The sequence below is a fragment of the Kitasatospora sp. NPDC003701 genome (assembly GCF_053587085.1).
Genome location: NZ_JBSFNM010000063.1, coordinates 1 through 54,250 on the forward strand (window position 1 = coordinate 1; position 54,250 = coordinate 54,250).

The 54,250-nt window shown below is 72.5% G+C and carries 39 protein-coding genes and 3 pseudogenes; 24 read left to right on the forward strand and 18 right to left on the reverse strand.

Annotated features, from left to right (window positions below; all coding sequences use genetic code 11):
• Both ACWDRR_RS36665 and ACWDRR_RS36670 read left to right on the forward strand, forming a co-directional pair.
• A pseudogene (locus tag ACWDRR_RS36665) lies at positions 1 to 205 on the forward strand (hydroxymethylbilane synthase); the annotation flags it as partial.
• Positions 206 to 373: 168 nt separating this feature from the next.
• Positions 374 to 865, forward strand: coding sequence for a hypothetical protein (locus ACWDRR_RS36670; RefSeq protein WP_449776604.1), 492 nt, complete (start codon positions 374 to 376; stop codon positions 863 to 865).
• 211 nt (positions 866 to 1,076) lie between these two features.
• Here the strand turns inward: ACWDRR_RS36670 and ACWDRR_RS36675 are convergent, their stop codons facing one another.
• Positions 1,077 to 1,904: a hypothetical protein gene (locus ACWDRR_RS36675; protein ID WP_449776605.1), complete on the reverse strand. Its 828-nt coding sequence runs from the start codon at positions 1,902 to 1,904 to the stop codon at positions 1,077 to 1,079.
• A 41-nt stretch (positions 1,905 to 1,945) separates the two neighbouring features.
• Positions 1,946 to 2,500 carry a SigE family RNA polymerase sigma factor gene (locus ACWDRR_RS36680; RefSeq protein WP_449776606.1) on the reverse strand — a complete coding sequence of 185 codons (555 nt, stop codon included), beginning with the start codon at positions 2,498 to 2,500 and terminating at the stop codon, positions 1,946 to 1,948.
• Between the two features lie 246 nt (positions 2,501 to 2,746).
• Between ACWDRR_RS36680 and ACWDRR_RS36685 the strand changes: the two genes are divergently transcribed.
• Together ACWDRR_RS36685 and ACWDRR_RS36690 are read left to right on the forward strand one after the other, a co-directional pair.
• A complete protein-coding gene (locus ACWDRR_RS36685) occupies positions 2,747 to 2,938 on the forward strand; it encodes a hypothetical protein (protein ID WP_449776607.1) in 192 nt (63 codons plus the stop codon).
• 513 nt (positions 2,939 to 3,451) lie between these two features.
• Positions 3,452 to 4,045 carry a hypothetical protein gene (locus ACWDRR_RS36690; RefSeq protein ID WP_449776608.1) on the forward strand — a complete coding sequence of 198 codons (594 nt, stop codon included), beginning with the start codon at positions 3,452 to 3,454 and terminating at the stop codon, positions 4,043 to 4,045.
• Positions 4,046 to 4,414: 369 nt separating this feature from the next.
• On the opposite strand, the gene ACWDRR_RS36695 is transcribed toward ACWDRR_RS36690, so the two are convergent.
• The 3 genes from ACWDRR_RS36695 to ACWDRR_RS36705 form a co-directional block, all read right to left on the reverse strand.
• Positions 4,415 to 5,677, reverse strand: coding sequence for a nucleotidyl transferase AbiEii/AbiGii toxin family protein (locus ACWDRR_RS36695; RefSeq protein ID WP_449776609.1), 1,263 nt, complete (start codon positions 5,675 to 5,677; stop codon positions 4,415 to 4,417).
• Positions 5,674 to 6,357 (reverse strand): hypothetical protein, encoded by a 684-nt coding sequence (locus ACWDRR_RS36700; protein ID WP_449776610.1) that lies wholly within the window; start codon positions 6,355 to 6,357, stop codon positions 5,674 to 5,676. Before ACWDRR_RS36700 ends, ACWDRR_RS36695 begins: the two co-directional genes overlap by 4 nt.
• A 223-nt stretch (positions 6,358 to 6,580) precedes the next feature.
• Positions 6,581 to 7,492: a hypothetical protein gene (locus ACWDRR_RS36705; RefSeq protein WP_449776611.1), complete on the reverse strand. Its 912-nt coding sequence runs from the start codon at positions 7,490 to 7,492 to the stop codon at positions 6,581 to 6,583.
• A 95-nt stretch (positions 7,493 to 7,587) separates the two neighbouring features.
• Between ACWDRR_RS36705 and ACWDRR_RS36710 the strand changes: the two genes are divergently transcribed.
• On the forward strand, positions 7,588 to 10,962 hold the full coding sequence (locus tag ACWDRR_RS36710; protein ID WP_449776612.1) for a tetratricopeptide repeat protein: 3,375 nt from the start codon (positions 7,588 to 7,590) through the stop codon (positions 10,960 to 10,962).
• A gap of 734 nt (positions 10,963 to 11,696) precedes the next feature.
• Here the strand turns inward: ACWDRR_RS36710 and ACWDRR_RS36715 are convergent.
• On the reverse strand, positions 11,697 to 12,101 hold the full coding sequence (locus ACWDRR_RS36715; protein WP_449776613.1) for a hypothetical protein: 405 nt from the start codon (positions 12,099 to 12,101) through the stop codon (positions 11,697 to 11,699).
• Between the two features lie 695 nt (positions 12,102 to 12,796).
• The gene (locus ACWDRR_RS36720; RefSeq protein ID WP_449776614.1) at positions 12,797 to 14,452 is read right to left on the reverse strand and encodes a tetratricopeptide repeat protein; all 1,656 of its coding nucleotides are present in this window, start codon (positions 14,450 to 14,452) and stop codon (positions 12,797 to 12,799) included.
• 378 nt (positions 14,453 to 14,830) lie between these two features.
• On the opposite strand from ACWDRR_RS36720, the gene ACWDRR_RS36725 reads away from it, so the two are divergent.
• Positions 14,831 to 16,198 carry a hypothetical protein gene (locus ACWDRR_RS36725; RefSeq protein WP_449776615.1) on the forward strand — a complete coding sequence of 456 codons (1,368 nt, stop codon included), beginning with the start codon at positions 14,831 to 14,833 and terminating at the stop codon, positions 16,196 to 16,198.
• A gap of 158 nt (positions 16,199 to 16,356) precedes the next feature.
• On the opposite strand, the gene ACWDRR_RS36730 is transcribed toward ACWDRR_RS36725, so the two are convergent.
• Entirely contained in the window at positions 16,357 to 17,571 is a 1,215-nt protein-coding gene (locus ACWDRR_RS36730) for a glycosyltransferase (protein ID WP_449776616.1), read from the reverse strand.
• Between the two features lie 296 nt (positions 17,572 to 17,867).
• On the opposite strand from ACWDRR_RS36730, the gene ACWDRR_RS36735 reads away from it, so the two are divergent.
• The 9 genes and pseudogenes from ACWDRR_RS36735 (at position 17,868) to ACWDRR_RS36775 (ending at position 27,049) form a co-directional block, all read left to right on the forward strand.
• On the forward strand, positions 17,868 to 19,145 hold the full coding sequence (locus ACWDRR_RS36735; RefSeq protein ID WP_449776617.1) for an NAD(P)/FAD-dependent oxidoreductase: 1,278 nt from the start codon (positions 17,868 to 17,870) through the stop codon (positions 19,143 to 19,145).
• 153 nt (positions 19,146 to 19,298) lie between these two features.
• Positions 19,299 to 19,865 (forward strand): annotated as a pseudogene (locus tag ACWDRR_RS36740) (sigma-70 family RNA polymerase sigma factor); the annotation flags it as partial.
• Positions 19,866 to 20,001: 136 nt separating this feature from the next.
• Positions 20,002 to 20,220 (forward strand): DUF6480 family protein, encoded by a 219-nt coding sequence (locus tag ACWDRR_RS36745; protein WP_449776618.1) that lies wholly within the window; start codon positions 20,002 to 20,004, stop codon positions 20,218 to 20,220.
• Positions 20,214 to 21,305, forward strand: a complete 1,092-nt coding sequence (locus ACWDRR_RS36750; RefSeq protein ID WP_449776619.1) for a MerR family transcriptional regulator — start codon at positions 20,214 to 20,216, stop codon at positions 21,303 to 21,305. Before ACWDRR_RS36745 ends, ACWDRR_RS36750 begins: the two co-directional genes overlap by 7 nt.
• A 141-nt stretch (positions 21,306 to 21,446) precedes the next feature.
• Complete coding sequence (locus tag ACWDRR_RS36755) at positions 21,447 to 22,775, forward strand: NAD(P)/FAD-dependent oxidoreductase (protein ID WP_449776620.1); 1,329 nt, start codon at positions 21,447 to 21,449, stop codon at positions 22,773 to 22,775.
• A complete protein-coding gene (locus ACWDRR_RS36760; RefSeq protein WP_449776621.1) occupies positions 22,772 to 23,620 on the forward strand; it encodes a DUF1365 domain-containing protein in 849 nt (282 codons plus the stop codon). Before ACWDRR_RS36755 ends, ACWDRR_RS36760 begins: the two co-directional genes overlap by 4 nt.
• A complete protein-coding gene (locus tag ACWDRR_RS36765) occupies positions 23,617 to 24,903 on the forward strand; it encodes a class I SAM-dependent methyltransferase (RefSeq protein WP_449776622.1) in 1,287 nt (428 codons plus the stop codon). The genes ACWDRR_RS36760 and ACWDRR_RS36765 overlap by 4 nt, the downstream gene beginning before the upstream one ends.
• Positions 24,900 to 25,739, forward strand: coding sequence for a DUF1295 domain-containing protein (locus ACWDRR_RS36770; protein ID WP_449776623.1), 840 nt, complete (start codon positions 24,900 to 24,902; stop codon positions 25,737 to 25,739). Before ACWDRR_RS36765 ends, ACWDRR_RS36770 begins: the two co-directional genes overlap by 4 nt.
• Positions 25,736 to 27,049: a cryptochrome/photolyase family protein gene (locus tag ACWDRR_RS36775; RefSeq protein WP_449776624.1), complete on the forward strand. Its 1,314-nt coding sequence runs from the start codon at positions 25,736 to 25,738 to the stop codon at positions 27,047 to 27,049. The genes ACWDRR_RS36770 and ACWDRR_RS36775 overlap by 4 nt, the downstream gene beginning before the upstream one ends.
• 140 nt (positions 27,050 to 27,189) lie before the next feature.
• Here ACWDRR_RS36775 and ACWDRR_RS36780 read toward each other — a convergent pair whose 3' ends face one another.
• Positions 27,190 to 27,939, reverse strand: a complete 750-nt coding sequence (locus tag ACWDRR_RS36780) for an anti-sigma factor (RefSeq protein WP_449776625.1) — start codon at positions 27,937 to 27,939, stop codon at positions 27,190 to 27,192.
• On the reverse strand, positions 27,936 to 28,517 hold the full coding sequence (sigK, locus tag ACWDRR_RS36785) for an ECF RNA polymerase sigma factor SigK (protein ID WP_449776626.1): 582 nt from the start codon (positions 28,515 to 28,517) through the stop codon (positions 27,936 to 27,938). The genes ACWDRR_RS36780 and sigK overlap by 4 nt, the downstream gene beginning before the upstream one ends.
• Before the next feature lie 382 nt (positions 28,518 to 28,899).
• Here sigK and ACWDRR_RS36790 point away from each other — a divergent pair, with 382 nt between their 5' ends.
• Positions 28,900 to 30,516, forward strand: a complete 1,617-nt coding sequence (locus tag ACWDRR_RS36790; RefSeq protein ID WP_449776627.1) for a serine/threonine-protein kinase — start codon at positions 28,900 to 28,902, stop codon at positions 30,514 to 30,516.
• Between the two features lie 192 nt (positions 30,517 to 30,708).
• Here ACWDRR_RS36790 and ACWDRR_RS36795 read toward each other — a convergent pair whose 3' ends face one another.
• Complete coding sequence (locus tag ACWDRR_RS36795) at positions 30,709 to 31,239, reverse strand: EF-hand domain-containing protein (protein ID WP_449776628.1); 531 nt, start codon at positions 31,237 to 31,239, stop codon at positions 30,709 to 30,711.
• Positions 31,240 to 32,075: 836 nt separating this feature from the next.
• Here ACWDRR_RS36795 and ACWDRR_RS36800 point away from each other — a divergent pair.
• Entirely contained in the window at positions 32,076 to 32,429 is a 354-nt protein-coding gene (locus tag ACWDRR_RS36800; RefSeq protein ID WP_449776629.1) for a beta/gamma crystallin domain-containing protein, read from the forward strand.
• 763 nt (positions 32,430 to 33,192) lie between these two features.
• Here ACWDRR_RS36800 and ACWDRR_RS36805 read toward each other — a convergent pair.
• Positions 33,193 to 33,513, reverse strand: coding sequence for a hypothetical protein (locus tag ACWDRR_RS36805; RefSeq protein WP_449776630.1), 321 nt, complete (start codon positions 33,511 to 33,513; stop codon positions 33,193 to 33,195).
• A gap of 1,117 nt (positions 33,514 to 34,630) precedes the next feature.
• Complete coding sequence (locus ACWDRR_RS36810) at positions 34,631 to 35,197, reverse strand: SMI1/KNR4 family protein (protein ID WP_449776631.1); 567 nt, start codon at positions 35,195 to 35,197, stop codon at positions 34,631 to 34,633.
• Positions 35,198 to 36,483: 1,286 nt separating this feature from the next.
• Here ACWDRR_RS36810 and ACWDRR_RS36815 point away from each other — a divergent pair.
• Entirely contained in the window at positions 36,484 to 40,743 is a 4,260-nt protein-coding gene (locus ACWDRR_RS36815; protein WP_449776632.1) for a polymorphic toxin-type HINT domain-containing protein, read from the forward strand.
• A gap of 32 nt (positions 40,744 to 40,775) precedes the next feature.
• Positions 40,776 to 41,096 (forward strand): hypothetical protein, encoded by a 321-nt coding sequence (locus tag ACWDRR_RS36820; RefSeq protein ID WP_449776633.1) that lies wholly within the window; start codon positions 40,776 to 40,778, stop codon positions 41,094 to 41,096.
• 753 nt (positions 41,097 to 41,849) lie between these two features.
• Here ACWDRR_RS36820 and ACWDRR_RS36825 read toward each other — a convergent pair.
• The gene (locus ACWDRR_RS36825) at positions 41,850 to 42,689 is read right to left on the reverse strand and encodes a DUF4190 domain-containing protein (protein ID WP_449776634.1); all 840 of its coding nucleotides are present in this window, start codon (positions 42,687 to 42,689) and stop codon (positions 41,850 to 41,852) included.
• A 244-nt stretch (positions 42,690 to 42,933) separates the two neighbouring features.
• Complete coding sequence (locus ACWDRR_RS36830; protein ID WP_449776635.1) at positions 42,934 to 44,043, reverse strand: mechanosensitive ion channel family protein; 1,110 nt, start codon at positions 44,041 to 44,043, stop codon at positions 42,934 to 42,936.
• 392 nt (positions 44,044 to 44,435) lie between these two features.
• On the opposite strand from ACWDRR_RS36830, the gene ACWDRR_RS36835 reads away from it, so the two are divergent.
• Positions 44,436 to 44,807 (forward strand): hypothetical protein, encoded by a 372-nt coding sequence (locus tag ACWDRR_RS36835; protein WP_449776636.1) that lies wholly within the window; start codon positions 44,436 to 44,438, stop codon positions 44,805 to 44,807.
• 665 nt (positions 44,808 to 45,472) lie between these two features.
• Here ACWDRR_RS36835 and ACWDRR_RS36840 read toward each other — a convergent pair.
• A complete protein-coding gene (locus tag ACWDRR_RS36840; protein WP_449776637.1) occupies positions 45,473 to 46,693 on the reverse strand; it encodes an alpha/beta hydrolase family protein in 1,221 nt (406 codons plus the stop codon).
• Between the two features lie 100 nt (positions 46,694 to 46,793).
• Here ACWDRR_RS36840 and ACWDRR_RS36845 point away from each other — a divergent pair, with 100 nt between their 5' ends.
• Complete coding sequence (locus tag ACWDRR_RS36845; protein WP_449776638.1) at positions 46,794 to 47,390, forward strand: TetR-like C-terminal domain-containing protein; 597 nt, start codon at positions 46,794 to 46,796, stop codon at positions 47,388 to 47,390.
• 1,145 nt (positions 47,391 to 48,535) lie between these two features.
• Positions 48,536 to 50,137, forward strand: a complete 1,602-nt coding sequence (locus ACWDRR_RS36850; protein WP_449776639.1) for a hypothetical protein — start codon at positions 48,536 to 48,538, stop codon at positions 50,135 to 50,137.
• 69 nt (positions 50,138 to 50,206) lie between these two features.
• Here the strand turns inward: ACWDRR_RS36850 and ACWDRR_RS36855 are convergent, their stop codons facing one another.
• Positions 50,207 to 51,298, reverse strand: coding sequence for an alpha/beta hydrolase (locus ACWDRR_RS36855; RefSeq protein ID WP_449776640.1), 1,092 nt, complete (start codon positions 51,296 to 51,298; stop codon positions 50,207 to 50,209).
• 1,384 nt (positions 51,299 to 52,682) lie between these two features.
• Between ACWDRR_RS36855 and ACWDRR_RS36860 the strand changes: the two genes are divergently transcribed.
• Both ACWDRR_RS36860 and ACWDRR_RS36865 read left to right on the forward strand, forming a co-directional pair.
• Positions 52,683 to 53,135, forward strand: a complete 453-nt coding sequence (locus ACWDRR_RS36860) for a hypothetical protein (RefSeq protein WP_449776641.1) — start codon at positions 52,683 to 52,685, stop codon at positions 53,133 to 53,135.
• Positions 53,136 to 53,600: 465 nt separating this feature from the next.
• Entirely contained in the window at positions 53,601 to 54,068 is a 468-nt protein-coding gene (locus ACWDRR_RS36865) for a hypothetical protein (protein ID WP_449776642.1), read from the forward strand.
• 14 nt (positions 54,069 to 54,082) lie between these two features.
• Here ACWDRR_RS36865 and ACWDRR_RS36870 read toward each other — a convergent pair.
• Positions 54,083 to 54,250 (reverse strand): annotated as a pseudogene (locus tag ACWDRR_RS36870) (IS5 family transposase); the annotation flags it as partial.

A 54,250-nucleotide genomic window follows, 5' to 3' on the forward strand; every position in this document is an offset into this window, starting at 1 on the left:
GATCGGAGAAGAGCACCGGATCAGCGAAGTACTGACCGTTGAGCAGATGTGCCCGCCGCTGGGGGCCGCCGTGCTCGGCCTGCAGTGCCGCGAGGCAGGGCCGGACCGTCAGGAGGCCGCGGCCCGGTCCTGGGAGTCGAGCTTGGTGAAGTCGACGTCCAGGTGCGGCTCGTACGCCGCCGGGGCTGGTCGAGCTCGTGAGTGAAGTACTCGCCGAACCGCATGATGTTCTCGGCCAGGTAGGGCGAGGCCTCGGCCAGTACTCCAGTATGACTTTGTGATCTTGCACTGAGTGTGACCGGGCGTCGCCGCGGACGGGTGGTCGCCTTGGTGTGCGAGGCGCCCAGGGAGCCGTTCCGGTTAACCTCCCGGCATGGAGCAGGACTACCCTCTCGTTCGCGACGCGTTCCCCGATCTCATCGCCGAGCTGATCACCCTCTTGGAGGACGAAGACGAGCATGAGTTGGCCGTTCGCGTCCGGGATGTTCGACTCGTCGCCCGATGCGACTGTGGCGATGACTTCTGCCAGAGCATCCGAACAGCCGCCCACCCGAAGGGGCAACCGTACGGTGAGGGCCATCGATGCGTGCCGCTCCTGCCCTCGAAGGGCATGCTCGTCCTGGACGTCGTGGACGACCGGATCATGTACATCGAGATACTGGACCGGCCGCCGATGAACGACCAGCACGGCCGGACCGGTGGGGCGGGGCTGGCAGTGCCCTCTGCGGGGGCGATCTTGGCGATCACTCCCGCAGAGGTGCCGCGGCGGCCATGCCTCGGGGATGAGGGCGCCCGCTACGACGTGGTCCCCATCGAGCGACAGCCCGTCAGGGGCAGCGGCGTGCGCGGCCGGCCCACCACTTGATCGCGGGCCGGTCACCGGCTCGTGGTGCGGGGGGAGACCGGGATGGGGGTGTGAGCCGCGAGGGCGAGCGCGGGGTGTGGAGGCGCGGTGGGTGGCGTGCCCGGTGGTGTTCGGCGGTGCTGAGTCTGCGCAGGAGCATTCGCCGAGCGGAGGTGGCAGGTCGGACGGCAGCGTCCTGCTCCGCGTCGAGCAGCCGGTCGCCGGGGTGGGTCTACTTCTTGCCGTTGTGCTGTTGCCAGATGGGGTTGGTCGCAATGGCCCTGATCTGGTCGAGAGTGAGGGACGGGGTGGGGCGGCCGGCCTTCGTCCTGCCCGTGTTGTCGTGGACCGCGGTGTTGTATGCCTGCACGACGACCCTGGTGCCGTCGGGGTGCAGGATGTCCGCCGACCACCGGACCGTCTCGCTGCCGGATGCCGGCGCCTGCTGGACCACCAGCCTGCTGCCGTCCGGCAGGGCGGTGGAGTGGTCGTATCGCGGGTCGGGTGCGCCGGCGGGTTGCTTGGCGACGTAGACCTGTACCTCGCCCTTGCCGTTGCCGTCGTCGACGTTGAAGCGGGCGAAGCCCTTGTCCGTCGTCGCGTCGGCAGCGGCGAGGCCGGAGGGCAGCAGGGCCGCGACCACGGTCAGGACCTCGTCCCCGCCGGGTTGGGCCTCCGGACTCGGCGGCATCGCGTCCGAGTTGGACTGCGTGGACTGCGTGGGCTGCGCATCGGGATTGGACTGCGTGGGCCGCGCGTCAGTGGTCTGCGAGACGGCGAGCGTCGGGGGGACGGTGGTCGAGTCCGCCGCCACGCTGAGAACGCCCGGCCGGGCCGGACCGCCGAGACCGACCGCGAACACACCTCCCACGCCGACCACCGCCACCGCGGCGACGCTTCCCGTGAGAACGGCCATCCGGCGGCGGCGCAGCGTGCGACCGCGGGTGGCGATCTTGTCGAGCCGGGGTCCGGTCGCCGGCCGGAAGCTTTGGCCGACCGTGGAGAGGGCGTTTCCGAGGGCGTCCTCGAAGCGTGGGTCCGCCTGGTTTTCCTCTGTCATGGGTGGTGTGCCTTTCGGTCCGTCGGTGATGGCTGGGGGTGTCAGTGGGTGATCAGGTCGCCGAGGCGGTCGCCGAGCTGTGACCGCAGTCGTCCCAGCGCGCGGTAGCTCTGTGTCCGGACTGCGCCTGAGCTGGACCGGAGGATGTCGGCGGTCTCCTCGATGCTGCGGTCCTCCCAGTAGCGCAGGACGAGCACCGCCCGGTCCCGTTCGGAGAGCTGGGCGAGGGCGTGAAGCAGTACGAGCCGCAGGTCGCTGTCGCCCGCCGAGCCGGCGGGCAGGTCGGGGAGTTCGCCGACCGGCCGCTCGGTGCTGCTGCGTCGGCGATGGTGGGTGAGGAACTGGCGGACCAGGACGGTGTGCGCGTAGACGCTCGGGTTGTCGATCCGTTTGCCGGTGGAAATGCCCGGCAGCCACGTGGTGCGGCGCCATATCGCGTGCATCCGCGCGAGTGTCTCCTGCACGAGGTCCTCGGCGAGGTGGGTGTCGCCGCCGGTCAGCATGCAGGCCGAGCGGTACAGCTGATCGAATCGCCCGAGGGCGAACTCCCGGAACTCGGTGTCCTCGCTCTGGCGGGCGGCACTCCTGCGGCTCATCGTCATCCCTCGTTTCGACACCCTTGCAGGTCCAAGGACGCGATGACCCCCAGCGGGTGTCACACCTGATCTCGGATGAGTTCTCGGCCATGCCGCTCGGAAGCCGGGCACCAGCCGGACAAGGAAGCCGCAGGGCGGGCCGGGCGCAGCGGAACAGCGGGCCGAGCCGGCAGGTTACCGCCGGGTCACTCCCCCGAACCGGACCGGGTTGCGCCTGGGGGGCGCTTCGGCGGACTCCAGGGCGGGTTGCCCCACACCGACCTCGGCCGGGAACTCACCGCGGCCGCGCGGAAGCGGCCACTGCCCGGCTGGGCCACCGACGCCGGCCGCACCGAAGACACCCGGCTGCGCCAGGCCCGCCAGCCACTACTCGAACCCATCGCCCGCCGCCACCACGTCGGCCCGGCGCCGGTCGCCGGCACCGAGCGGCCGTGGTGACAGCCCCGGGCAGTGAACAGGAGAACGAGCCGATGACCAGTCAGCTCCCCTGCGACCTCACCGCCGTCCAGCCGATCAGCGGCGGCATCAACGCACCGCTGAACCGCACCCGGCCGGCCGAGGTCCGTCCGGAAGAGCGGGCCGGGTAGGTGGCCCGGCCCGGACGGGAAATGGTTCCGGCCGGACCGGGAGTAGGCCCGCGCCCAGGTGCAGCGCACCGGGTCCGGGGCGCGGTGCGGTGAGCCGGTGCCGACCGAGAGGATCCGCCCCGTTCCCGCGCCTGGGCCGCGGTCGGAGGGGGGTCGGGCGGACGGTGCGCGGTGTGGCGGTGGTGCCCGGGCAGGGCGACGGGCGCCCGGTACGGCCGCAGGAGGCGCGGGAGGTGGGCTGCCCCAAGTGCGGGGTGGACGCCGACCAGTGGTGCCCGGGCCGGAGAGCACGGTGGGGGTGGTGCCTTCCCGCTCGTGCGGGTGGTCCTGGTGCTGCCCGCGGTTCCTTGGTGCAATGGCTGTCGTGACGACTCCCTGGATGGTCCATCGCCCCGAGTTCCTGCGACTCACGGATCTGCTCGACCCGGCGGTGTCGGCGGCCAGCACGTTGTCGACGTGGGACGCGGGCGAGTGGGAGATGGCTGTCGGAGATCTCGCCGAGCAGTTCTCCGACTACCACACGCCGCTGCTGGCCGCGGACCGGGCGGCCGTCCTGGCGCTGGCCGAGGTGTTCGGCGTGTCGGCCAAGGTCGCGTCGGCGCTTCGCTGGTGCCCCGACCCGCAGGCGGACACCGAGTGGTGGTGGGAGGTCGAGGACTCGCCCCGGGCCGCAGCCCTCGTGGGCGAACTCCGCCGGGAGGTCGCACCGGGTCACCTGCTCCACGGCATCGCGCTCACCCCCTGGCTCGAGTGCGGGGCCTGCGACGACGTCCTGGTGCGCCTCGACGACGAGAACGCCCTCGTCGGCACGACCCCGTATCGGGTCGCCGTCGTCCGACCGACCTGGTCCCACGGCCCCGAGTCCCCGCCATGGCCTGCAACGGCCGTCTTCGACCAGGCGCTCGACGCCCTCGACCGGCTCGAGTCCTGCTTCCGCACCGCACCGCCCCAGGTGTGAAGCCACCGCCCCGGGCGACCGCAGCCGCCCGGTCAGCCGAGGCGATCGGCGAGGTCGTTCGCGCCTGGTCGTTCGGCCTCTTCGATCCGGGGGCCCGGAGCGGGTGACGGTGAATCCGCTGCTACTCAGGGCCTCCGTCCACACCCGCGAGTCGAACCATCGGTCGATGTCCGGTACCTGGGTGGTGGTCCCCTTCATCCAGGCCCGCCGGTCGTGCCCGACGGGGCCGCAGGCTGCCTTCGCGCCCTGGGCAGCCGTCCTCGGCGTGGATGTGTCCGGCCATCCACGCGTGGACCGACCGGTGAGCACTCTGTTTGAGCCCGAGGGAGATTGCGCCGTCCCGTCGACGGCATCATCAGCGGCTGAGTGTCACAGCTCCTCCAGCTGCTCGTCGAGGCGCTCGCGGTTGCGCCCCCGGTTGAAGTAGTCGGTCCAGTCGGCCCATGCGGGATCCGCAAGGATGGCAGGGACGAGGTCCTGGAGGCTGTTCCGTTCCCGCCCGAGCAGCTCCCCCGTGAGTACGACGGCCACGACCACCGGCGTGCCGGCCGCAGCCATCGCCCGCTGCACGGCGGGCATATCGGTGCGGCCGAGCAGTTCGCGGTAATGCTCGACCCACGGCTCCAGCCACCACTGGCTCAGCTCCCGGGCGTCGGCGCCGTCGGTGCCGTGGAACGTCTGGGCGAGGGCGACTGCCAGGCGCTCGACATACTCCGCGTCCGTACCGGGGATGTCCGGGTACTCCTGCGCGAAGTGCTGCCATTCCACGCCCAAGTCGGTGATGGTGGCAGGCCGCACGGGGTGCAGGGCGTAGTGCGGCTCGGCGGCGAGGAAGGCGTCGCGCAGCACCTCGTACCGCAGGTGGCAGGACTCGGCGAGCAGCACCGCGTCATAGAGATCCTTGCCCTGCGGATGCATGTCGGTGACCAGCCACATGATCTTCCAGGCCAGCGAAAGCTCCGGTGTGACCGCGTTCAGCGTCGCGTCGGCGGAGAGCGGGAACGGCTCGGGTGCGAGCGGCAGTCGCTCGTTGAACACGAAGTCGAGCTGCACCACGCCGCCGGGCATGCCGTCGGCCGTCCACGGCAGGACCAGGCGCCGCCCCGGGACCCGCTCGTAGGTCCAGATCTCCTCGCTGACCGCGTCCGCGGCCTCGAAGCTCACCGGGCCCGCGCCGGCGGCCTGCTGGGCCGCCAGCGCGATGCCGTCCAGCATCGCCGTGGTCCGCTCCTCCTCGATCCGCCAATCGTGGGGAACGACGACGAAGTCCAGGTCTCCCGGCTCCCGGGCGTCGTCACCGAACCAACCCTTGAGCAGCACACTGCCGCGCAGCACCAGGTGGTCGGCCCACTCGGACCTCGCGATGGCCGTCAGTACCAGGTCCAGCGCCGCCCGCCGGGCGGCATACCAGGCAGCGCCCACCACCGCGTCGGTGAACCGGGGGTCAGCGGCACGGTAGGCGTTGGAATGCTGCTTGAGCGCCGGATCGAAGATCGGCCGCTGCACCACTCCCTCCTCCCGCACCGGGCGGAGCGTCAGCGGCACCCCGAGGCCCACTCGCCGGCTGTCGTCCAGCTCGGTCCTCGGCACCTCGGAGGCCTGCCACCCGAAGGACTCCCATGTCGGCGTCATCTCTGCGGCCCCTCCCCTATCCACCCGTCGTCGACGGCGATGTTGCTGTCGTACACCACGAACTCCCGCTCCACGGACACGATCTCGTACCCGGCGCCGGACACGGCACCGACCAGCCGTTCCAGCCGCTCGCCGGCGGCGTGCAGACCGACGCCATAACAGCGCTGGGTCACGAACCGCTGCTGGTGACCGTCGTCCACGACCCGCCGCGCGTTCCAGGACACATGAGCGCCATGGCCGCTGACCAGGGCTGCCATCGCCGCGCGGTCGAAGTCCGGCTCCACGAGCACCTTGATGTGGTGCTCGAAGTGAATCGCCGGGCCGAGTCGCGCCGCCTCCACATCCGATCGCGGCACCCCGCGCGTCCAAGGCGCCGCCTCGATCTTCACCCGAACCGGCTCGAAGCCCGACATGCGGAGCTCATCCGCCACCGCCAGCGCCGCCAACCGCTGCTCCGGAAAGGTGCCCGCCCCACGGAGCGTCACCATCGGTTGCGAGGTCATCCGCCCCCTCGCGAGCACGATGTGCACGAAACCGACGCCCCTGCCCGCTGCCCACCGTTCCAGCCTGCGCACCGCCCCATCGCCCTCGCACTCCACGGTGACGTGCGTCTCGAACTCGCCGACGAAGCTCTCCGCAGCGATCGGACGCTCGGGTGTCCTGGGAACCAGCAGTGCCATGACCACGATCTTCCCAACCACGGCCGCCCAAGGGAAATCCATTGATCACCAGGCCGCAGCCACTATCTGGCGGGCACCAGCGGCTCTCCTCCACGACATTCGAAGGCGGAACGCGCTGACAGCCGAAGGGGTGGGCCGGGCGCGGCCTCACCCCTTCGCTCACTGTGCTACTTTCGCGGCCGCCGAACGGCCGCACCCGGCATGCGCCGAACCGCCGAAGCGGTCACCGGCCGCGCAGCGCCCGGACGAGCGGCAGCACGGTCTCCCCGTGCCCCAGATACTTCACGGCGTCGTGGTGGTTGATCCCTCGGTTGCCGACCTTCCGGGTCGCCGCCAGCAGGCCGTAGGGGTCGTTCACGATCTTCTCCAGATGAAGGGTGGCGACGAAGAAGTCGTCCGGATCGGCGACGTTGACCCATTGGGAGATCCTGGGCGGCATCGTCAGCGGATGCGGGCGCAGCTTCTCCTTGACGACGGTCCGCAGGCCGAGCGGTGAGCCGAAGGTGACCAGGAGCGGCAGCGGCCGCTCCAACCGGTGCAGCGCCTCGTAGGCGACGACGGTGCCCAGGGAGTGGGCGAGCACCACGCGGGTCTCCGGGCCGATCTGGGTGAGCAGCGTCTGGGCCGCGGCCTCCCGGACGTCCGCGTCGTCGAGGTAGGCAGCGACCTGGCTGAAGTAGGAGATGCCGTTCGCGCTGAGCGTGTTGAAGCCGGCCGCGGCCAGCGGCCGGACCCGGCCCAGCGCCCCCAGGAGCAGACGCGCCACCTCACCGGCCCCCTGGGCCGGTCCCAGCTCTGCCCGGAAGAGTTCGAGCTCCCGGGTGGCGTCGTTGCGGTCGGCGGAGTCGCTGCCCCGCTCCTCGACATTGACCAGCAGGTCCTCGGCGGTGGTGGACAACTTCTCCACCTGGCTGTCCGGAATCAGCCCGGCCTCGGCGGCGGCGACGTGCGGGGTGAACAGCGAGCGGTAGTAGGCGACGGAGGTGGTCAGCGTACCGTCCGCCAGCTCGTCGGCGAGGTCCTCCGCGTCATGGGTGCGCAGCGTGGCGCTCAGCGCGCCGGTCCAGGCGGAGCGCAGGTCCTCCGCGGACTCCCCGAGTGGTCCCATTCCGTGCACGAGAACGATGTCTGCCATCTCAGCCCCCCTTTGGTCGGTCGGTCTCGGTCGGCATACCCTTCATCATGACGTGAGTCACAGTCAAATGCTGGCGTGTGCAGGGGGTTTGTCGGATGAGGTCCGAGAGTTCGAGGCGGCTGGCACTGGTCGTCGCGTCGCAGTCCGCGGCGGAGGCCGAGCTGGAAGGGCTGGAGGCGCTGGCGGATTCCGTGACGACGTCGCTGTTCGACCCGGACCGGGGCGGCTGGGCGGCCGCCGAGGGCACTGGGCTGCTGATCAACCCCCGGTCGGTGGCGGAGGTCGAGCGCGCGGTGCGGGCCGCCGTCGAGCGGGCCGCGGGGTGTCGAGCCAGCCTGTTGCTCGTGTTCCTCGGGCACGGGGCCCGTTCCGCAGCGGGGGATTTCCTCTTCCTTCTGCCCGACAGCGGCAGGCCGGCGACGGCAGGGACCGCCTACCCGCTCGCCGCCGGGCTCCGGGAGGCGCTGCTGAGCGAGGACGCACACGGTTTGGAGCGCCTGTTCGTGATCCTCGATGCCTGCGCGTCCGGGTACGCGGCCGAGGAGGCCGCCCGCAAGCTGTTCCCGCTGGCCGTCCCGGTCAACCGGAGCATCGAACTGGTCACCTCCACCGACGGCGGACTCGCCTACGACCTCGCCTTCAGCCGGAGGCTGGACGAGATCCTCGACCGAGGGCACGCGCGGCTGCCCGCGAGCCTGGACGCGGACGCGCTGCGCGAGGTCCTGGTGAAGGCCCCCGCCCAGCGGCCACAGGGGACCCGCCATGACAGTCGGCAGGAGAAGCCGAAGGACGGCGACCGGGTGGCCCGCAACGTGGCCCATGACCGGAAGTACAGCCTGGTCGCCGCGGCCTCGGTCGGCCTGTCGAGGTTCGCGCACTTCAGGCTCACCAAGCAGGTGGCCGAGGTGGCGGCCGCCGCCTTCGTGCGCCGCGTCGTCGTGCTGGAGGATGCCCTCGGGCGGGGCAAGACCACCCTGCTCGCCTCGCTGACCCGGCGTGAACTGCTCAAGGACACCGAGGTTCCCCTGATCGCGGCGTTCGTCTCCCTCAACGGCGGCATGTACGCCGACCGGGTGATGGCCGGCCTCAGCCTGCTGCTCCGCGACTTCCTCCCGGGGTTCGCCGAAGCGGTCGCGGAGTTCGAGCGGGCCGTGCCGACGGCGGAGCGCCAGAACCTCGCATCGGCCGAACGGCACGTCAGCGGGCCGCTGCGTCATCTGACGCCGCTGGTCCGGGCCGCTGACGGCACCGCGGCCCCGGTGCGCGTGATCATCGACGGCCTCGACCAGCTGGCCGGCCCCTTCCGGCCGGGCGTGATCGCCGAGATCGGCCGGCTGCTGGAGACGTCCCCCGAATGGTTCGGTGTGATCATGGCAACCCGGTCGGGCCCGGTCCTCCCGCAGGCATGGCACCGGAAGACACTGCCGCCGGTCTCCGGTCAGGTCCTGAGCGAGTACTTCGAAGACCGGGGCGTGGACGAGGAGCACCGGACGGCCCTGGTCGAAGTCGCCGCGGGCAACTGGCAGATCGCCAACCTGCTGGCGAAGCACGGCCAGACCGGGGACGTGGACACGCCCGGCCTCACGCAGCTCTACGACCAGGAGCTCGGCCGCGCAAGGAGCTCCGTCCCCCCGCACTGCTTCGCCCGGGTCGACCCGCTCGTCACGGTCCTGGCGGCCGCCGGCGCCGACGCCGTGCTGCCTGTTCCGCTGCTGCTGGACGCGGGATCCCGCCTCGGCGGCCCGACCGTCCCCGAGGACCTGGAGGCGGTGCTCACGGAACTGGCAGGCCTGCTGGTCCGCCGCGACGACCCGGCGGACGGTCCGCTCATCGGCGTCGACCACCCGAGCTGGGTCGAACACGTCCGGGCACACGGCGTCATCGGTCATCCTGGGGGCGAGGCGGCCGTCATGGCCGGGCACGGCGCGATCGCCGACGCGATCGCCGCCCTGGCCCCGATGGAGCGGCACGACCCGACGAGCCCGCTGCACCGATACGCAGCGACAGCCGAGCCGGAGCACCTGTGGCAGGCCGAACGGTACCCCGAGGTGATCGCCGCCCTGGAGCACCGGGCGTCCGACGATCCCGCGGCCAACCGCGATCTCTGGCTCGCCTGGGCCGTGCGTCTGGCCGAGGCTCTGGGGCGCTACCGACCGCTCACGCTGACGGCCCGACGCCGGGCCGCCTATTGGGCCGGCAAGGCGGGCTCCTACGAACGCTCCCGCGAGCTGTACGAGGCCGTCCTGGCGGACCAGCTCCGCGAATCGGCGCCGGAGGATCCGGAGGTGCTGGACAGCCGGCACCGGATCGCCTACGCAACCGGCCGGCTCTCCCAGTTCGCCCGTGCCATCGAGCTGCACGAGGCCGTCCTGGCGGACCAGACCCGGGTGTTCGGCCCGGACGACCGGCGCACCCTGGAGACCCGGCACCACATCGCCTACTGGACCGGGCGCGGCGGCCGCCGGGCCGAGGGCCTGGCCCAGCACGAAGCCGTCCTTCGTGACCAGTTGCGAACGCTCAGCCCCCTCGACAAGGACGTGCTGGAGAGCCGCCACTACATCGCCTACTGGTACGGCCAGGAGAACCGGCTGGCGGAAGCGCTGGACATGCACACCCGGCTGTTGGAGGACCGGACGACGAAGTTCGGGGCCGGCAGCGAGCAGGTCGTCTACAGCCTGATGAACATCTGCCTGTTCACCGGTGAGAGCGGCCGGATCCAGGAGGCCGTGGCCGGCTACCGCGAGCTGCTGCCGATGGCGGTGCGCCACAAGGGGAGCGACCACCCCGACGTCCTGTTGATCCGCTTGAACGAGGCCCGCTTCGTGTGGGAGGCCGGGGATCCGGAAGCGTCGCTGCGGCTGCACCTCGCACTGTTGGGAGACCTCCTCAAGGTCCACCGGGCCGACGAGCCGCGCGTGTCGATCTGCCGCCACAACATCGCGATGGTCCGGGCGGAGACGGGTGACACCGCAACCGCCCTCGCCGAGCTGGACGCGCTGCTGGCAGAGCGAGTCACCCGTTACGGCGCGCCCGACCACCGCGAGGTACTGATCACCCGGCACGGGCTGGCCGACATCGGTGCGCGGGCGGCCGGTCCCGAGGAGCTGCCGGAACGTGTGCGGGAGCTCCGTTCGGTGCTCGCCGACCGGGAACGAACCCTCGGGCCTCAGCACCGGGACACCCTCCTCACCCGGTCGGTGCTGGCCGGCGCGCTGGCCCGGGGCGCCTCAGGCCCTGGCCTCGCCGAGGCGGAGCGTCTCCTGCGGACCGTGATCGATCAGCAGGCCCGCGTCCGGGGCGGGCAGCATCCACAGACCATGGCCTCCCGATACACGCTCGCCGACCTGCTGCTGCGCACCGGACGGCAAGCCGAGGCGAAGGCGATGCTGAACCTGCTGCTGCCGGACCAGACCGCGGTGCTGGGTGCGGACCACCCGCAGACCAAGCAGACCTGGCTCGCCCTCTCCTGACCGATCGACGCGGCGCGCCACCCGGGCCGGCACGGCCGACGGCCACAGACCACCCCGCCCCCGGGCACCGCCTCGACAGGCCGAGCTCTCACCGGCCCCTGACCTGCGCCGATGCCCGAAACTTCACCGGTGCCTCGGACCGGAACCCGCCGCCCTCCCGGTGGAACTCCTCACCGCAGGTCAGAAGAGGTGCCCGAACTCGGGATCACCACTGGCACCACGCGGTCGTCGGGAGGCTCGGAAGGGCGCGGCCGGTCACACCTGTTCCAGGTACGCCTTCAGCACGGTGCGGGCAGCTTGCCCGGGCGCAGCCCCGCTCCGGCAGGAGGCCCTCAAGGGCGGGCAGAACCGGCACCAGCGGCCCGGCTCGGACCGGCCGGAGCTGGGGGGTCAGCGCTGCGAGTGTTGCCTCCACGCGCCCAGAACCGAACATTCAGCCGTGCGAGTGGCCGCCTGGGCCAACGCCCGCAGTGGCACCAAGCCCGTCACCTGGTTCCCCGCCGCCCTGATCGAATGGGACACCCCCATCGAGGGACGGCCCGGCCCCGCTGCCACCGAAGCCCCAGCAGCACAGCCCTGGTGGCGCCAGATCTTCCAGCTGACCAAGCCGAGCCGTTTGATCGGGCTCTTCGGCCGATCCCTGATGACGTGGGCGGATCTGGACGCCTCCTCATTGCTTGGCGCTGTGCCCCAGGTGACGCAGTGCAGCGCGCTTACCAACCCGTTGGCGCAGCTCAGGGCGTGGTCCGCTCGCCCTTGAACCAGGCCCGAACTTCCTCCTCGTTCGGCCAGACAAGGGCCACGATGGCCACCACCAGCAGCAGAAGGCCGAAGAACCGAAGCAGCAGCAGGAGCGGCAGGGCGAGGCCGAGTGCTGCCCAGCCGTAGGCGCGAGCGGAAACCCTCACATTGGGCTTTTGGGTCGGAAACTGTAGAGCGGTGAAGATCCCCCAAGCAGCCATCGCCAGCAGGAGAACTCCGGCAAAGGAGACGAGTCCGGCATGCGCTTCACCCTGCGTCCGGCAGCAGTGCTGCGAGACCCCGTCATTACCCCAGACCGATATGGCCACCGATAGGCTGTTGGTGACCAGGAACAACCCGGACACCGCCTGAGCGGCACCAAGGACCGTCATCAGCACACGCAGCCTCCGTACCAGCGGGGGCATGCCCTCCTCCCGCCGAGGACCTGGACCGGGGTGTCCGGGCCGGTCCCCACCGCCGCCGGAGCCACCCGCCGGGAGCCCTTCGTTCTCCGGACGATCCCAAGGCCGCCTGTTGTCCGTACTCATCGCATCCCCCGCCCTGAACGGCCGCGTACTCCTCGCGCAATCGTCCGGCGCCCCGCAAGCACTGTCCAGACCGTCCAACGGCAGTGCCGTCCTGATCACCCATCGGTGAAACGACGCTGAGACTGGTCAAACTTCGGTGAGACGGGTCCTCGCACACTGAGAGAGCTACGAGCAGGTGAAGCTCCTGGTTTGGCCTCGGTCAGCCGTTGCTTCTCGTAGCGTGTCTCCTGTCGGACGGCGAGCGCGCGGGAGCTGAGCGAGGCACTGGCAGCGCGAGCATTGGTCGACAGCTGCTTCCATTCCGGCCTCCGTCAATGGCACGAGCTGGCCACGCTTGTGCGCACCGGTGAGAGCCGGACGACCAATGTGGTCAGCGGCGGCACCTTTCACGGACCGACCGTGTTGGGCGAGAACATCTCCGGGGGCTCACTTTCACCACGTATGCCCCGTCGTCCGCCCCCGGCGTCGGCTCCCCATCGGACGAGGAAGAGGGCCGCGCACCGCATGCCCAGTAGAACTGGAGCCAGTGCAGCCGGTCCCTGACCCTACTCGGGAAGCCGTCCCCAGAGTCCTGCCAGGAGCTGTGCGCGGTCATGCTCCCCCAGCTCCCGCAGGACGGTGATGACGGCTTTCGCGGCGTACAGCGTGTCAGGGTGGTCGTCGCCCAGCGTTCGTCGGTATCGCATCAACGTGTCCTCCCCGACGGCAAGTGCCGTCCGGTGCTCGCCGACGCCCCGCAGCATGCCCACCAGGTTGGAGGCCGCGCGAAGTGTGTGCGGGTCATCGGGGCCGAGCGCCCGCCGACTCCGTCGCAGGACGTCCTCGCACAGATCCCGCGCCTGCTGGTGCGCACCCGTTCCGCTGAGACACCCGCTGAGGTTGCTCGCGACAATCAGAGTCAGGGTGTGTTCCCTGCCCAATGCCCTCTCGCACCGGGGCAGGAGGTCGGCGAACCGGTCCCGTGCCTCCTCGTACGTGCCCAGGCCGATCAGGAACCCGGCGAACCTGTTGGCCACGGCCAGGGTGTCCGGATGGTCCTCACCGAGTGTCGTGCTCCAGCTGGCGTGGACTTTGCGGCCGAGAGTCGCGCCGGGCTGGTACTGGCCAGACACGTATTGGTAGCGCAGCACCCGGATGAGCAGGGAGCGGAACTCATCCGATTCGTGGCTGCGGAAGTCCGGACGGTTGAGCAACATCCGTACGAGCGAGGCGAGCCTGCGGTACTCGGGCCAGGAGGCCGGGAGGTCCGGATCGCTGGCCGAGAGCCCGGCGTCCAGGGCAAGGGCCTGACGTCGGAGATCGTCCGGGTCATCGTCCCTGAGCCTGCTCGGCGGCCTGGTGGTGGCGCCGCCGGCCGGCGGCCCGCCGAGCAAGGCGGGCCGGGTGGGCGGTGGGTACGTCGGAGGTGTGCCGGTCTCCCAGATGGATGTGGGGGACCCCGACTCTTCGAGAAGGAGGGACGGGCAACCCTGCTCATGATCTAACACACAGCCCGAGCGCAGCACCGAAGGCTCACGGCCGTCGAACAGCGCGGCCACGGGGTACACCTCGAACGGTTCCCCGTTGTTGTTGATGACCGTGGTGCCGCGGCGGCCCGCGCAGGTCCAGTCGAGCTCCAGCTGCCACGAGATCTCGTGCTCGCGGGTGATGGGCTCGAACCAGAACTGTTCCACGTCGATGGCACTGATGGAGAACGGGAAGTCTGCGCCCTGAGGCTGCAACTGGGGCGGCTGGACGTCGAAGTCGGTGGTGAAACGCCGGGGTTCGACCTTCCCTCCGATCCGGAGCTGTAGGCAGGCAGGGCGTGGTGTCCTGCGGGCCAGTACGACAGGTCGCGCAGCGTCGAGGACCACCGCCCGGTTCGTCCGGGCCTCCAGAGTGACGATGTGAATCGTGCCGCTGGGCACCATCACCCTCGGCGGATCGGAGTCCACCACCAGATCCGCCAAGGTCCCGCCGGGGACCAGCCGAACGGAGGCGATCACCGGGTCGTCCAAGGCGCCCGGAGTGTCGCCGCCACTCTGGTTGAAGGTCACACCGCCATGGACCGTGCCCACCATGACGGCGTTGCCGAAATGGCCGCCCGAGATGTAGTTGCCGTCCTTGAGAGGGGCGGGGACTGCGTCCTCGGGTCCCCTGCGGACGGCCTCGTGGTCCCCGCCGTTGCCGTCACCAGTCGCCGACTGATCGTGCTCGCTCACCGGCTCTCCCTCCGCCATGAGGCACCCAGCCTATGGCGGAGCCGGACGGGCGGGGAGTGAAACCGCGAAGACCGTCGTGGGGGCCGGCACCGGAGCACGGTCGGACCAGCGAAGCCCGGGACAGGGCCGAGCCCCGGGTGGTGGGCCTCGGGTGATGGGCCTCGCTACGCGGGCGCACGCCTTCGAGATCGTCCCACTGCCCCTCCGGGGCTCACCTTGGCCGGCCCCTCCACAGCGATGCTTCCGTCCCGCCGTATCGCCCCGCGGAACGAATCTCAGGTGGACCTGTCACTGCCCGGCTCACCGAACGTCGCTGTGACGTGATCCGGCGAGACGGGGCACCGGGTGTGTCGGGAGCGGCGGCTAGGGTGCTGGGTCATGGACGCTGATGATCTTGATTACCGGGCCCGGACCATGTCGGGCTGCATTCCCGCGTCGCTGGTGACCAGGCTTCTGGAGCTCGGCCACGAGCGGGAGGTGGAGTCCCAGGCCGGGCGCGGGGAGTGGTTCTGCGCGCTGGAGTGGGCGCGGCTGCTCGGTGACCGACGGCAGTACGAGCAGGCACTGGCCGTGCTTGATCCGTACATCGCGACCGGCTGGTGGCCGGCCGCCCGGGCTCGTGCGGAGCTGCTGGAAGGCTGGGGCAGGGAGCACGAGGCGATCGAGCTGTCCCGCCCCTACGCGCAGGCCGGCGACCGGGTGGTCCTGGAGTTCTTCGCGCGTCTGCTGGCCCGCCACGACCGGGCTGCCGAGGCGCTTGCGCTGCTGCGGCCCGGGATCGCGGACTGGTTCATCGCCCAGGCCCTGGTCGACGTCGCCGAAGCCGCAGGCCAGGACGAGGAGGTCGCGGCGCTGCTGGAAGCCCGGATCGAGGCCGCGGTCCCGGCCTGCGACGATCCCGACTGTCACCGGCTCCGCCTGGAACCGTCCAACGCGTTCGGCCTGCTTGCCACGGTCCGGGAACGACAAGGCCGCGTCGACGAGGCGATCGCTCTGCTGCGCCGCCGGGAGGTCACGTCGGTCAACGGCCGGGACGCGCTGGCCGACTTGCTGGCCAGGCATGACCGGATCGGGGAACTGCGTGCGTACGCCGACTCCGAGTACCACGGGCACGCCGCGCAGAGCCTGGCCGAGGTACTGGAGACACGCGGCGACGTGGAGGGAGCGACCGCCGTCTACCGGGCCTTCGCCGAGAGGCCCCACGGCATGTGGCGCGTGGGCCATCTCCTGTCCCGGCTCCTGGTCCGGCACGGTCGCATCGACGAGGCGATCGCGGTGGTGCGCACCATGACGGACTCCCCGGGCGGCGCGGACGACTGCGTCGTCCACGCGCTGTGCACCCTGTACGCCGAGCACGGCCGTGCCCAGGAGGCTCTGGCCTACCTCGACGCCCTGAAGGAGCGGCGTGACGGTGAGGAGGAGTGGGACTTCTTCCAGATACGGCTTCCGCTCATGGCCGACTGCGGCCTACGCGATGAAGCGATCGAGCAGGCCCGGGCGCATCCCGAGGGCGGCACCTGGTACGCGGCCCGGTCCCTCTCCCACCTGCTTGCCGAGGCCGGCCGCATCGAGGAGGCCGTCGCTGTCCTCGAACAGCACCCCGGTTCCAACGACACTGTCCTGGCCCACCACCTCATCGACCTCGGCCGCGTCAACGAAGCCGTCGCTCTCCTCCAGGTCCGGCCGAGCGCCGCCCCCGACCCCGACCCCTGGGGCGGCACCTACTCCGACGAACCACCGTTCTGACCCCGCGGGCACCCCGGGCGGAGCCTCGAAGCGGATCAAGACGAACTCGGGCTCCGGCAACTGGGGCAGGGGCTGACTCACGGGGAGTCGTCGCCGACCGGTACAACCCGGAAGTAGCGCTGCCCGGTCGGCCCCGCACCGGCGGCGGCACCCGCGGCTCACCCGGTGTGTGCCGCAGCGAGGTGGGCGAGGACCGCCCCGGCGCCGTCCTCCGCGGCGATCCCGCGGGCGAGGTCCGCAGCGCGGCGGCGGTGGGACGGGTCGGAGAGGCAGGCCGTGATCGCGGCACCGAGGCCCTCGGCGGTGAGCTCCCGGAACGGCAGCGGCCGGGGGGCGACCCCCAGCCCGTGCAGCCGGGCCGCCCAGAACGGCTGGTCGGCCAGGACGGGAACGGCCACGGCGGGGACGCCGGCCCGCAGTCCGGCCCCGCTGGTGCCCGCCCCGGCGTGGTGGACGACGGCGGCGGTGCGCGGGAACAGCCAGTCGTGCGGGACGTCGCCGACGGTCAGGACGTCGCTGCCGGCGCTGCTCAGCCCGGCCCAGCCCGCCTGCACCACCGCCCGCACGCCGGCCCTCCTCACCGCCGCTGCCACCAGCTCGCTGAGCCGCTCCCCCTCCCCCGGCGCCATGCTGCCGAAGCCGACGAACACCGGCGGCGGACCGGCCTGGAGGAAGTCGACCAGCTCGGCCGGGGGCTGCCACCCGTCCGGCCGTGCGGACCACCAGTAGCCCGCCACCTCGATCCCGGGCGGCCAGTCCTCCGGACGCGGCACCACCAGCGGGCTGTAACCGTGGAAGACCGGCCGCAGCTCGCCCGCGGCCGCCGGCGCGCCGGCGGGCAGCCCGAGCCGGGCGCGCAGCCGGGTCACGGCGCCCGCGAAGAGTCCTTCCGCCCGCCCCAGCACCTCACGGCCCGCGGCGAGGTTGGCCCCCGGCCCCAGGTCGTCGGTGGTTCCCGCGTTGGGCAGCGCGAACCGTCCGGTGGCGAAGGCCGGGGTGAGGTAGGTGCCGACGACGGGGATGCCGGCCGCCTCGGCGGCGGTCCGGCTGAGCGGCGCCGGGCCGAAGGCGGTGAGCAACAGGTCGGCGCCGCCCCCGACGGCCGCCGCCACCCCGTCGGCGAGCCCGTCCACGTACACCCGGGTGGCCGCCCGGGCCTCCTCCCGCGACGCCGCCCGGGCCCATTCCCGGATCAGCTCCTGCGGGTCCCCCGGCACCGGCCGGAAGCCGAGGCCGCAGCCGCCGACCAGTGCGGCGAAGGACGGGTGAGCGGCCACGGCGACGTGGTGGCCCGCGTCCAGCAACCGCCGTCCCAGACCGGTGAAGGGGGCGACGTCCCCGCGGGAACCGGCGGTGATGATCAGAATCCGCATGCGGCGATTCTCCCTGAGCGGACCACCCCGGTCACGGCTCGGGACACAGATCGGGACGCAGATCGGGGCATGGCTCGGGGCACAGCTCGGGGCACGGCTCGGGACACGGCTCGGGGCACCGCTTCCCGGAGCGGCACCGGCCGGACCGGACCGGCCCGGTCCAATCCGTTGCGGCGCCGGTCTCCGAAGAGGTCATGACCAGCCACCGGACGGCACGGGAGGAAGACCGATGGGACACCACACCACACCGACCGGACGACGAGCACGCGGCGACGACCGGGAAGGCGGCGGCTGAGATGCCCCGGGAGAGCGCAGCGGACGTGATCGTGGTGGGCGCGGGCCTGGCCGGTCTGGCCTGCGCGCTGGACCTCACCGCCGCGGGTCACGAGGTCCTGGTCCTGGAGGCCGCCGAGGACGTGGGCGGCCGGATGCGCACCGACGTGGTGCAGGGGTTCCGCCTCGACCGCGGCTTCCAGGTGTTCAACACCTCCTACCCGCAGGTCCGCCGCCGCTTCGACCTCGCCGCGCTGCGCCTGCACCCGTTCACGCCCGGTCTCCTGCTCGCCGACGGGCGGCACGCGCAGCGGCTGGTGGATCCGACCCGCCGGCCGGCCGAGGCCCTCGGGCTCCTGGCCGGCGGACCGCTGCCGCTGCGCGACCTCGCGGCGCTCGGGCTGCTGGGACTGTGCGACGCGGCGCTGCCGGCCGGCGTGCTCAAGCGGGCACCGCAGACGAGTACCGCCCTGGCGCTGCGGCGTGCCGGGGTGTCGCGGCGCACCGTCGAGGGCGTGCTGCGGCCGTTCCTGGCCGGGGTGTTCCTGGAGGACCGGCTGGAGACGTCGAGCCGGATGTTCCATCTGGTGTGGCGCAGCATGGTGCGCGGGAGCCTCTGCCTGCCGCAGGAGGGGATCGGCGCGGTGCCGCGGCAGTTGGCTGCCCGGCTGCCGCGGGGGTGGCTGAGGTGCGGCTCGCCGGTGGAGGAGCTGACGGCGGACGGCGTGCTGCTCGCCGACGGGACGGCGCTGGGTGCGCGGGCGGTGGTGGTGGCGACGAGGGCGGGTGCGGCGGCGCGTCTGCTCCCGGGGCTGGAGCTGCCGGTGGCGCGGGCGGTGACGACGTTCCACCACGCGGCGCCGGTCAGCCCGTTGGGTGAGCCGACGCTCGTCGTGGACGCGCGGCGGCGGGTGCTGAACACCGTCGTCCTGTCGGAGGTCGTGCCGGGCTGCTCGCCGGACCGGCGGGCGCTGGTGTCGACGTCCGTGCTGGGCGTGGGGGCGGACGAGGGTGCGGTCCGGCGACGGGCCGGTGAGCTGTACGGCGTGGACACCGCGGACTGGGAGTTGCTCCGCGCCTACCGGATCGCCGAGGCGCTGCCGGCCGGGCCGGCGCCGCTCCCGCTCAGCCGGACAACGCGCTTCGCGCCGGGCCGCTACGTGTGCGGGGACCACCGGGCCACGGCCTCCGTGCAGGGGGCGCTGGCCTCCGGCGCGCGGGCGGCGCGGGAGGTGGCGGCGGACCTGGCGGACCCGGCGGGCCGGGCCCGTCGGGCGGGGCCCGCCCGCTCGGTCCGCTGACCGTCCCGGGCCGCCGGCCGCGGGTGTCCGGGCCGGCGGGCCGCGCGGCGCGCCGCCGGGACGGAAACGCTGCACAAACGATGCGACTGGGCCCGCGGTGTCGAATCGCTGCACCGTGGAACGGTGACTTCGCGAACACGGACGCGTGATGACCTGCCGGCCTCCCGGCCTCCCGGGACGGCCGGCGGCGCCGGGCCGGGGCCCGAGGAGCTGCGCCCGCTGCTGGCCCGTTCGGCGCGCGGCGACGACGCGGCCTTCGAACTGCTGTACCGCGCGGTGGCCGGCCCGGTGTACGGGCTCGCCCTGCGGATCCTGCGCAGTCCGGTGCACGCCGAGGAGGTCGCCCAGGAGGTCCTGCTGGAGGTGTGGCGCACCGCTGCGGCCTACCGGCCCGAGCGCGGCACGGTGATGACGTGGGTGCTGACCATCGCGCACCACCGCGCCGTGGACCGCGTCCGCTCCGCCCGGGCGGCCGTCGAACGCGAACAGCGCGTCGCCTCCCCGGAGCCCGCGGGGCACGATCCCCTCGACGAACAGGTGGTCCGCTCGCTGGACCGCTCCCGGGTGCGGTCGGCACTCGCGGGACTCAGCGTGACGCAGCGCGAGGCCGTGGTTCTGGCGTACTACGGTGGGTACTCGCAGCGGGAGATCGCGCACCTGCTGGACGTGCCGCTCGGCACCGTCAAGACCCGCATCCGCGACGGCCTCGGCAGGCTCCGGACCGCGTTCGTGCCCGATCCGGCCCGTCCGTTGCCGGAGCCGGCCCGTCCGCTGCCCGACCCGGCCCGTCCGTTGCCGGAGCCGCGCCCGCACCGGAGGCAGGCGCCGGGAACATCCGAATCAGCGGGAGGACACCATGGCTCTCGACCGACCGCTCGCCGCTCCTGAGCGGCCCGCACCCGCTCCCCCGCCCACCGAGACGCCCGAGTGCGAGGCGTCGACCTGCGCGGGCATCTCGACCCCGGAGGCGACCGAACTGCACACGGCCTGGCCCGGCTGGGTCCCCCTGCTGGTGATCGCCGTCCTGGTGGTGTGCTGCGTGGGCTTCGCCGTGGGGAGGATCGGCGGATGGTGACACCGCTGGCCGGGCACCCGGACGCCGCCGGGGCGGGCCTGCCGACCGGTGGCGTGGCCCGGCGCCTGGGGGTGTCGCCGACGACGGTCCGCTCGTGGGAACGGCGCTACGGCATCGGTCCCGCCGCGCGCGAGGCCGGGCACCACCGGCGCTGGAGCCACCAGGACATCGCCGTACTGGAGGCCATGTGCCGGCTGACCGCCCGGGGTGTGCCACCGGGCGAGGCCGCCCGGGCCGCGCTGGCGGGGCGCCGCGCGGAGGCCGTGGAGGCAGCGCAGGCCGTGGAGACCGCCGAGACGGTGGTGACGGCGGAGCCCCCCGGCCGCCCGGCGCTCGACGAACTCCGCGCCGACGCCGCCGGGCCGGACGTCGGCGGGCCCGCCGACGCACCGGGCGGCCGCGGTCCCGGTCCCGGTCCCGGCGGGAGCCGGGTCCTGAGGGTCGGCACGGTGCGGCCCGAGTGCCGCGGCCTGGCCCGGGCCGCGGTCCGGCTGGACGCGCCGGTGATCGACACGATCCTGCGGGAGGCCGTCGGGACGCTCGGTGTGGTCGACGCCTGGACGGAGGTCATGATGCCCGCCCTGCGGGCCGTGGGGCGCAAGTGGGCGGTGGACGGCGAGCAGTACGTCGAGGTCGAGCACCTGCTGTCGTGGCACGTCTCCGGCGCGCTGCGCGGCGCGGCCGTGGAGTCTCCGCGGGCCCGCCCGGTGCGGCCCGTCCTCCTGACGGCCACACCCGGTGAGCAGCACACCCTCCCGCTGGAGGCCACGGCGGCGGCCCTGACCGAGCGCGGACTGCCGTTCCGCATGCTGGGAGCGGCGGTCCCGGCCCGTGCACTGCTCGACGCCGTCCACCGGCTCGGGCCGGGCGCCGTGATGATCTGGTCCCAGGACCGGCACACCGCGGACCGTGCGCTGCTGCACCAGGTGGGCGCCGACGCGTGGGGCCCGCGCGGCTCCCGCAGCGGGGCGACGGTGGTCGCCGCCGGCCCGGGCTGGATCCGGCCCCGGCCACCGGCCGGAGCCGCCAGCCCCCGCACCCTCGCCGCCGCCGTGGACCTCCTGGAGCAGGCGGTCACCACCTGACGCCCGTCCGCGCCGCGCACCACCGACCCGCCGGGGACGGACCCGCCGAGGAGCAATCCGGGTCCGGCACGGCTCCGAAGGTTCGATGCAGCGAGAGAGCGGGCCGAGGTGCGGCCCCGGACAGGAGGGGCTCCAGTGACGATGTCCACGACCGTGTCCACCACGACGGCGGGCCGGGCCCCCGACGGCGGTGCGCGCCGGCGCCGGGTCGCGGTGGTCGGTTCCGGCGTGGCCGGCCTCACCGCGGCCTACGAGCTGTCCCGGGTCGGGGTGGAGGTCGAGCTGTTCGAGGCCGACGACCGGCTCGGCGGCCACGCGCACACCCAGGACGTCAACGGACCGGACGGCCGGACACTGGCCCTGGACACCGGGTTCCTGGTCCACAACGAGCGGACCTACCCCCACCTGGTGCGACTGTTCGAGGAGCTCGGCGTCCGCACCCGCGCATGCGCGATGAGCCTGTCCGTGCGGTGCGACGGGTGCGGGCTGGAGTACGCGGGCGCGAGCGGGCCGGCCGGGCTGTTCGCCGGGCGCGACACCCTGACGCGTGGCCGGTACCTGCGGATGCTCGCCGAGGTGCCCCGCTTCCACCGGCGTGCCCGGCGGCTGCTCGCCGACCCCTCCGCGGGCGAACCCAGCCTGCGCGACTTCCTCGCCGCCGAGGGCTTCTCGCCGTACTTCGTGAGCCACTTCATGACCCCGGTGGTCGCCGCCGTGTGGTCCTGCGCGCCGGACCTGGCGGGCGACTACCCGGCGCGGTACCTGTTCGCGTTCCTCGACAACCACGGCATGCTCTCGGTGACCGGTTCGCCGACCTGGCGCACCGTGGTCGGCGGCTCGCGCAGCTACGTCGAGGCGATCGCCGAACGGCTGACCGCCGTGCACCGCTCCACCCCGGTGCGTTCGGTGCGCCGCCACCGCAACGGCGTCACCGTGCAGTCCGGCCGCGGCGACCGCACCGAGGTGGATGCCGTGGTGATCGCCACCCACGCCGACCAGGCGCTGCACCTGCTCGCCGACCCGACCGACGCCGAGTTGGAGGTCCTCAGCGCCTTCGCGTACTCGCGCAACCCGGTCGTGCTGCACCGCGACGCCACCGTCCTGCCCACCGCCCGCCGGGCCCGCGCCTCCTGGAACTACCGGATGCCGGACTGCGACGCCCCCTCGGACCGGGTGCGGGTCAGCTACCACCTCAACCGGCTGCTGCGCCTGGACACCGCCGAGGACTACCTGGTCACCCTCAACGAGGACCGCCGGCGCCCCGTCCCCGAGGGCCTGGTCGTCTCCCGCACCACCTACGAGCACCCCGTCTACACCGCGCGCACGGTCGCCGCGCAACGCCGGCTGCCCGAACTCACCACCGGGCGTACGGCGTTCGCGGGCGCCCACCACGGTTGGGGCTTCCACGAGGACGGCTGCCGCTCCGGCCTGGAGGCGGCCCGCGCCCTGCTGGCGGTGGACGCGCCGTGACCGCCGCCCTGCCCGGCCGCTGGGGGGCCGTCCTGTACGACACCCGCACCACCCATGTGCGGACCGCGCCCCGGCGGCCCGCCTTCCACCACCGCGGCTACCTGTGGCTGGTGGACCTCGACCGCCTCCCGCCCGTGCCCCGGCCGCTGCGACCGCTGGCCCGGTTCCGCCCCGAGGACCACGGACCGGAGCCGGCCGCCGGAGCGGGGCCACCCGGCGGAGCGCGGCCCGGACCGGAGCCGGCCGCCGGGGCACGGACGATCCGGGGGGACGTGGAGCGCTTCCTCGCCGACCACGGCCTGCGGCTCGGCGGCGGACGGGTGCTGATGCTGACCCAGGCCCGCGCGCTCGGGCACGTGTTCAACCCGCTGACCGTGTACTGGTGCCACGACGAGGACGGCCGTCCGCTGTGCACGGTCGCCGAGGTGCACAACACCTACGGCGGCCGCCACCGCTACCTGCTGCCGCCGGATCCCGGGGGCCGTGCCTGGACACCCAAGGAGTTCTACGTCTCGCCGTTCTTCCCCGTCGACGGCCACTACCGGATGGTGCTGCCCGAGCCGGGGCAGCGGCTCCACCTGACCGTCCATCTGGAGCGCGGGGGCTCCCGCGCCTTCACCGCGACCGTCCACGGCACCGCGCGACCGGCCGGCCCCGCGGCCCTGCTGCGCGCCGCGCTCACCCACCCGTTCGCCACCTGGGCCGTCAGCCTGCACATCCGCTTCCGGGGGATCCTGCTGTGGCTCGGCGGACTGCCCGTCCATCCCCGCCCCCGGACCGACACCTCCGCCGGTGCCACCGACGTCGACACCCCACCGTCCAGAAGAGAGGCACACCTCCCATGACGACCACGGTCTCCACCGGTGCCGGGCCGCTGCCGGTCGTCGACCCCGCTCGCTGGCCGGACGTCGCCCGGGTGCCGCGCGCACCGCTGCGCGCCGCCGCGGCCGGGCGGTTGCTGCGGCGGGCGGCGGACCTGCGCGACCTGCGCGTCGAACTCCCCGGCGGCCGCACCCCGCGGTCCGCGCCCCCCGGTGCGCCGGTGCTGCGGCTGCACCGCCCCGGGGACTTCCTGCACCGGGTCGGCGAGGGCGGACTGATCGGCTTCGGCGAGTCCTACCAGGCCGGCGACTGGGACAGCCCGGACCTGGTCGCGCTGCTCACCGCGCTGGCCGCCGCACCGGAGACCCTGGTGCCGCGCGGCACGCACTGGTTGCGGCGGCTCTACGTCCGCCGACCGCCGGCGGCGGAGCTCCCCACCGTCACGAACGCCCGGCGCAACGTCCACCGCCACTACGACCTGTCCAACGACCTGTTCGCCCTGTTCCTCGACCCGACGATGACCTACTCCTCGGCGCTCTTCCCCACCGCGTCCGACGGCACCCCGCAGGCCGCCTGGGACGCGCTGCCCGCCGCCCAGCACCGCAAGATCGACCGCCTGCTCGACCTGGCCCGGGTCGGCCCGGGCACCAGGCTGCTGGAGATCGGCACCGGCTGGGGCGAACTCGCGCTGCGCGCCGCCGCCCGCGGTGCGCGGGTGGTCAGCCTCACCCTCTCCGAGGAGCAGCTCGTCCTCGCCCGCCGCCGGATCGCCGAAGCGGGGAAGGGCGGGCGGGCCGAGGTCCGGCTGTGCGACTACCGGGCCGCCGAGGGCCGGTACGACGCCGTGGTCAGCGTGGAGATGATCGAGGCCGTCGGGCGACCCTTCTGGCCGGAGTACTTCGCCACCCTCGACCGCGTCCTGGCCCCCGGCGGCCGCGTCGCCCTGCAGACGATCACCATGCCCCACGCCCGGATGCTCGCTGCCAGCCGCACCCACACCTGGATCCTCAAGTACGTCTTCCCCGGCGGCCTCATCCCCTCCCTGGAGGCCGTCACCGGGACCGCCGCCCGGCACAGCCGCCTACGGGTGGCCCGCGCCGACGCGTTCGGACCGCACTACGCCGAGACGCTGCGCCTGTGGCGCGAGCGGTTCGCCGCACGGTCGGCGCAGCTCGCGGAGCTCGGCTTCGACGAGGTGTTCCGGCGCACCTGGGAGCTGTACCTCGCCCACTCGGAGGCCGGGTTCCGCACCGGCTACCTCGACGTCCGGCAGCTGCTGCTGACCCGTGACGGGGCGACACCGTGAACGCCGGCGCCTTCGGCCTGAACCTCGCGGTCACCGCGGCCGTCACCCTCGCCGTGCTGCTCGCCGCGTTCGCCGTCGGTCTGCGCACGGGGCGCCACCGCGGTGTGGACGTCGCCTGGGGGCTGGCGTTCACGGCCGTGGCGCTGACCGGCTACGCGCTCTCCGCCGGGTACGGCGACCCCGGGCGACGGCTGCTGGCCACCGTGCTCGTCGCCGTCTGGGGCCTGCGGCTGTCCGCGCACCTCTGGTGGCGCGCCCGGGGCGAGCCCGAGGACCCGCGCTACGCCCGGATGCTCGCCCGCGCTCCCGAGGGCGCGGCCCGCACCCGGTACGCGCTGCGGACGGTCTACCTGCTCCAGGCGGCCCTGGTCTGGTTCGTCTCCCTACCGGTCCAGGCCGCCCAGTACCTCCCCGGACCGCCCGGACCGGTCGCCTGGACGGGCACCGCACTGTGGGCGGTCGGCCTGTCCTTCGAAACGGTGGGCGACCGGCAGCTGGCCAGGTTCAAGGCCGACCCGGCCAACCGGGGCCGGATCATGGACCGCGGCCTGTGGCGCTGGACCCGCCACCCCAACTACTTCGGCGACGCCTGCGTCTGGTGGGGCCTGTTCCTGCTCGCCGCCGACGCCGCCGTCGGCTGGGCCTTCGTCCCCAGCCCGCTCCTGATGACCTACCTGCTCGCGTTCGGCAGCGGGAAACCGATGCTGGAGCGACACCTCTCCGCCCGACGGCCGGGCTGGGCCGAGTACGCCGCCCGAACCAGCGGATTCCTGCCCCTGCCACCGCGCCGGCACCCGACACCCCCGACCGCACCACCCGCGAGGCACCACCCGTGACCGTATCGATCGCCCTCTTCACCCAGGACCTGCGCCTGCACGACAACCCCGTGCTGCACGCCGCCCGCACCTCGGCCGACCAGGTCGTCCCGCTGTTCATCTCCGACCCGGCCGTCGAGGCCGCCGGCTTCGCGGCCCCCAACCGGCACGCGTTCCTCGCCGACTGCCTCACCGACCTGGACGCCTCGCTGCGCGGCATCGGCTCCCGGCTGACGGTGCGCCGGGGCGACGCCGCCGAACAGACGGCCCGGCTCGCCGCCGAGACCGGCGCGGGCTCGGTCCACGTCGCCGCCGGGGTGACCGGCTTCGCCCACCGCCGGGAGGTGCGGCTGCGCAAGCTCCTCGACGACCGCCTGCACGTCCACGACGCCTCCGTGACCGTGGTCCCGCCGGGCCGGATCACCCCGGCCGGCCGCGACCACTACACGGTCTTCACCCCGTACCACCGCGCCTGGCAGGCCGCGCCCCGCCGTACCGTGCTGGGGGCGCCGAGGGCGCTCCGCACGCCGGACGGCATCGGCAGCGACACCCTGGTCGTCGACGGCCCGACCTCCCCGGCCCTGCCTCCCGGCGGTGAGACCGCGGCCCGGGCCCGGTGGCGGCGGTGGGACGTCGACGCCTACGCCGACGTCCACGACGACCTCGCGGCCGACGACACCTCCCGGCTCTCCCCCTACCTGCACTTCGGCTGTCTCTCCCCGACGGAGCTCGTCACCCGTGCCCTGCGCCACGACGGCCCCGGCGCACAGGCCTTCGTCCGGCAGCTCGCCTGGCGCGACTTCCACCACCAGGTGCTCGCCGCCCGCCCCGACGCCGCCCGCCGGGACTACCACGACCGGGACGACCGCTGGCACCACGACGAGGACGAGGCCCAGGCGTGGCGGCAGGGTCGCACCGGCTACCCGATCGTCGACGCCGGCATGCGCCAACTCGCCCACGAGGGCTGGATGCACAACCGTGCCAGGCTGATCACCGCGAGCTTCCTCACCAAGAACCTGTACCTGGACTGGCGGATCGGCGCGGCCCACTTCCTGTCCCTGCTGGTCGACGGCGACGTCGCCAACAACCAGCTCAACTGGCAGTGGGTGGCCGGGACGGGCACCGACACCCGGCCCAACCGGATCCTCAACCCGCTGCGCCAGGCCGACCGTTACGACCCCGACGGGGCTTACGTGCGCCGCTGGCTGCCCGAACTCGCCCACCTCGCGGGGCCCTCCGTCCACCGCCCCTGGCTGTTCGACGGCGACTACCCGGTGCCGATCGTCGACCCCGACTTCCTGGGCGACCGGTTCCGTCACGGGCGCCCCTGATCGCCCCTCACCGGGCCCTCGCTGGTCCCTCGCCGGCCCCGGGGTCGGGAGGCGGCGTCCCGAGGCGGCGTCCCGAGGTGATGTCCCGAGGTGGCGTTCCGAGGTGGCGTTCCGGCCGTCGGGGGCCGGACACCACCGACTCAGGTGAGCGGCAGGAGCAGCACCGGCGCCGCCGTGGGCCGCGCCGAGCCCCCGGCCGGTTCCACCGTGACGCCGACGCCCCTCGCCCCGCCGAGCGGACCGGTCAGCAGGAGCACACCGTCACCGCCGGGGAGCAACCCCGCGACGCGCATCGTGCCCGCGTCGTCGAACCACAGCTGGTAGGTGGTACCCGCGGCCGGGGCGGGCAGGCCGGAGGCGAGGAACGCCACCCGTCCGCGCTCCCGGGACCACACCACGGTGCCCGCGCCGGCCCCGCCCGTCGCCGCCCCGGTGGCCGTGCGGGTGTCGGGCGCGGTGAGCAGCCCGGCCAGCCGGTCCGCCTCCTGCCGGACCGCGGCCGCCCGCCCCCGGGCCTCCTCGGCCTGCCGGTGCTGCTGCACCGCCAGACCGCCGGCGCCCGCCGCGGCGGCCAGGCAGGCGGCGAGCGCGAGCTTCGTCCAGCCGCCCGGACGGCGCCCGGACCGGATCGTCCCGCCGGGCACCGGGGCGGTCGGCGGAGCATCCTGCCGCACTGTGGGCAGCGCGGCCAGAACCTGGACCCTGAGGGCGTCCGGGGGCACCACGAACGCGGCGGAACCGAGTCTGGCCAGGGTCGCGGCGAACTCGGCCACCTCCCGGGCGCAGACCGGGCAGTCGGTGAGGTGGCGCTCGAACGCGGCGCTCTCGACGGGGTCGAGGGCGTGCGCGGCGTAGGCACCGGTCAGCGTGTGCAGGTCGGCGGCGTTCACTCCCCCACTCCCAGGCAGTCGCACAGGCGGATCAGGCCGTCCCGCATCCGGGTCCGGATCGTGCCCAGCGGTGCGCCGAGCACCCCGGCGACCGGGGCGGCGCAGCTGCGGTAGTACGCCAGGGTCAGCGCCTCGCGCCGCAGTTCGGTCAGCGTCCGCAGGCAGCACCGGACCTGCTCGCGCTCCAGCCGGCCCTCGACCTGTACCGCGACCTCGTCGGAGTCCGGGGTGCGCGAGACCGCCGCAGCGCGCCGGTCACGGTCGGCGGCGGCCCGGGCGGCGCGGGCCCCGTCGACCGCGCGCCGGTGGGCGATGGTCAGCACCCACCGCACCACCTCGCCCCGGTCGGCGCGGTAGCGGGCCGCGCCGCGCCACACGTCGAGCAGCACCTCCTGGGCGACCTCCTCGGACTGCGCCGGATCGCGCAGCACCCGCCGGACCAGTCCCGGCACCGGGCGGGCCACCGCGTCGTACAGGCGGGAGAAGGCCTCCCGGTCGCCCCGTGCGACGCGGGCGAGGAGGTCCTTCAGGTCGGGGCCGGGCCCGGCGGGAGCGGGCAGGTGAACGACGGCGCTCATCCGCCCACCCGTTCGGTCCGGTGGCCGGGCAGCGGCCCCGGTCGGCGGGCGGCGGACATCGCGGGACTCCCCGCGACCGTTGAGGGGCCGGGTCACGGCCTCCGCCGGGCGCACAGTACGGATTTCACGTGGGTTCTTCGCAGCGGGCGGGTCGGCGGATTGGCCGGTGCGCGGGCCGGCTCCGGACGGTCGGTGCGGGAGCCGGTCCCGACGGTCGCTGCGACCACCGTCGACTGCGGCGCGGTCCGCCGCCGCGTCGGGCTGGACGTGACCGTTCCCGGAGCCGGCGACGGGCGAGCGGTCCTCGCCCCGGCAGCATCACCCACCACCCCAGTCTCGCCAACAACTCACCCTGCTTCACGAGCCGTTGTAGAGTTTGGCCGTGAGCGGACAAAGGAGCCTCGCCGACGGTCGGTACGCGCTCGAGGACGAGCCGATCGGCACGGGCGGGATGGGCTCCGTCTGGCGGGGGTACGACCGGAAACTGCACCGCGCGGTCGCGGTCAAGGCGCTCCACCTGCCGGATGGCCTCGACGCCGAGGAGCACGCCAGACTGCGGGCACGCGCGATGCGTGAAGCCAGGGCGATCGCGCGCCTCGAGCACCCGGGCATCGTCGCGGTTCATGACGTCCTCGAGGAGGACGGACAGCCGTGGATCGTCATGCGGTTCGTCGCCGGCCGGACCCTGGAGCAAGAGGTCCGGGCCAACGGCCCGCTGAGTCCGCAGCGGGCCGCCGAGGTCGGCGCGCGGCTCCTCGACGCGCTGTCGGCGGCGCACGACGAGGGCGTCCTGCACCTCGACGTCAAACCACAGAACGTGCTGCTCGACGACAAGGGCCGACCGGTACTCACCGACTTCGGCATCGCGTCGGTCACCGGCGCGACCGCTCCCCAGACGACGGCGTTGCTCGGCACCGTCGGATATGTCGCCCCGGAGCGGCTGGCCGGAGCCCCACCGGGTCCGGCGGCGGATCTGTGGTCTCTGGGCGCCACGCTCTACTTCGCCGTCGAGGGACGACCCGCGTTCACCGCGGACGACGTGGCGACCGTGCTCGCGGCGGTCATGACCCGTGACCCCGAGCCGATGACGCGCGCGGGGGTACTGGCACCGACGATCGCGGGCCTGATGGCACGAGACCCCGGCCTGCGCCTCGACACGGCCGGTGCCGACGCGGGACTGCGAGCCGCCGTCACCACGACCGAGATCACACCCCCTGCTGATCCACCGCGGACGAGAGTCCTACCCACCGAAGCGCTCGACCCACCGTCCGGCCGGCTCTCACGGCGCAGAACCGTGGTGGCGGTCGTGGCGCCCCTCCTGCTCGCCGCGGCCGCTTTCCCGTACGTGCTCTTCCACGACCGCGGCTCCGCCGGGCAGCGGCCCGACGCGGCGAGCTCCCCGGCCGCAACCTCCGCGACCCTCGGTCCGACACCTACCTCGACACCCACGCCGACTCCGACACGGACGCCGACCCCGGATCCGACAGTCGCCGTGCGCTACCAGGGAATTCCGAAGATCTGCGCCGCGGTGGGCAGCCGGTCCAGCGCCATCATTCCCGACATGGACACCGGCAAGGAGGAGAATGAGGCGGTCGGCGCCCGCCTCTTCACCGGCATCTCGGAGTCCCACGCGTGCCGATGGGCCACGCAGGGCTACTGGTCCGACCATCCCTGGGGCGCCGAGGTCGACGTTGACATCTTCCGGTTCTCGTCCGGCGCCTACGGATCAGCGGCCTTCGAGAAGGAGCGCACGGGCTCCTTCTACGGGAGCGCCGCGCGACTCCAGGACTTCGCCGACGACCTCTGCCTGGCCAACCCGACGGGCAAGGACTACGGCTACGCCCACGTGATGTTCCGCATAGACAACCTGCTCGTGCAGGTGGCCTACGAGGTGAACATCAACACCCCGGGTCCGCCCGCCCCCGCGCCCTCGGAGGCGAGATCCCGCGGCCTGGACGTGGCGAGGTATATACACGATGCGCTGATCGCCGGCCCGTAGCACCCAGTGACCGCGCCCGGAAGGCCGGGCGACAACCCACCGACTCCACGTCCGACCGCTGCCGACGGCACGGGGAGCCGGTCCTCGGACCGCGCGGGGCAGGAACCGCGACCGGCCCGCCGTCCCGGCGGCTCGACGGACGCCGTCGGCCGGCCGGATCCTCGGATCCGGCCGGCCGACGTGCACCCCGGGTCAGTGGGCTGTCGCCCCCTGCCGGGCGAGCCCGCCGTGGCGGTAGGCGTCGGCCATCGCGGACGTGCCGGTGGTCAGGTAGTCGTGGATCGCGGCCAGGTAGGCGTCCCGGCCCAGCAGCCCGTCACCGGCGGCGTCCAGGGCCTCGAACGCGGCGGCGGCGCCGTCGGCGGAATTGCCGGTGGCCGCGCGCAGCCGGGTGAACTCCTCCCGGCCGAGGCGGCCGTCGCCGTCCGCGTCGGCGAGGTCGAACAGCGAGCCGAGAGCCGGCCGGCAGAACTCCTCGAACGCGTCGTGACCCGCCCAGCCGCTGTACTCGGCGAGGCTGACACGACCGTCCCCGTCGGCGTCCATCCGCCCGAACACCTCCCGGTGGGCTTCGCGGGCCGCTTCGACCAAGGGGTCGAGGCCGCCGCGCCCGGTGGCCGCCGCCGCGCGGTCGACCCGGGCGAGATACTCGTCCCGTGAGATCACGCCATCACCATCGGCGTCCAACATCGAGAAGATCCGCCGCTTCGCCGCGTCCGACATCCCGTCACCGTCCATTCGCCCGGGGCTCGTGCCTCGGAACGCTAACGGTGCGAGATCCACGCGCCTGGCAGGCGCGCGCCGAGGCGCCCGAAGTCCGACCGGCCGTACCGGCACCACCTCGCCGACGGCCTCAGCAACGTCGTGGTCCCCGGGCCCGGACCGGCGACCTCCCGACCGCCCCGACCGCCTCGCCCGTCCGAGGCCGCTGTCGCCCTCGGCGCCCTTCAGTCTGCACACCCGCCCCGCTGACCGACCGATCCGCCGGGGCCGGACGCCGGGTCGGCGCGCGGCGACCGGGCAGCACCGACCTCACCACGGCCTACGCCCCGGCCACCACCCACTCCCCCGGTCTTCCGGGCGCACCGGGCCTCAACACCGGCTCCGGGGCCGCCTACGGCAACGCCTCGGAGGCGACCGCCGCGGTGGGCCGGGCCACCGGCCGCCCTTCGCACGCCGCTCCCGCTACAGAACCGGCGCCGGCAAGGGCAACCGATCGGTCACCACTGACTCGCCGGCCACCCTCTTCCGGCCACGTGCCCCCGAGCACCGGTGCGGCGCGTTCGGCGGTCCCACCGTCTGCCCATGTCAGAGCGGTCGGCGGGTGGCCTTCGGTCGGTGTTCCAGCTGCCCGGCCCCGGAACCTCTCGGGCCACACCAGAACAACGCACCCCACGCCTTGCGGAAATTCCGGATGGAAATGACCTGGAACACGTTGAGCCAAGGTATGTTCGATTGACCCTCGCAGAAACGGTCTGGATACTGATCGGGCACGACGCAACTGAAACTCGTCGTGCAGCGGAATGCAATTCGTAATTTCATCTGACTGGGGAGGATCCATGTTCTCGAACGCGAAGAAGGTCGTGGGCTCGATGGCTGTGGCCTTCGCCGCGGCGGCCACGCTCACCGTGGCCGTGCCCGGCAATGCCTTCGCCATCGACCACGTCGCGTGCGACGGGAACCGCAACGACTTCCTGAAGATCTGGTCGCACCTCGACGGCCGTGACAGCGTCGACTGCTACGCGAACGGCGGGTCGATCGGCTTCGGCGGGTGGTGGGTCGACCGGATCTCCACGGGGAACAACGACCTGGTCTACTCCGACGCCAACGGCGACTCGGTGAGGATCAACCGCTGGACCGACATCAGGTTCCCGAACCACCCGCCGAAGGTGAACTCCATCCGGATCCTCTGAAGAACCGGCGGAGCGACCCCTCGCGGAATTCACCCGGCCACATCATCGCAAGTCTCACCAATTGAGTCGCCGTCGAATTATCTCGTGACGTGAATTCGCTCCAGCCCGCCTCACCGGTGCCGGCCACGCCCCCGGGCATGGCCGGCACCGGCCTGTGCTGCCGCGGCCCGCCAGACCTGGTACCACCCCCGGAGAGATGTCCGGCCCTCCAACTCGACCGGCGCCCAAGGACACCGGGCACGCTCGCCGAGGACAAGCTCACCGGCCGGGAGATCACCGTCTCCACCGGGCTCGGTCCCGGTGAGGGGTGGGGGTTCGCTACGAGACCACCATGACCCCGCTCGACCGCCGGAGGGCCGGCGTCCCGCTCCCGGTGCCGGCCCCGACAGACCTCACGGCGGAGTTGCGCTGGTCCGAGCACCGCGCCGTCGCCAAGACCGGCCTGGTCCCCCGCACGACAACCGCTCCCAGGTCGACCCTGTGCCGACCGGGCGACGGATCGAGCCGGTCTTCGGCCCGTCCGACCTGCACCTCCCGCGGGTCCGCCCCGACGGTCACGACGCGGGCACCGCGCTGCCGTTCCGGATCAGCCGGCAGCCAGGTCCAGCCGCCCCGGCGCTCCCCCGGCGTACACCGTCACCCGGGCCGGCGGGCAGCGGTGCGGCCCGATGACGTTGCCGCGCCGGAACTCCTCGCCGGTCCCCGGTCGACGTGGATGTACGGACGCTCGTGCCGGAACATCCTCGGCTCCGCCGCTGCCACGTCAGACCACTCTCCGGTCGGCGAGCGCGGCCACCTCGGCGAAGTACGCGCGAAACAACGGCTCGTCGCCGGGCGGTACCCGGAACTCGGGCGAGGTGCTGTACCAGAAGGCGGCCCGGTCGGTGCCGTAGAGCGCGGCGTCCGGGTCGCGTACGGTGCCGATGAACAACTGGCCGGGCCGGTCGGGCTTCTTGTAGTGCACCAGCGCCCCGAGCCACCGCAGTGGGACCCGAAGCTCGGATCTGCCCCTGCCGAACAGTTCGAACACTCCCCGGTCCACGCGCAGATGCAGGCTCTCGTAGTCGAACGTCAACGGCTCCATGGCGGGAAGATAGCCCGCTCCCGGTTCACAGCGCGACCACCCCCACCACGGCCACCCCCACGACCAGCACACCCACCACATTGACGACCATGTCCCGCTTCCAGCAACGGCGTTCGACCTAGACCTCGACGTCGAGGACGAAGCCAGCCGGGTCGCGGCAGGGCCGGTCGGTCGGCTCCGATCCACCCCCGCACGCCACATCGCGGCCTCGATCGGATCCACTGCCACGACCGGAGCGACCAACGTCCGTGCCAGCTCCTCGGTGACCGAACTCTTCCCCGCACCGGGCAGCCCGGCCAGCCGCCGACCACCCACCGAAGGGCCGACGGGCCAGGAAGACTCAGACCGCTCATCCAGCCACGCCGTCATCCACAGAACTCGGCAATCGCTCCTTCAGCGATCCGGTCCCGGTCTCAGTCGATCTGGTCGGATTCACTCTCCGCCTCGGGCGATCCGGGTCCAGGCGACCAGCCTGCAGATGATGCTGCCGCAGGCCAGTGCTTCACCGCTCTTTACAACGAGTACATCGCCGCGGAAGGGCTGACGTCCCTCCTGCCAAGCAGATCGCGGCCTATGTCGCCGCGCCCCTGGAGCGATGTCCTGATCTCACGGAGGATGACGACGACATCCGCGCCTACCCGCTCGCCCGGTCGTGGTGGCTCGACTCCGACGGATGGGTCGACCGGGCGCGACCGCCGCCGGAATGGTGCTCGGTGATCCGCTCGATGGCCTCCCGTTGCTGGAACCTGCTGGCCTTCACCCACAGCCCTCACCCCCCTCAACCAGCCCACTGCCACCCAACCCGCTGACACCACCCCACCCCCTCACAGATCGGGAGATACACCGGTCACCGTTCAGACCCCGGGTGCGGGCGAGACCGTCGAGGGAACGATCGATCTCCCCCCGCCGGTTACCGCACGACGCCGTCGCGCGGTAACCCCCACGGCGCCTCAACTGCCACCCAGTCACCGGACTCGTCGGCCCCGGGTTCGGGCACGTGACTTCCGGAGTCCACTGGTCTCGAATCCGTAAATGCCATCGATCCCTCTCATTGAAGCCCGAGGCTCTACTGGACCTGACCTCCAGCCCAGGGCCGATCAGCCATGGTGCGTTCCCGTCAGTATCGCTCGCTGAGCAATGACTTCCAGAGGCAAGGGTCGAGGTTCCGATCGATCATTTCCTCGGCGTCAGGGAACTCTCCCCTCAGGACCGCCACAAGGAAGTCAGCCATTCCCCCGTCGAATCGATTCATCTCGTCTCCACCGTACCGCCACACCACAACTGGCCATTGGTCTGGATCAGATCCGACCATGTGCCAACAGAAATAGTCAGCAGACGTGTTGCTGGCCCAACTCATGAGGCCACCTGGCGCCAGGAACGGCCCGTAAGGCCGGACCACCTCCGGAAACCACCCGCCCCACTGCTCCATCATCTGACTCAGATCCTGGTTGAACCGATACAGACCGTCAAATCTGGCCTCATCGGGAACATCAGGACTGAACGATGGGGATACAACAACGAGATCGCCCGAAAAACAGACGGGCCCGTATCGTTCAATGAACGCTCGATAGTCCGAAGGAAACGGGAAACCGAGCCGCTCTACGGCTTTATTCCATGGCACCTCGAGCGGGGAATATCCGGGCACCCCCATGATTGCCTCAAGGTGGCCGATGGCGCGAGACATAGACTACACCTTCCCAATCGCCGAGCCGAACGATTCCATTGACTCCCACCTTCTCATGGCGGACGTACCTGAAATCCCGATCCCCTGGACGCCAGCGTACTGCCCAATAGCAACCATGAAGAATCCCATCGGAATTCGACTCGAGGCGTCTTGCAGACCGGAGTAACTGAATAGTCGACAATTTCCTTGTCCCTCATAGCCGCCCCGACGACGTCCACCTCGAACCCTCGCATAGCTGACTTCGTGGTGTTCACGCCAAACCCGAAGCATGGCGCGAGGTTCCGGGCGACGCCGGGGCCGCCGAACTCGCGCGCGATGAAGTGGCAGCGAGCAAGGCCTGGTGCCCCATCGGGACTCCATGTTCCCGTACTTGATCGCCCCAGTTCCAGTCCCGTCCTTGCTATCGGTGTCGGATCCCGCCGGACGGCGGTCCAGGCAGCTCTGGGGCTTGGGGACGAGGACGAGGAGGACGAGGAGGTCGGCGCTGCCGTAGGCGGCAGCGCTGGGGTCGGGGGCGCCGTGGGGGTTGGGGGCCGTCCAGTCGGCTTGCGGGGCGGGGCGTTCGGTGTAGGGCCCGGTCTTGCCGAAGAGCGGCTTGGGCGGTTCGGCCCTGGCCGCGGCGGGGCGCGGGGTACGGGAGCGCCAGCGTGAGGTGGTCGGTCGTACCGGTGGCCCGGAAGTAGACCGCGGGCCTACCGGTGGTCTTGGGGATCCCGCGGCTGAACACCTGGATCCGGGTGGCCGTCTTCCAGTCGGCGAGCTGGATGTGGCCGTCCCCGCGCAGCGGCTTCGGAGCCGGACGGGGCGAGGTCGGCGGGCGCGCGTAGTCCTCGCCGGCGGGCGGCGGGGTGTCCGCGTCACCCGCGGGCGCGGGCGGCACGGGGCCTCGGCGGCGGCGGGCGAGGAACCGCCGAGAACGGCGGCCGTCGCGAACGAACCCGCCGCAATCCGAAGGGAAAGACGTTTGGTCATCTTCCGTTCCTTCGTGGTTGAACCGTGATTCTCCTCGGGAATCCTGGCAGATCGATACCGCGCCCCAGGGCATGCCTCCGTGTCCCCGGGAAGGGGCTTCGGAAATTGTCCCGGCCGTCGACAGACCGTCAACTCGGGCGTACCGGGCTGGGATGACGAGGTTGTAAAGCGTCACCCTATGTCCGACATGAGGGGGATTCGGAAGTCCAGAACGCGCCGCCGGGAATGGCTTGACCCGGTGCTTCGTCCAATTCTCCGCCAGATAGGCTCCCGACGACCGGTGTTGGTCGTGGACGACTGGTGAAGGGGATTCGATGGGTGCCATATTGTTCGGCCGGACACGGCGAGGGAGGTGGTGGCGCGACCGCGTCCTCGGTTCGGCGAGTCTGCGGCTGCTGCCGCTCGCACTGGTGGCCGGCCTGGTGGGTGCGGCGGGCCCGGCGGCGGCGGACGAACCGGCCGCCGAGCTGGTCCCGACGGAACGGGCCATGGTTCTCCGCCACTGGGAGAACGGCGGACCCGCGGTCAAGGCCGCCGCGGCGGCGGCGCTGCTCGCCGGGGACGCGGAGGTCACCGCCTTCCTCGCGTCGGGCCGGCTGCCGGCCGAGGTGCAGGACAACCAGGTGCAGGTGGCGCGGATCCAGGCCGCGGCCGGCCCCGGGGTCCAGGAGGCCGCGCGCGCGGCACTCAACGGCACCGCCGAGGACCTGCGGTTCTTCCTGGGCGGGGGCTGGGAACAGGCCCTGGTGGGTGACCAGCAGCTCCAGGTGTCACAGATGCTGAACGGCGCCGACCCCGGCCTTCAGGCGGCCGGACGCAAGGCGCTCAACGGCAGTGTCGAGGAGCTGCGGACGTTCCTGGCCGAGGGCCAGTTCGCGGCGCGCGACGCCGACGACCGGGTCAAGCTGGTCCAGATCTTCGACATCGGCGGGCCCAACACCCAGGCGGCCGCCAGGCTGGCGCTCAACGGCACCATCGACGACGTCCGCGAGTTCCTGAAGGTCGGCCAGCACGTCGCACGCGCCCGGGACGCCGAACGGACGAGCGTCGCGCAGCTCGTGCAGCAGGCCAAGGAGGCGTCGGCGCAGGCGGTCCGCGAGAACGAGGCCGCGAAGGCCGCGTCCGCGCAGGCCGTGGCCGCCGCGCAGCAGGCCAAGGAGGACGCGGCACGCGCCGCGGCCGAGACCCAGGCCGCACAGCAGGACACCTCCAAGGCAGGCGCCGCCGCCGAGCGGGCCGCCGAGGCGTCCACCCGGGCGGCCGGGGCCGCCCAGACGGCGATCCAGGCGGCCCGGGCGGCCGGCAACACCGCCCGGACGGCGGCGAGTGCGGCCGCCCAGGCCGCGTACGCGGCCGGTGGCGCGGAGCAGGCGGCCGCACGGGCCCGCAAGGCCGCCGCCGCCGCGGCCACCGACCGCAGCAAGGCGGCGCTCGCGGCCGAGGCCGCCCGGGACGCCGAGGCCGTGGCGATCGCGGTCGAGACCGCCGGGAAGGCACTCGACGAGGCCGTCACGGCCAGTGCTCGCAGCGAGGACGCGGCGGACGCGGCGTACAAGGCGGGCAGTCACGCCCTCGCGGCGGCCGGATCGGCCGAGCAGGCGGGCGGGTTCGCCTCGCAGGCGACGTCCCAGTCGGCGAAGGCCACGCAGGCGGCGGCGGCGACGCGTCGGCACGCCCAGGAGGCGACCCGCTCCGCGACCGCGGCGAAGGCGCTGGCGAAGGACGCCGGGCAGGCCGCGGCCGAGTCGAAGACGTACGCGGCTTCGGCTGCCGCGCACGCGCGGGCCGCCGCCCAGGCGGCCGCCGACGCGGCCGAGCACGCGACGGAGGCCGGCCAGGCCGCGGCGGTGGCCGGCGCCCATGCCACGGAGGCGAGGAACGCGGCGGCCCGGGCCAAGGAGGCCACCCAGCGGGCCACCCAGATCCAGGACGTCGCGCGGCGCGCCGAGGCGGAGGAGCTGGCGAGCCGCACGGCCGCGGCGGTCGAGAGGGCGCAGGACGCCAAGGCCGCGTTCGAGGACGAGCGGACCCGGGCCGGGCAGGCCGTCCAGGAGGTCCGCCGGGTCTCCGACGAGGCCACCCGGCTCGCGGCGGCGCTGGCACAGCCGAACCCGGACAACGCCGGGATCGTCACCGACGGGCGCAAGCTGGCGCTGTTGTCGGTGCAGATCGCCGGCACCTGGGAGGCCGCGGCCGCCCGGACCGCGCTGTCGGGCACGGACGCGGCGGTGCTGGAGTTCGTCCGCACCGGCCGCCAGAAGGGCATCGCCCTCGACGAGCGCGCCAGGGTGGCGTCACTGGCGGGCGAGTCCGAGATGCCGACGGTGCGTTCGGCCGCGGCGACCGCGCTGCGGGGCGACGACGCGGCGGTCAGGACGTTCCTGGCGACCGGCCAGTACGCGGCGGCGACCGCCGACTACCAGGTGGCCGTCGCACAGTCGATGAACGACGCCGGACCGAGCGTGCAGGCGGCGGCGCGGGCCGTGCTCAACGCGGGCACGGTGGACGCGCTGCGGGAGTACCTCGGCGGCGGCCGGTTCGCCGCGCAGATCGCCGACGACCAGGTCAAGGCGGCCCAGCTGCGCAACGGCGCGGGCCCGGAGCTGGACGCGGCCGCCCGGATCGCGCTGCAGAGCCCGCCGCAGGCGCTGCACGCCTTCATCGCCACCGGGCAGTACATCGCCGACCGCAAGGACCAGCTCGCCGCCGCGCACGTCGCGGACGTCCAGCGGCTGATCGCCGAGGGCGTGGCGGCGACGGCGCTGGCCGAGCAGGCCGCGGCGGAGGCCGCGTACGCGGCGGCGGTGGCCGACAACGCGCAGCAGGAGGCGGCGAACTGGGCCGCCCAGGCCCAGCAGTCGGCGCAGACGGCGGCGACGTACTCGGCCCAGGCGCAGGAGAAGGCCGCGCAGGCCGGGACCAGCGCGGACCGGGCCACCCAGGCGGCCAGGTCGGCGACGGCAGCGCAGGAGTCGGCCCAGAAGGACGCGGCCAGGGCGGACTACTCGTCGTTCAAGGCCGAGAAGTCGGCGCAGGCCGCGCGTGGCTCCGCGAAGTCGGCGTACTCGGCCGCGGCGGCGGCCCGGGCCTCGGCCGCTGCGGCGGGCCGGGACGCGCAGGCCGCCGCGGAGGCGGCCATCGGCGCGTACGAGGCGTACGGCGCCAAGGCACTGGCCGAGTACGTCGCGCAGATGCTGGCGCGCGAGCTGGAGCTGCGGGACCCGGTGAAGCAGGCCCAGCAGGAGGCGGACGACAAGAAGACCGTCGACGACGCCACCAAGGACAAGCGCCGCCCGGGCGACAAGGACGGCTGGGACTGGAACGTCGACTGGGACTGGCTGTCGCCGGTCCAGCGGGTGCTCGAGTTCTACGGCAACGCCTACCAGTGGATGTTCGACAAGTACGGCGACTTCTACGGCGCCCTCTTCCCCCTCCTCGGCTCGGTCGGTTCCTTCTACTCGACGCTCTTCCTCGACACCGTCCCGACCCTCGTCACCGAAGGCTCCCAGTGCTTCTGGGGCAAGATCACGGGTGACGCCAAGTCGAAGGCGCCGCAGTGCCAGAACGCCCGGGACGCGGTGGGCGAACAGATCGACAAGTTCCTCGACATCGGGGTGGGCGACAAGAGCGTCCGCGGCCTGGTCGACAAGTTCGGGAAGTTCCTGAACGACCACCTCCCGGACGCGATCCGGTGCCGGATCTCGCACAGCTTCCCGGCCGGCACCGAGGTCCTGCTGGCCGACGGCTCCACCAGGCCGATCGAACTGGTCAGGACCGGCGACGAGGTCCTGGCGACCGACCCGGAGTCCGGCTTGACCGGGGGCCACCGGGTCGAGGCCACCATCCTGACCCCCGACGACCGCGACTTCACGAAACTGACGGTCCGCTCGCCCGGCCGCACGACCGGCACCCTCACCGCGACCGACAACCACCCGTTCTGGTCGGACAGCCGGAAGGCGTGGCTGGCCGCGGCCGACCTGAGGCCGGGCGACAGCCTGCGGACCACCGGCGGCCGGAGCGCGACGGTCGACGGCGCCACCCACCGGCAGGCGCTCCAGCCCGCCTACAACCTGACCGTCCAGGACATCCACACGTACTACGTGCTGGCCGGTGGAACCCCGGTCCTGGTCCACAACCAGGGACCGCCCCCGCCTCAGTGCGGCCCCCGCTGGTACCGCCAGTCGTACGGGGGCAACCTCTCGGAGCAGGGCACCACGGCGACGATCAACGACGACGGCGTGGTCGAGATGGCGATCCGCGCGCCGGACCTCCCCGGCGTGCCGAAGGGCGGCGACCAGTTCACGGCGGCCATGCAGTACTTCGGCGACCGGGTCAAGGGCATCCAGGGCATCTGGGACAACTCGCGCGACCTGCGGGCCAACCTGGACACGTTCAACCAGCTGCTGCGCGACAATCCGTTCCTATCCAACGGGGAAGCGGCGCGCGGGACGTTCACCGGCAAGATGGCGGGACGCGACGGCTGGCCGCACAAGTACACACGGGTCGAGGTCGTGGAACTCGTCGGCAGCAGGGGCAACTACACCTCCGTCCAGGTGATCTTCTGGCCGGAATGACAGGTGACGGAACCACAGGAAGGAGCCACATCATGCCCGCGTTCCACGAGCCCGGTTTCGACCGCCGCGCATTCATCCTGCGACTGCGGGAGCACGGCAGGCGGAGCGGATCGACGCTCGACACGCTGTGGTGGCTGTCCTGCGAGCTGGGCGCCGACGACGGCACCCCCCGCAAGACGTACTTCATGTTCGACATCCTCTGTGAGGCGTTCGAGATGAGGATCTCGGGTGCCTCGGCCGCGACAGCGTGGCACCGCCTCGACCTCGGGGGCTCGCTGTCCGACGAACGGGTCCTGGCCCGGCTCGGGCCGCGGCTCGTGCCCAGGACGGTGGACATCATCTTCGAGTCCTGAGCACGACCGCGCCCGACCCGGGAAAGGGAGCACGAAAGGGGGGCGCCCCCGCGGACCGTATCCGCGGGGGCGCCCCCTTCCGCTGTGCGCGCCGCCGACCGGGCCCCGGGACCCCGCGGTGGCGCGCGCAGCCCCGCACGGCGCCAGGATCATCCGGCCCCGGCAGCCGCTTCACGCCGGCCGGTACCCCGGTGGCGCTCGCGCGCCGCGACGTCGGTGCCTGTGCCCCGGCACAGGCAGAGGCGCAGGACGGTGTCCGCGCCAGCGCAGACGCCCACGTGCGCTCCGCAGGCGTCGTCGGTGGCGTTGAAGTGGAACAGGTTTGACGGGCGCACGGTCCTCACCCGCGAGGTGGCGTCCCGGTCCTCCCACCGGTCGCCGGAGCGCGGCGGGGGAACGGCGCGACCGAGGTGGGCGAGCACCGCGCAGGCGTACAGCCGGCGGTTCGCCCCGGCCGCGAGAGCGGGCCGCTCGGCGACGGCCGGTCAGCCGGGGCAACGGGCCCCGACGTACGGGACGTCCCACAAGGAGCCGGTGGCGACCGTGGAAGCCCGCCCCGGAGGCGAGGAGCAAGCGTTCGTGTCGCCCTTCGCGCCGGGCACCCGGCTCAACACCGGGAAAGCCCGCCGGACGAAGCCGGCCCCGGGCCGGCCCGCGCGGCTCGCCGAACACGGGGTGGAGCGGGCGTAGCAAGCCGTCCGGACCGGCCGGTGGCTACCTGTCGACGCGCCGACCGGGCCCGCTGACGTCGGTTCAGAGCGCGCCGGTCCACCGGACGGGCCGGGAGGTGGCGCGGTCCGGGACGAAATCGACCTGGACCCGGCCGACGTCGGCGGGCTGCAGCGCGAAGGTGCGATTGCCGACCACCTGCTCGCCGGGCTGGAGGGTGCCGTCGATCGACATGTGGCTCCCGGGCCCCTCGTAGAGGTCCTCGGCGTCGCCGTGCGGACCCTTCAGGTAGAGCAGGCCGGCGTGCATGATGCGCGGCTCGGCCGTGGTGTTGACCACCGTGACCACCACCCGGACGGCCCGCACACCCGGCTCGGCGGGAACGACGCCCAGGCGCGGGGCCCCGGTCTCCGGCTTGGCCACGGTGATCTTCAGACCGTCGGCGGTGGTGTAGCTCTGGCCGAAGGTCAGCTGACGGGCCTGCTCGTCGGCCGCCCGGCGCTGCTGCTCCGCCCGGTCCGCCTGGGCGGACTGGTAGAGCGCCATCCCCACGAAGGTGCCGACTCCGCCCGAGACCAGCAGCGCGAGCACCCCGAGGATCACCCCGGCCAGCGCCGCGCCCCGGTTGGTCGCCGCGCCCCGGCGGCACAGCCGCAGCCCGAGCACGCCGAGCACCACCGCCACCAGGGCGGGCAGCCAGGCGAGCCAGAACAGGACCACCATGAGCGCCAGCACCATGCCGACGATGCCGAGCACCATCGCCGCGACGCCCGGCCCGTTCCGCGGCTCGGGGCCGGACACCGGGTACGGCGGCCAGGGGACGGGGGCGGGCTCCGGCGACGGCGCGGCCGGTGCTGGGGCGCGGTCCGCTGCCGGGGCGTGCCAGGGGTCGGTGGACTCCGGCGGCGGGGCCTGGGTGGTCACGTGCGGTCCTTCGAGTGATCCGTGATCGGACGGACGAACGTATCATTCACATGATCGGCACATCTCCACCGCCCTCCCCTGCCGCACCGGTCCACCCCGTGACCCTCCCGGCCGCTCGCCACGCGGGTCCACGACAGTGACGGCGCGGACGGCCGGGCCCGGGTGAGGGTCCGCACGTATCCGACCCGGGAACTCGCCACACATGCCACGGGGTCCGCCCGAGCGGCGGCCGGCCCCGTGCCGGCTACCGTCGCCGGTCCGCCGGCACCTGGGACGAGGCTTCCCGCTGGTGCGGGACCGGCGAGGGGGACGACGGTGCGCCCGCCCCGTCCGGCTGCAGCGAGACCGTGCGCGTGGGCGCGGGGATCGAGATGCCCTCCGTCCGGTACCGCTGGTGCAGGCGCTTGATGAACTCGTGCTTGATCCGGTACTGGTCGCTGAACTCGCCGACGCCCAGGATCACCGTGAAGTTGATCCTGGAGTCCGCGAAGGTGTGGAAACGGACGGCGGCCTCGTGGTCGGGCACACCACCGCTGATGTCGGCCATCACGCTGTCGACGACCTCGAGGGTGACCCGCTCCACGTGCTCCAGGTCGCTGTCGTAACCGACCCCGGCCTGGACCAGGATCGACAGCTTCTGCTCGGGCTGGGAGTAGTTCGTCATGTTCGTCCGCGCCAGGCGGCCGTTGGGGATGATCACCAGGTTGTTCGACAGGTTGCGCACCACGCTGTTGCGCCAGTTGATGTCGACGACGTACCCCTCCTCCCCGCTGGTGAGCCGGATGTAGTCACCCGGCTGGACCGTCTTCGAGGCGAGGATGTGCACACCCGCGAAGAGGTTGGCGAGGGTGTCCTGCAACGCCAGCGCGACCGCGAGACCGCCCACCCCGAGGGCGGTGACCAGCGGGGCGATGGACACCCCGAGGGTCTCCAGGGCCACGAGGACACCCATCGACAGCACCACGACGCGGGTGATGTTGACGAAGATGGACGCGGACGCCGCGACGCCCGTCCGGGACGCGGCCACCGACTGCACCAGCCCCGCCACCACCCGGGCGGCGCCGAGCGTCGCCATGACGATGAGCACGGCCGTCAGCGACCGGTCGACCAGTTCCCCGATCCGCACGGTGAGCGGCAGGGCCGAAGCGGCCACCGCGGCCCCGCCGATCACGGCCGCCCAGGGGACGACGGTGCGCAGCGCGTCGACGATGATGTCGTCCCCGCTCCACCTGGTCCTGCCCGCGTGCTTGCCCAACCACTTCATCAGCGCCCGCAGCACCAGGGCGGCCGCGCAGCCGCAGGCCAGCGCGATACCGGCCACCACCCAGTCGTGCAGGACCAGGTCCCGGGTCACCGCCGTGCCCCCGCGGCGTGGGGGGCGGGGAAACGGGCCGCCGGCCACCGTACGTGCTGTGTCGTCACCATGTCGCCTGTCAGGTCGTCTTCAGCGCTGCCACGCTGGAGCGGATGTACGCATTCCGAACAAACCGTCATCCTGCCCCATGGCCCGACAACGACCACAACCGGACCCCGGTGCAGCGGTCGGTGCGCCGAAGCCGCGCCCGGGCCGCTCGATGGCTCCTCGCTCGTGCCTCGGCTCGCCCGCCGGACTCGCCGCCCGCCGACACGACCGCACGCACCCGCGGCGGGCGGACGGAGGGTGGGGGCGCGGGAACGGGAACCGAATCCAGCTTCATGATCGTCTCCAGGTCCGGTACGAACGGACGATCGAATGGGGGAACGGGCATGGCGAGGACGGCGGGCGTGGTGCTCTGCTTGCTGGCGGCGGGTGTGGTCTGGTTGCTCGGCATGATGTCCGGCTTCGAGACCCGGCCGACCCGGGCCTGTGTCACCGAGCTCTACGGATGGGACCCGGTGGAGTACCGGGCACCCGAGCACAAGGACATCCGGATCGAGGAGTCGCTCTTCCCGCCCTCGCACGTCTGCCGCTGGCCGGACGGCCGCTCCGTCGATCTGGTGCCCTGGTGGAACGCCCCGCTCCTGTTCGGCACGCTGGCCGGCGCGGTCGCGCTGCCGACGTACCCGCTGGCCCGGCGCGCGGTCGCCCGGCGACGGGAGCGCAACACCGCGTCGCGGGCCGTCCACACCGAGAGGTAGACCTGAAGGTCGACGACCGGCGGCGGTCGGCCCGCCGTCACCGGTCACGCCGAGACGCGTTCGCCCTGCTCACGTGGGGGTTGATCGGCGCCGCCGGCGGTCTACGGTGCGGCGCCGAAGGCCGGCCGGGAACCGGGCCGGTGCGGGACCTGCCATACCCGGACGGCGCCGCGCGAGGGCCCCGAGCCGGTGGCCGCCGAGGCCGCCGAGGCGAAGCCGGCGCCTCCCGCACGGACCGGTTCGCGCGGGGCCCCGGCGGCGCTCGCGGCGTTCGTGGAGCGGGAGGCCACGCGGTCGTCGAGCGCCCCCGCAAGGAGCCGGTGGAGACCGTGGAGGGCCGGCCCCAGAGACGAGGAGCAAGTCGTCGTGTCGCACTTTGCGCCGAGCACCCGGCTCGGCAACCGCAAGGCTCGCCGGGCGAAACCGACGCCGGCCCGGCTCGCGCAACTCGCCCAACACAGAGTCGAGTTGCCGTTGCGGGGCCGTCCCGTCCGGGGCCGCTGTCGCCCGCCCGGCGGTAGGCCGCCGGGGCCCTGAGGAAGAACTGGAAGGCCTCGCCTGGTGGCGGCCTTCCGGCTTCCGGCGCGTGGCGTGCCCCGGCGGGAACGACACTGGGCGGACGGTCCGCGGACGGGCCACCGTCGCGGCGCCGGGGCGTCGGCTCCTCAGGAGGCCGCCTTGAGGGTGTCGTCGAGCCAGTCGTAGACGCGGGCCTGGGTCAGGCGCATCGCGCCGGGGTGGCAGTGGGCGCCGGCGCCTTCCTCGGCGGTGAACACCATCAGGGTCTTGGGGCAGGTGAGGTGGTCGTAGAGCTGTTCGGGCTGGCCCTTGAAGAACATGTCCTCCTCGGCGTCGCAGACGAGGGTGGGGCACTGGATCCGCTCGGCGATGCCGCCGGCGAGGGTGTAGTCGAGGTAGGAGGCGTTGAAGGCCCGGGGGGTGTCGACGCCCATGACGTACATGCCGTGGTTGATCGCCCAGCGGGCGATGGGGTCCTCGGCCATGATCTGTTCGAGGGCGGCGTCGAGTTCGGGGGCGGACCGCGCGCGCAGCAGCCGCTCGGCCTCCTCGCGGGTGCCGGGGATGTTGCGGACGGAGGTCTGGCCGAGGTCGTAGAGGCCGTCGACGGCGATCAGCGCGGCCAGCCGGTGCTCGAACGCGGCGGCCCTGGGGGCGAGGATCCCGCCCATGCTGATGCCGAGGAGCGCGATGCGGGTGTTGTCGACGTCCGGGAGGGTCTCGGCGAAGTCCACGACGGGGGTGATGACGTTCTCCCAGTCGGGGCGGAACACCAGGCCCTGGTGGTGGCGCGGACCGGGCATGCCGGGGCCGTCGAAGACCAGTACGGTGTAGCCGCGCTCGACGCCGGCCATCGCCCCGAAGAAGTGCAGCTCCTCCGCGGTGCCGTCGAAGCCGTTGTGCATGATCAGCGTCGGCCGCGGGGTCCCGGAGTCGTCGACGCGGTACAGGTAGCCCGGCAGGGTGGTGCCCTCGTACGGGATCTCGACCGGCTCGATGATCGGGGTGAACAGCGCGGCCGCCGCTCGGAAGCAGGCCACGCTGCGGTCGTAGGCGTGGTCGTGACGCGGGTCGCAGGGGTGGCCGTGGAGGAAGAACTCGGCCGACCGGTAGTAGTTCGACGCCCGCAGGAACCCGTCCCGGGCACTCACCCGGTGACCGGCCGCCAGCGCCTTCTCGGCCTGGCCGGACACCCGGTCGGCGGTGGCCAGCCACTCGGTGTACCAGCTGGCGTAGTCGCCCTCGGTGATGCGCTCGCCGGTGGCGACGACCTCGCCGAAGTCGGCCCCGCCGTAGGCGATGTGACTCATCGACCGCAGGGTCTCGTACCAGAACTGGATGTTGTTCGGGAACAGCAGCTGCTTCATCGGACACTCCCCAAGACGGTTAAGCACGGATCTGTGCTTACGACGGAAACTGTAGCCCCACCGGACTCTCGAAGCAAACATCTGTGCTTACGATGTGGGGGTGACCCAGAAGCAACCGACCCCACGCATCCGCAAGAGCCCCGAACAGGTCCGCGCGGCCGTCCACCAGGCCGTCATCGACCTCCTCTGCGACCCGGAGGGCGAAGACCTCAACATCCCCGCGATCGCGCAACGCGCCGGCGTGAACCACACCAGCGTCTACCGGCGCTGGGGCAGCCTCCACACACTCCTGGCCGACACGGTCACCAGCCGCCTCGAACGCGACTCGCCGCTGGCCGACACCGGCACCCTGCGCGGCGACCTCCTCGCCTGGGCCCACGCCAGCGCCGCGAGCATCCGCACACCCGAAGGACGCGCCCTCGTACGCGCCGTCATCCTCTCCATGCCCAACAGCACCCGGACCCCCGACGAACGAGCTCAGCACTTCCGACGCCGGATGCACTCCATCGAACAGATCCGCCACCGCGCCACCGCGCGCGGCGAGAACCCACCAGCCCTGGAACAGATCCTCGACCAGCTCGTCGCACCGTTCTATCTACGAGCGATCTTCGGCATCGACCCACCCACCACCGGCTACCCCGAGCTCCTCGTCGACAGACTCCTCCACGACACACACACCGACCCCGCCACCGACTGACACACCGTCGGCGCGGACACAACCGCCCACCCGCCGATCGCCATCGCCCGGACGATGTACAGCCGGACACCCGAACGGAATCCGGGGGAACCGCCGGACATCACGCGGTTCCCCACCGGGCAACGCATCGGGGAGCTCCTTGCCGGCGGGGTCCGTGCCAACGGTCCACCGGCGACGCGACCGTGCGAACCCCACGAACCGGCCCGCGATGACTGCACCAGCCCGCCGAGCACGGCTCACGCAAAGGCACCCGCGCCCGGCCGCGCAACCGGGCGGTCGACAACACCCCGGAACAGGTGTTCACCACCCCGTCCGCGCAGACGAACACCGAGAACAGTCAGGACCAGGACCATCGGCCGCCCGGTTCGACCCGGACGGACCCGGCGGGAAGTCCGGCGCGCGGAAGGCCGGCGCGGGAGCGGTCGCCGACGCGCGGTAGGCCTGCCACCACGCCGACCGGCAGCAGGATCCGAGCGCGCTGGCGACGGGAGCGAACAGCCCGGACGGGACAGCCACCACAGGACCGGGCGCCCCGCCCCTGTCGGCGCGGCCCCCGCCGCCCACATGGACGAACCCGAGGGCAGGACGACCGGCAGCATCCTCGCCGCCGGGGGCGAGGATCGCAGTCGAGGCCGTACGGTTCCTGGCCGAACACCCCGAACCCGCCTGGCGCCGACCGCCCCCGGGCCTCCAGGGAGGCCTCGACCTCCGCACCCTCCCCCTGCCTCACACCACGCCACTGCACGCCCGGGGCCGAACCGCCTGCCCACCAGCCCCGGAACCACCGCCACCGGGCACTCGGTCACCGGCGCCCACCAGGCCCCGCAACACCCCCACACGGCACGGCGGCCCACCAGGCCCCCGGAGCACGAAGCCTCGACGGGCACGCGATCCCCGAGCCACGAAACGGCAACACCTCTGGCGTCAATTTCGTATATCGCATATGTTTCGCGGCACGACTCCGGACGCGGCGCCGACACCGGGCCGCAGCCGACCGGGCCCCGCACCCACCGGGGCCCGCACCGGCCGCGGTCCACCGCACAAGAAGACCCATCCATCACACCGCCATGCCCCGGCCCCGTCCCCAGCCCCCACCCCGGAAACCGGCCCCACCCCCGGCCGAGCCGCCCCCATGAAGGAAGACCATGACCAGACCCGAGCCGCACGCCATCAGCCGCCGCTCCGTCCTGCGCGGCGCCGCCATCGCCGGCGCAGCCGCCTCCCTGCCCCAGATCCTCGTCCCCGCCCGCGCGCACGCCGTCGACGACGACACCAGTGGCAGCTACGTCATCGCCTTCAACGACAACGGGGCGAAGCGGCAGACGATCCTCGGCCTCGGCTTCGAGATCCAGTCCGACTCCATCGGCTCCAACGACGGCCCCACCGACGACAGCCTGGTCAGCGGCGTCCCCCTCGACCTGACCGCCGCCGCCTACACCCGCTTCATCAACGACATGCTCAAGGCCGGCCGCACCGACCGCGGCTTCCGCTACTGCCGACTCGCCATGGGCCTCTACCACCGCGGCGTCACCACCGACGGCAAGCGCTTCCAGGACCGCTACCCGGACCAGACCAAGAAGCTGGCCAAGATGGTCCAGGACGCGGGCATCGAGGGCCTCGGCGTCGAATACTGGTCCCCCGCCCCCCACTGGAAGAGCAACGGGCAACTCGGGGGCGGACCGAACAAGAACGCGACCCTCGCCTCCTTCGCCCCGGCCGAAGTCGCCGCCATGGGCGACGCCATGGTCGCCGACCTGAACTACCTGGTCGAAAACTCGAGGGAGACCCCGACCTCGCCGCCGAGGCTGCAGATCTCCTGGTGGAGCCTGCAGAACGAACCCAACCAGGGTGCCAGCTACAGCAGTTGCAAGTACACCGACGAGCAGTACCGGGACGTCTTCGACATCGTCGCCCCCAAGATCCGCGCGAACCACCCCGACGCGAAGATCCACGCGACCAGCATCAGCGGATGGTGGAACAACCGAGGCGCGGTCCTCAAGAACTCCGCCACCACCATGCAGTACATCGACGCCTGGACCTGGCACAAGATCGGCGCGGACAGCAACACCCAGATCACCGAGAACTACACCGGCAGCGGCGTCGCCTTCAGGCCCGTCTTCAACAACGAGTTCGAGTACCTGTCGGGCCACGGCCCGGTGACCGACCAGGACACCCTCAACACCGCCCAGTCGATCATGAACTGGATGACCTTCCAGAACTCCCCCACCTGGTGGTGGCTGCACGCCCTCAAGCCCAGCACCGATTCCCTGTCCGAGAACTACGGCCTCGGTACCTGGCGGCCCACGGGCGCGCCCGTGGACAGCCGCTTCCCCGGCCTCCAGCCCGGCGACTGGACGTGGAACCCCCGCAACTGGAACGCCGTCGCCGGCTTCGTGAGGTTCATGCCCTGGGACTCCGTGCGCTACAACGTCGAAGAACCCCACCCCACCGAGGCCGACGGCGGCCTCAAGACCCACCCGAACGGCACCACAACCCCCGGCGGCATCACCTACCGGCCCAACCAGCGCATCATGGCCTGGAAGACCCCCGGCGGCAAACCCGTCTTCGTCGTCACCAACCGCGGCACCGCGAACTACACCTTCACCATCGACACCCAGACCACCGGTACCTTCCGGGGCTACCGCTACGGCCCCTCCACCAACATGCTCGGCATCGGCGCCAAGACGGGCACCGCCCTCACCGTCACCGTCCCGCCCCTGTCCATCGAGTTCTGGGTCCACGACTGACACCACCGGCCCGGCCGGGGCGGCGCCGGCCCCCGCAGGCGGCCGGCGCCATCGGACCGCGCGCTCCGGTCAGGTGGCGGCGAAGGCCCTTTCCAGGCGGGGGATGTAGTCCACCAGGTCCTGGGCCCAGCAGCCGGCGTTGTGGTCGCCGTTGCACCGGGTGCCCCAGCCGGCCCCGTCGCCGTAGCCCACGTAGTAGTAGGGCATGCCGAGGGCGTTCAGGCTGTCCCTGGCGTGCTTGTTCGCTCCCTCGATCCAGAACTCCGGGGCGAGCGGGTTCCCGCCGCCGCTGCCGGTGTAGATCGAGATGCCGATGCCCGCCAGCCTGGCCATGTGGGAGGCGGGGTCGGCCTCGTTCCACAGCCGGTCGATGTTGAACACCGGGTAGGGCGAGCCGAACAGGGCGTCGCTCGACACGGCGGGCGTGTAGCTTCCGGTGCAGTCACCCCCGGCGGACGAGAAGGCGCCGCAGAAGCCGCCGGGGGCGTTGGTGAGCGAGGCGACGATGGCCAGCCTCAGGTCCATCGAGGCCGCCGACAGGTCGAGGCCCCCCGACAGCGAGGCGACCTGGCTGAACAGTTCGGGGTGGCGCTGGGCGTAGCGCACGGCACCGAAGCCGCCCATCGAAATACCCGCGACGGCGCGGCCCTGCTTGGTCGCGACGGTGCGCAGGTTGTCGTCGATGAAGGGGATCACTTGGTCGAGATGGAAGGTTTCCCAGTTCTGGGCGCCGGCTGCGGTGTTCTGGTCACGCCAGTTGGCGTACCAGCCCCTCGGGCCGCCGTCCGGGATGACCGTGATCATCGACGTGGAACCGCTCAGCGCCGGATAGGTCTGGTTGACCGGGCTGTCCGGTGAGCCGTGGAGGAAGTACAGCACCGGGTAGCGCTTGGTCGGCTGCGCCCAGTAGTCACTCGGCAGGATGATCTTGATTGGGTGCTGCTTGGCGACCTGGGCCGTGGTCACGGTGATCACGAAGTTGGTGCCGGTGCCGGTCGCGCCGACCTGGGTCAGACCGTGGCCGTCCGTCAGAACCGGTGGGATCGACGGGATCGGCGGGTCCGCGTGCGCGGAGATCACGGACGGAGCCAACAGCACGACGACCGCGGCGACGGCGACCCCCCAGGCCCGCAGGCTCCGGCCGGGCAGGAATGAACTCATCAACGTTCCTTCGGAATCGGGGTGACCGACCCGGGCCGGTCCCCAGAGACAGGGTGAGGAGCATCCGAGTACCTGACGCCGTCCGAGACCCCGGGAATCGTGTCCGGCCGGACGGATACGCACGCCACGTCGATCCTTCCCGACGTCGCCGTCGCGACGTCGAGGCGGTTCGGTCACCTCGACACAACGGCAACCGACCGGCCCGAGAGCGGCACCGGTCCCCCACAGCGTCAGGCACTGCCCCCAGCATTCCGGGGATGCCGTCGATCCGGCGAGGGCGCAGGCGCGGCGCACGCCGGCAGGCCCCGACCAGACCGGCGAGCCCCCGGCCGGCATCGGCCACATCCACGCGAACCCGTCGATCGCCAACCCGGGCCACGCAGACATCCTCGATGCCGCTCGGACGGCCCCCGCCGGCATCCGCCGATCCCTCCGAGTCTCACCACGGCAGCCCGCCGAACTCCGATGAGACACCGTCGAACTTCCGCGAGACAGGTCAGTGGCAGGCGCGGCCCCCAAGTCCCAGCGCCGCCCCAGCCCGTACGGCGCAGCGCCACCGCCACGGGAAACAGTCCGGGATCTTCCCAATGAACAGGCACACCCGGCGGGCTGAGACACCTGGGACCACCGGGACAGCCCCCACCGGCTCCCCGGCACGACCGACCCCGCCCCGGGAACAGACGGCCCGTACCGTACGGCGACACGACCAACCGCCCGGAGCGGCTCGCCGAGGCCGATCTGGTCGTCATCACGGCCACGGGGAGCCCGCGCGACGCCGCCCGGGCCTGTCACAGGACCCGGCTGTGCGGCCCAGGGCAGACATCCTCAACGACCTGGCCTGCGCCCGTACCGAGGACTCCCCGGCCGGGGAAACAGGTCAGGGAACTCCGCCGGTTCCGGGAAGCCATCGCCCTCGACGAGGGACAGCGGCCGGCGGAACACGTCCTGAGCGTTCAGCCCGCGCTGCGGCTCGCCCAGGCGCACGGTGGCAGCGCGCTTCGCCACCTCGCCGCAGCGAACTCCCCTGTGTGGTCGGGCGATTGTCCGCGGCCGGTAGCAACGCCTCGCGGACAATCGCAGGGTCGGCCGGAGCCGATATCAGCTGGCCAGGGCTCAAGCGGGGGCGTCTGGCGCTCCCCGCTGCCTGCCTCTGCCGTGTCCACGGCCAATCCGGGTTGTCCGCTGTTCACCTGGGCCGCGACCCAGTTCTATAGATGGACAATCACATATGCCCCCACTGTGGGAGCTCCACCGGGAAATCGGACAACTCGTCGGAACCCGCGACGCGATACGCCGGGACCTCCGGGCCGCACCCGCCCTGCGGGGACGGTCGCCCGGCGGTACTGGCCCGCAGCAACCGCGGCACGCGACGAAGGAGCCCTCCATGATCAAGAAGCATCTCGCGACGATCCTCGCGGCCACGGTCCTCGCCGGAGGCTTCGTCGGCCTCTCCGCAGGCACGGCCCAAGCCTACCCCCGGGTCAACAAGTGCGGGAGCGGATACAACTTCAAGCAGAGCTGGAACATCACCGACAATCACATGGCCGGGCTGGTCGGATTCATCGACATTTACTACCACTCCGGGAACGGGCACAACTGCGCGATCGCCCGCGGAAATGACGCGACGGTCACCGGCCAGCACCTGATCGGTGTCGCCATTCGGCGCTCCGGCGACTCCAACTGGATCCAGGACGGCCCCGGCCAGAACTACACCAGCTACGCGGGGCCGGTATATGTGTACGCAATGGGGTCCTGCATCGACTTCGCCGGGGAGCTGTCGTACAACGAGTTCACCGGAAACGGGCTGGAGGTGTACAGCTCCAAGCACTGCGGCTGAACCACGGCCGGGCAGCCAGGCCCGCTGGAGCCGGGCCGGCCGCCACCTGCCGGGGCACCCGGGAGCCGACAGCATGAGGTCGGGTGAACTGCGAGCGGCGGTGCGGGATCGCGTGCTCGACCTCGATGGAGAACGCCTCCAGATGCCCGAAGCCGGCACGGGCGGGGGCGGCGATCCGAACACGCATCGCCCACGCACTGCCGACGGGCAGCCACTCGAACGCCCCACCAGTACCTCGCGGCCCCGTGCCGCTTCCGCCGAGGAGCCTGCCCCGGCTCGCCCTGCGGCCCTCCTGAGACCGTAAACCGCCTGCCCTACGACGCCGGGGGCAACCGGTACGGCACGAGTCCCACCGCAGAGCCATCGGGACATGTGATGGGCGTCTACGCCGCACGCCTAGCGATGGCACTGGGACCACCGCATATCCAGCAACACGAAGCCTTACGACGAAAGGTCTGAACCATCATGCGAAATAGACGAGTTGTATCGGCACTGACGATCTCCGCAGCACTGGCCGGCCTCGTGATCGGCACCGCCGGCACGGCCACCGCATACCCCCAGGTGAACCTCTGCGGCAGCTCGTACGGTTCGCTGAAGCAGTACCCGATCGTCGATGACCAGAACGGCCGCCGGGTGGGCTGGATCGACACCTACTACAGCAGCAGCACCGGCAAGAACTGCGCCGTCGCGCGAGGCGACGACGCGCAGGCGAAGGACTTCTCAAAGATCAAGGTCGCCATCAAGACCACCAGCCAATCCGGCTGGGCGCAGGAGGACGGCGAGCTGCAGTACTACACGAAGTACGCGGGGCCGGTGTACGTCTACGCCCCGGGCAGCACCTGCATCGACGTGTACGGCTTCTTCTTCTACCGCAACGGGAACGACGAGGTCCTGAGTCGCGCCAACGGCGGCGGAACCGGCCTGCGCTGCTAGGGCCTGTGTGACGCCCTGCTGCCGTTCCGTTTCCGGCTGGCAGCCTGGTCCATCTTCTCCGGGATGACAGCCTTGATCCCGCGTTTTCGCAGGTAGGCGCGGTTGGCGCGGGACGAGTAGGCCTTGTCCGCGGCGACCGCGCCGGGCCGGGTGCGAGGCCGGCCGGCGGGAAGGCGCACGCG

Excerpts from the sequence above, each read along its gene's own strand:
- ACWDRR_RS36820 (WP_449776633.1), top strand. The coding sequence starts at position 40,776 with ATGCCCGCGTTCCACGAGCCCGGTTTCGACCGCCGCGCATTCATCCTG.
- ACWDRR_RS36675 (WP_449776605.1), bottom strand. The coding sequence starts at position 1,904 with ATGACAGAGGAAAACCAGGCGGACCCACGCTTCGAGGACGCCCTCGGA.
- ACWDRR_RS36695 (WP_449776609.1), bottom strand. The coding sequence starts at position 5,677 with ATGACGCCGACATGGGAGTCCTTCGGGTGGCAGGCCTCCGAGGTGCCG.
- ACWDRR_RS36765 (WP_449776622.1), top strand. The coding sequence starts at position 23,617 with ATGACGACCACGGTCTCCACCGGTGCCGGGCCGCTGCCGGTCGTCGAC.
- ACWDRR_RS36835 (WP_449776636.1), top strand. The coding sequence starts at position 44,436 with ATGGCGAGGACGGCGGGCGTGGTGCTCTGCTTGCTGGCGGCGGGTGTG.
- ACWDRR_RS36805 (WP_449776630.1), bottom strand. The coding sequence starts at position 33,513 with ATGGAGCCGTTGACGTTCGACTACGAGAGCCTGCATCTGCGCGTGGAC.
- ACWDRR_RS36745 (WP_449776618.1), top strand. The coding sequence starts at position 20,002 with ATGGCTCTCGACCGACCGCTCGCCGCTCCTGAGCGGCCCGCACCCGCT.
- ACWDRR_RS36725 (WP_449776615.1), top strand. The coding sequence starts at position 14,831 with ATGGACGCTGATGATCTTGATTACCGGGCCCGGACCATGTCGGGCTGC.
- ACWDRR_RS36865 (WP_449776642.1), top strand. The coding sequence starts at position 53,601 with ATGCGAAATAGACGAGTTGTATCGGCACTGACGATCTCCGCAGCACTG.
- ACWDRR_RS36680 (WP_449776606.1), bottom strand. The coding sequence starts at position 2,500 with ATGAGCCGCAGGAGTGCCGCCCGCCAGAGCGAGGACACCGAGTTCCGG.
- ACWDRR_RS36755 (WP_449776620.1), top strand. The coding sequence starts at position 21,447 with ATGTCCACGACCGTGTCCACCACGACGGCGGGCCGGGCCCCCGACGGC.
- ACWDRR_RS36735 (WP_449776617.1), top strand. The coding sequence starts at position 17,868 with ATGCCCCGGGAGAGCGCAGCGGACGTGATCGTGGTGGGCGCGGGCCTG.
- ACWDRR_RS36705 (WP_449776611.1), bottom strand. The coding sequence starts at position 7,492 with ATGGCAGACATCGTTCTCGTGCACGGAATGGGACCACTCGGGGAGTCC.
- ACWDRR_RS36710 (WP_449776612.1), top strand. The coding sequence starts at position 7,588 with ATGAGGTCCGAGAGTTCGAGGCGGCTGGCACTGGTCGTCGCGTCGCAG.
- ACWDRR_RS36815 (WP_449776632.1), top strand. The coding sequence starts at position 36,484 with ATGGGTGCCATATTGTTCGGCCGGACACGGCGAGGGAGGTGGTGGCGC.
- ACWDRR_RS36810 (WP_449776631.1), bottom strand. The coding sequence starts at position 35,197 with ATGTCTCGCGCCATCGGCCACCTTGAGGCAATCATGGGGGTGCCCGGA.
- ACWDRR_RS36670 (WP_449776604.1), top strand. The coding sequence starts at position 374 with ATGGAGCAGGACTACCCTCTCGTTCGCGACGCGTTCCCCGATCTCATC.
- ACWDRR_RS36840 (WP_449776637.1), bottom strand. The coding sequence starts at position 46,693 with ATGAAGCAGCTGCTGTTCCCGAACAACATCCAGTTCTGGTACGAGACC.
- ACWDRR_RS36795 (WP_449776628.1), bottom strand. The coding sequence starts at position 31,239 with ATGTCGGACGCGGCGAAGCGGCGGATCTTCTCGATGTTGGACGCCGAT.
- sigK (WP_449776626.1), bottom strand. The coding sequence starts at position 28,517 with ATGAGCGCCGTCGTTCACCTGCCCGCTCCCGCCGGGCCCGGCCCCGAC.
- ACWDRR_RS36750 (WP_449776619.1), top strand. The coding sequence starts at position 20,214 with ATGGTGACACCGCTGGCCGGGCACCCGGACGCCGCCGGGGCGGGCCTG.
- ACWDRR_RS36850 (WP_449776639.1), top strand. The coding sequence starts at position 48,536 with ATGACCAGACCCGAGCCGCACGCCATCAGCCGCCGCTCCGTCCTGCGC.
- ACWDRR_RS36730 (WP_449776616.1), bottom strand. The coding sequence starts at position 17,571 with ATGCGGATTCTGATCATCACCGCCGGTTCCCGCGGGGACGTCGCCCCC.
- ACWDRR_RS36855 (WP_449776640.1), bottom strand. The coding sequence starts at position 51,298 with ATGAGTTCATTCCTGCCCGGCCGGAGCCTGCGGGCCTGGGGGGTCGCC.
- ACWDRR_RS36700 (WP_449776610.1), bottom strand. The coding sequence starts at position 6,357 with ATGGCACTGCTGGTTCCCAGGACACCCGAGCGTCCGATCGCTGCGGAG.
- ACWDRR_RS36800 (WP_449776629.1), top strand. The coding sequence starts at position 32,076 with ATGTTCTCGAACGCGAAGAAGGTCGTGGGCTCGATGGCTGTGGCCTTC.
- ACWDRR_RS36860 (WP_449776641.1), top strand. The coding sequence starts at position 52,683 with ATGATCAAGAAGCATCTCGCGACGATCCTCGCGGCCACGGTCCTCGCC.